This is a genomic window from Arenimonas sp. GDDSR-1 (genome assembly GCF_025980345.1).
GTDB lineage: Bacteria > Pseudomonadota > Gammaproteobacteria > Xanthomonadales > Xanthomonadaceae > Arenimonas.
The window spans coordinates 1-45,929 of record NZ_JAPDUI010000006.1 but is presented as its reverse complement, the minus strand read 5'-3'; the positions used below and the strand labels follow the sequence as shown (position 1 = coordinate 45,929).

At 62.3% G+C, this 45,929-nt stretch carries 39 protein-coding genes and 2 pseudogenes; 16 read left to right on the top strand and 25 right to left on the bottom strand.

What is annotated here, in order from left to right; all coding sequences use genetic code 11:
• From Q0W88_RS02315 to Q0W88_RS02305, 3 genes and pseudogenes are all read left to right on the top strand, one after another.
• A pseudogene (locus Q0W88_RS02315) lies at nucleotides 1–413 on the top strand (thiazole synthase); the annotation flags it as partial.
• Nucleotides 413–1,117: a tRNA (guanosine(46)-N7)-methyltransferase TrmB gene (trmB, locus tag Q0W88_RS02310; protein ID WP_297799585.1), complete on the top strand. Its 705-nt coding sequence runs from the start codon at nucleotides 413–415 to the stop codon at nucleotides 1,115–1,117. The pseudogene Q0W88_RS02315 and the gene trmB, both read left to right, overlap by 1 nt.
• Before the next feature lie 14 nt (nucleotides 1,118–1,131).
• Nucleotides 1,132–2,970 (top strand): SLC13 family permease, encoded by a 1,839-nt coding sequence (locus tag Q0W88_RS02305; protein WP_297799583.1) that lies wholly within the window; start codon nucleotides 1,132–1,134, stop codon nucleotides 2,968–2,970.
• Here the strand turns inward: Q0W88_RS02305 and Q0W88_RS02300 are convergent.
• The gene (locus Q0W88_RS02300; RefSeq protein ID WP_297799580.1) at nucleotides 2,967–3,284 is read right to left on the bottom strand and encodes a Rieske 2Fe-2S domain-containing protein; all 318 of its coding nucleotides are present in this window, start codon (nucleotides 3,282–3,284) and stop codon (nucleotides 2,967–2,969) included. The genes Q0W88_RS02305 and Q0W88_RS02300 overlap by 4 nt on opposite strands.
• A gap of 83 nt (nucleotides 3,285–3,367) precedes the next feature.
• Between Q0W88_RS02300 and Q0W88_RS02295 the strand changes: the two genes are divergently transcribed.
• The 4 genes from Q0W88_RS02295 to Q0W88_RS02280 all read left to right on the top strand — a co-directional run bounded on the left by Q0W88_RS02295 (nucleotide 3,368) and on the right by Q0W88_RS02280 (nucleotide 6,222).
• The gene (locus Q0W88_RS02295; protein ID WP_297799578.1) at nucleotides 3,368–3,631 is read left to right on the top strand and encodes a hypothetical protein; all 264 of its coding nucleotides are present in this window, start codon (nucleotides 3,368–3,370) and stop codon (nucleotides 3,629–3,631) included.
• 51 nt (nucleotides 3,632–3,682) lie between these two features.
• A complete protein-coding gene (locus Q0W88_RS02290; RefSeq protein ID WP_297799576.1) occupies nucleotides 3,683–4,372 on the top strand; it encodes a fumarylacetoacetate hydrolase family protein in 690 nt (229 codons plus the stop codon).
• Nucleotides 4,373–4,394: 22 nt separating this feature from the next.
• Nucleotides 4,395–4,820, top strand: a complete 426-nt coding sequence (gene mscL / locus Q0W88_RS02285) for a large-conductance mechanosensitive channel protein MscL (RefSeq protein WP_297799574.1) — start codon at nucleotides 4,395–4,397, stop codon at nucleotides 4,818–4,820.
• A 115-nt stretch (nucleotides 4,821–4,935) separates the two neighbouring features.
• Nucleotides 4,936–6,222: a M28 family peptidase gene (locus Q0W88_RS02280; RefSeq protein ID WP_297799591.1), complete on the top strand. Its 1,287-nt coding sequence runs from the start codon at nucleotides 4,936–4,938 to the stop codon at nucleotides 6,220–6,222.
• Nucleotides 6,223–6,233: 11 nt separating this feature from the next.
• Here Q0W88_RS02280 and Q0W88_RS02275 read toward each other — a convergent pair whose 3' ends face one another.
• From Q0W88_RS02275 to Q0W88_RS02245, 7 genes are all read right to left on the bottom strand, one after another.
• Nucleotides 6,234–9,260, bottom strand: a complete 3,027-nt coding sequence (locus tag Q0W88_RS02275; protein ID WP_297799572.1) for a diguanylate cyclase — start codon at nucleotides 9,258–9,260, stop codon at nucleotides 6,234–6,236.
• An 85-nt stretch (nucleotides 9,261–9,345) separates the two neighbouring features.
• Nucleotides 9,346–10,269 (bottom strand): TrmH family RNA methyltransferase, encoded by a 924-nt coding sequence (locus tag Q0W88_RS02270; RefSeq protein ID WP_297799569.1) that lies wholly within the window; start codon nucleotides 10,267–10,269, stop codon nucleotides 9,346–9,348.
• Nucleotides 10,270–10,300: 31 nt separating this feature from the next.
• Nucleotides 10,301–13,426: an efflux RND transporter permease subunit gene (locus Q0W88_RS02265; RefSeq protein WP_297799566.1), complete on the bottom strand. Its 3,126-nt coding sequence runs from the start codon at nucleotides 13,424–13,426 to the stop codon at nucleotides 10,301–10,303.
• Complete coding sequence (locus Q0W88_RS02260; protein WP_297799563.1) at nucleotides 13,423–14,451, bottom strand: efflux RND transporter periplasmic adaptor subunit; 1,029 nt, start codon at nucleotides 14,449–14,451, stop codon at nucleotides 13,423–13,425. Before Q0W88_RS02260 ends, Q0W88_RS02265 begins: the two co-directional genes overlap by 4 nt.
• Nucleotides 14,452–14,569: 118 nt before the next feature.
• On the bottom strand, nucleotides 14,570–15,577 hold the full coding sequence (locus Q0W88_RS02255; RefSeq protein WP_297799560.1) for a class I fructose-bisphosphate aldolase: 1,008 nt from the start codon (nucleotides 15,575–15,577) through the stop codon (nucleotides 14,570–14,572).
• 62 nt (nucleotides 15,578–15,639) lie between these two features.
• A complete protein-coding gene (pyk, locus tag Q0W88_RS02250; protein ID WP_297799558.1) occupies nucleotides 15,640–17,109 on the bottom strand; it encodes a pyruvate kinase in 1,470 nt (489 codons plus the stop codon).
• Between the two features lie 154 nt (nucleotides 17,110–17,263).
• On the bottom strand, nucleotides 17,264–18,439 hold the full coding sequence (locus Q0W88_RS02245; protein WP_297799556.1) for a phosphoglycerate kinase: 1,176 nt from the start codon (nucleotides 18,437–18,439) through the stop codon (nucleotides 17,264–17,266).
• Nucleotides 18,440–18,550: 111 nt separating this feature from the next.
• On the opposite strand from Q0W88_RS02245, the gene hemN reads away from it, so the two are divergent.
• From hemN to Q0W88_RS02230, 3 genes are read left to right on the top strand one after another with little or no spacing between them, the layout of a single operon-like run.
• Nucleotides 18,551–19,945 carry an oxygen-independent coproporphyrinogen III oxidase gene (hemN, locus tag Q0W88_RS02240; protein ID WP_297799554.1) on the top strand — a complete coding sequence of 465 codons (1,395 nt, stop codon included), beginning with the start codon at nucleotides 18,551–18,553 and terminating at the stop codon, nucleotides 19,943–19,945.
• Between the two features lie 54 nt (nucleotides 19,946–19,999).
• Entirely contained in the window at nucleotides 20,000–20,956 is a 957-nt protein-coding gene (locus Q0W88_RS02235) for an L-threonylcarbamoyladenylate synthase (protein ID WP_297799552.1), read from the top strand.
• Nucleotides 20,916–21,587: a sulfotransferase family 2 domain-containing protein gene (locus tag Q0W88_RS02230; protein ID WP_297799550.1), complete on the top strand. Its 672-nt coding sequence runs from the start codon at nucleotides 20,916–20,918 to the stop codon at nucleotides 21,585–21,587. Before Q0W88_RS02235 ends, Q0W88_RS02230 begins: the two co-directional genes overlap by 41 nt.
• A gap of 48 nt (nucleotides 21,588–21,635) precedes the next feature.
• Here the strand turns inward: Q0W88_RS02230 and gap are convergent, their stop codons facing one another.
• The gene (gene gap, locus Q0W88_RS02225) at nucleotides 21,636–22,649 is read right to left on the bottom strand and encodes a type I glyceraldehyde-3-phosphate dehydrogenase (RefSeq protein WP_297799549.1); all 1,014 of its coding nucleotides are present in this window, start codon (nucleotides 22,647–22,649) and stop codon (nucleotides 21,636–21,638) included.
• A 114-nt stretch (nucleotides 22,650–22,763) separates the two neighbouring features.
• Here gap and Q0W88_RS02220 point away from each other — a divergent pair, with 114 nt between their 5' ends.
• Nucleotides 22,764–23,513 (top strand): sulfite exporter TauE/SafE family protein, encoded by a 750-nt coding sequence (locus Q0W88_RS02220; RefSeq protein ID WP_297799546.1) that lies wholly within the window; start codon nucleotides 22,764–22,766, stop codon nucleotides 23,511–23,513.
• Between the two features lie 14 nt (nucleotides 23,514–23,527).
• On the opposite strand, the gene tkt is transcribed toward Q0W88_RS02220, so the two are convergent.
• The 6 genes from tkt to Q0W88_RS02190 all read right to left on the bottom strand — a co-directional run bounded on the left by tkt (nucleotide 23,528) and on the right by Q0W88_RS02190 (nucleotide 30,545).
• Nucleotides 23,528–25,534: a transketolase gene (gene tkt / locus Q0W88_RS02215; RefSeq protein WP_297799544.1), complete on the bottom strand. Its 2,007-nt coding sequence runs from the start codon at nucleotides 25,532–25,534 to the stop codon at nucleotides 23,528–23,530.
• Nucleotides 25,535–25,650: 116 nt separating this feature from the next.
• Nucleotides 25,651–27,738, bottom strand: coding sequence for a type IV pilus secretin PilQ (locus Q0W88_RS02210; protein WP_297799542.1), 2,088 nt, complete (start codon nucleotides 27,736–27,738; stop codon nucleotides 25,651–25,653).
• Nucleotides 27,735–28,274, bottom strand: coding sequence for a pilus assembly protein PilP (locus Q0W88_RS02205; protein WP_297799540.1), 540 nt, complete (start codon nucleotides 28,272–28,274; stop codon nucleotides 27,735–27,737). The genes Q0W88_RS02210 and Q0W88_RS02205 overlap by 4 nt, the downstream gene beginning before the upstream one ends.
• Nucleotides 28,271–28,897: a type 4a pilus biogenesis protein PilO gene (pilO, locus tag Q0W88_RS02200; RefSeq protein ID WP_297799538.1), complete on the bottom strand. Its 627-nt coding sequence runs from the start codon at nucleotides 28,895–28,897 to the stop codon at nucleotides 28,271–28,273. Before pilO ends, Q0W88_RS02205 begins: the two co-directional genes overlap by 4 nt.
• Nucleotides 28,894–29,490 (bottom strand): PilN domain-containing protein, encoded by a 597-nt coding sequence (locus Q0W88_RS02195; RefSeq protein WP_297799536.1) that lies wholly within the window; start codon nucleotides 29,488–29,490, stop codon nucleotides 28,894–28,896. Before Q0W88_RS02195 ends, pilO begins: the two co-directional genes overlap by 4 nt.
• Nucleotides 29,490–30,545: a pilus assembly protein PilM gene (locus Q0W88_RS02190; protein ID WP_297799535.1), complete on the bottom strand. Its 1,056-nt coding sequence runs from the start codon at nucleotides 30,543–30,545 to the stop codon at nucleotides 29,490–29,492. Before Q0W88_RS02190 ends, Q0W88_RS02195 begins: the two co-directional genes overlap by 1 nt.
• Nucleotides 30,546–30,752: 207 nt before the next feature.
• Between Q0W88_RS02190 and Q0W88_RS02185 the strand changes: the two genes are divergently transcribed.
• Entirely contained in the window at nucleotides 30,753–33,143 is a 2,391-nt protein-coding gene (locus Q0W88_RS02185; RefSeq protein ID WP_297799533.1) for a penicillin-binding protein 1A, read from the top strand.
• Between the two features lie 62 nt (nucleotides 33,144–33,205).
• Here the strand turns inward: Q0W88_RS02185 and Q0W88_RS02180 are convergent, their stop codons facing one another.
• The 9 genes and pseudogenes from Q0W88_RS02180 to Q0W88_RS02140 form a co-directional block, all read right to left on the bottom strand.
• The gene (locus tag Q0W88_RS02180; protein ID WP_297799532.1) at nucleotides 33,206–34,492 is read right to left on the bottom strand and encodes a citrate synthase; all 1,287 of its coding nucleotides are present in this window, start codon (nucleotides 34,490–34,492) and stop codon (nucleotides 33,206–33,208) included.
• A 129-nt stretch (nucleotides 34,493–34,621) separates the two neighbouring features.
• The gene (locus Q0W88_RS02175) at nucleotides 34,622–34,864 is read right to left on the bottom strand and encodes a type B 50S ribosomal protein L31 (protein WP_297799530.1); all 243 of its coding nucleotides are present in this window, start codon (nucleotides 34,862–34,864) and stop codon (nucleotides 34,622–34,624) included.
• Between the two features lie 82 nt (nucleotides 34,865–34,946).
• Nucleotides 34,947–35,885: a nucleoside hydrolase gene (locus tag Q0W88_RS02170; protein ID WP_297799528.1), complete on the bottom strand. Its 939-nt coding sequence runs from the start codon at nucleotides 35,883–35,885 to the stop codon at nucleotides 34,947–34,949.
• A 9-nt stretch (nucleotides 35,886–35,894) separates the two neighbouring features.
• Complete coding sequence (gene recG / locus Q0W88_RS02165) at nucleotides 35,895–37,985, bottom strand: ATP-dependent DNA helicase RecG (RefSeq protein WP_297799525.1); 2,091 nt, start codon at nucleotides 37,983–37,985, stop codon at nucleotides 35,895–35,897.
• A gap of 9 nt (nucleotides 37,986–37,994) precedes the next feature.
• The gene (locus tag Q0W88_RS02160; protein WP_297799523.1) at nucleotides 37,995–38,378 is read right to left on the bottom strand and encodes a RidA family protein; all 384 of its coding nucleotides are present in this window, start codon (nucleotides 38,376–38,378) and stop codon (nucleotides 37,995–37,997) included.
• A 15-nt stretch (nucleotides 38,379–38,393) separates the two neighbouring features.
• Nucleotides 38,394–40,529 (bottom strand): bifunctional (p)ppGpp synthetase/guanosine-3',5'-bis(diphosphate) 3'-pyrophosphohydrolase, encoded by a 2,136-nt coding sequence (locus Q0W88_RS02155; RefSeq protein WP_297799589.1) that lies wholly within the window; start codon nucleotides 40,527–40,529, stop codon nucleotides 38,394–38,396.
• A 144-nt stretch (nucleotides 40,530–40,673) separates the two neighbouring features.
• Nucleotides 40,674–40,976, bottom strand: coding sequence for a DNA-directed RNA polymerase subunit omega (gene rpoZ / locus Q0W88_RS02150; protein ID WP_297799520.1), 303 nt, complete (start codon nucleotides 40,974–40,976; stop codon nucleotides 40,674–40,676).
• Nucleotides 40,977–41,073: 97 nt separating this feature from the next.
• Entirely contained in the window at nucleotides 41,074–41,688 is a 615-nt protein-coding gene (gene gmk / locus Q0W88_RS02145; protein WP_297799587.1) for a guanylate kinase, read from the bottom strand.
• Nucleotides 41,688–42,541 (bottom strand): annotated as a pseudogene (locus Q0W88_RS02140) (YicC/YloC family endoribonuclease). The gene gmk and the pseudogene Q0W88_RS02140 overlap by 1 nt, the downstream one beginning before the upstream one ends.
• A 73-nt stretch (nucleotides 42,542–42,614) precedes the next feature.
• On the opposite strand from Q0W88_RS02140, the gene rph reads away from it, so the two are divergent.
• The 4 genes from rph to hemW are packed head-to-tail and all read left to right on the top strand — an operon-like array spanning nucleotide 42,615 to nucleotide 45,460.
• On the top strand, nucleotides 42,615–43,334 hold the full coding sequence (gene rph / locus Q0W88_RS02135; RefSeq protein ID WP_297799518.1) for a ribonuclease PH: 720 nt from the start codon (nucleotides 42,615–42,617) through the stop codon (nucleotides 43,332–43,334).
• Nucleotides 43,331–43,720, top strand: a complete 390-nt coding sequence (locus Q0W88_RS02130) for a VOC family protein (RefSeq protein ID WP_297799516.1) — start codon at nucleotides 43,331–43,333, stop codon at nucleotides 43,718–43,720. The genes rph and Q0W88_RS02130 overlap by 4 nt, the downstream gene beginning before the upstream one ends.
• A complete protein-coding gene (gene rdgB, locus Q0W88_RS02125; protein ID WP_297799513.1) occupies nucleotides 43,717–44,310 on the top strand; it encodes an RdgB/HAM1 family non-canonical purine NTP pyrophosphatase in 594 nt (197 codons plus the stop codon). Before Q0W88_RS02130 ends, rdgB begins: the two co-directional genes overlap by 4 nt.
• The gene (hemW, locus tag Q0W88_RS02120) at nucleotides 44,303–45,460 is read left to right on the top strand and encodes a radical SAM family heme chaperone HemW (protein WP_297799511.1); all 1,158 of its coding nucleotides are present in this window, start codon (nucleotides 44,303–44,305) and stop codon (nucleotides 45,458–45,460) included. Before rdgB ends, hemW begins: the two co-directional genes overlap by 8 nt.
• Nucleotides 45,461–45,501: 41 nt before the next feature.
• Here the strand turns inward: hemW and Q0W88_RS02115 are convergent.
• The coding region (locus Q0W88_RS02115) for a hypothetical protein (protein ID WP_297799509.1) at nucleotides 45,502–45,929 on the bottom strand (428 nt) is incomplete at its 5' end.

Below are 45,929 nucleotides of genomic sequence, written 5' to 3'. Positions count from 1 at the left end.
AAAAACTGGTGGCCGACGGCTTCGATGTGATGGTGTACACCTCGGACGATCCGATCATCGCCAAACAACTCGAACAGATCGGCTGCGTGGCGATCATGCCGCTGGCGGCCCCGATCGGATCGGGGCTTGGCATCCAGAACAAATGGAGCCTGCTCGAAATCATCGAAAACGCCACGGTTCCGGTTCTGGTCGATGCCGGTGTCGGCACCGCATCGGATGCAGCCATCGCCATGGAGCTCGGTTGTGACGGCGTGCTGATGAATACCGCCATCGCCGCCGCGAAGGATCCGATTCTTATGGCTTCGGCGATGTGCAAAGCCGTGCAGGCCGGCCGTGAGGCCTTTCTGGCCGGTCGCATGCCAAAACGGCGTTATGCCAACGCCTCATCCCCGCTGGATGGCCTGTTCTTCTGATGGCGGATAACGAATCCCACTCCCCGGAAAAATCCGTCCGCAGCATCCGCAGCTTCGTGCTACGCCAAGGCCGGGCCACGGAATCGCAGAAACGCGCCTTTGACGTGCATTGGCCATCGCTTGGTTTGGATTACACCGGAAGACCCGTGGATTTCGGGACGGTCTTCGGCAGACCGGCAGATCTGGTCGTCGAAATCGGATTCGGCAACGGCGAGCAGCTGCTGTACGGGGCGACCCATGAACCGGAGCGCAACTTCATCGGGATCGAAGTGCATTCTCCCGGTGTGGGTCGCGCACTCAACGCCCTGGCCGTCGCCGGCTTGGGCAATGTCCGCATCTACCGTCACGACGCCGTGGAAGTACTGCGCGACAGCATTGCGGACGGATCCCTGTCGGAAGTGCGCATTTACTTTCCCGACCCCTGGCACAAGAAACGCCACCATAAACGCCGTCTGATCCAGCCGGATTTCGTTGCCCTGCTGTGCCGCAAACTCAAGCGCGGCGGGCGTCTGCATCTGGCCAGCGACTGGCAGGAATATGTTGAGCACATGTGGGAAGTCTGTGACAATGAACCCGAGCTGCTGGCAAAGGACGGACCGCGCCATTGCGTCGAACGTCCGGACTGGCGCCGGCAGACGCATTTCGAGAGCCGCGGCCTAAAACTTGGCCATGGCGTCTGGGATCTGCTGTACACCCGTCGATAGGAGTCGAATCACGCATGCATAGCGGTCTGGTCCTGACACAAGACATGCTGATCGTACTGGGTCTGACCGGCTTCATCATCGCCATGCTGATGTTCGAGCGCATCCGGGCCGATGCCGCTTCCCTGCTGGCATTGGTCATCCTCGGCTTCACCGGCATCGTCTCCGAAACCGAGCTGTTCAAGGGCTTCGCCGGTAACGCGGTAATCAGCGTGATGGCCTCGATGATTCTCAGCGCCGCGCTCGACCGCACCGGCGCGCTCAACCGGCTGGCCGGCTGGCTGCTTCGCCGCGCCAATGGCCAGGAGCAGCGGCTGGTATTGATTACCTCGGCGGCGGCCGGCGGCATGTCCGGGTTCATGCAGAATCCCGCCGTCACGTCGCTGTTTCTTCCGGTTGCCGCGCGCCTTTCCAGCCGAACCGGCCTGGGTCTGGGTCAATTGCTGCTGCCCATCGCCGCGTGCATCATCCTCGGCGCGCAGCTGACCATGATCGGCAACTCGCCGTTGATGCTGTTGAACGACCTGCTGCGTTCGGCGAACCAGAATCTGCCCTCAGGGGTGGCCATGCTGGAGGATCTTCCGATGTTCCGGCCGCTGCCGATCGGCGCCGTGCTGCTCGGCCTCGGTCTGCTGTACTTCCGCTTCCGCAAGCATCTCGGGTTTCTCCCGGAAACCGGCAGCAACGTCAATCCCAACACTCCGGAGCATTACTTCGCCAAGGCCTACGGCATCGAGGGTGATGTGCATGAACTGGTAGTGACCCCGGACAGTCCGCTGGCCGGCATGACCATCGGGGATGCCGAGGCTGAAATCGGCGCACCGCTCTACCTCGCACTGCACAGCGGCACCGAATCGCGCATGGCGCCACCGGCTGATGAGCGCTTGGCCGCCGGCAGCGTCCTCGGCGTGATGGGCACGCCGGAGATGGTCAGTGCCTACGCCTCCAACAAGCGCCTGAAGTTCTCGCAACGCCTGCGCGTGCTCGGCGATCTATTCAATCCCGCGCATTCCGGGATTTCCGAAGCGGTGATTCCCAGCAATTCACCGTTCATCGGCAAGGCCCAGGCCGAACTCCGTCTGCGCAAACGCTATGGCATCAGTCTGCTGGCCATCAACCGGGACAAGAAGATCCTGCGCCGGAACATCCGCAACCTGCCGATCCGTGCCGGCGACATCCTGGTGTTCCATTCGAATTGGAATGACCTGGCCCAGGGCAACGCCAATAAGGAATTCGTGGTCATCACCGATTACCCGAAACAGGAACAGCGGCCGCACAAACTCCGTGTGGCGCTCGGCATCTTCGCCGGCAGCATGCTGCTGGCATTGAGCACGCTGGTGCCGCTGCCGATCGCACTGATGGCGGGCGCGATACTCATGGTGGTCACCGGCGTGCTCGACATGGAGGAAGCCTACGCTTCGATCAGTTGGAAAACCGTGTTCACCATGGCCTGCCTGATACCGCTCGGTATCGCCATGGACTCCACCGGCGCCGCCAACTGGCTGGCCCAGCACACCATCGAACGCCTGGGATCCGGTGTGCCCGACTGGCTGTTCCAGACGGCACTGGCGGTGTTCACCACCTGTCTGGCATTGGTCATCGGCAACGTCGGCGCCACCGTGGTCATGGTCCCGATGGCCATCAACATCGCACTGGCGGCCGATGGCAACCCGATGGCCTACGCCTTCCTGGCCGCGCTGTGCGCTTCCAATAATTTCATCAGCCATTCCAATCCGGTGGTTTCGATGATCGCCGGCCCGGCCGGCTACACGACGCGCGACCTGTGGCGCAATGGATTGCCGATTACGCTGCTGTTTCTGGCGGTTTCGGTGATCGGCGTCAACATCCTGTTCTAGCGCGCCGCTTCGGGCCATTCCACCCGCAGGATGCCGTCCTGCCAGGCGCACTGATAGGACCGCAGCGATTCTCCCCGGCAGGGCCCCTGCAGACACAGGCCATCGGTCATGGAAAAAACCGCGCCGTGCGCCGCGCAGACCAGAGTCGTCGCCTTGGTCAGGAATCGGTCCGGGGCGTAATCCAGACGGCGTCCCTGATGCGGACAACAGTTCCCGAAAACCTGGACGGTATCGCCGGTACGGATGACGATCAGCGGTGTTGTTTCCCCGTGGATCAACGGGTTGATTGTGACCGGCGTCTCATTTTCAAGCACCGGCACCGCTATTAACGAACAATTTACACTTTCCAATCCCTGCCTCGGCATACTGTCGATTCCTCGGGTTTTATAGCACATCCATGCGCAATATTTTCCACCGCCTTCTGCTGGTCCGCCCCAACAAACCCCGTAATCCGGTGTTGAAGGCCGTATTCTCGGTCCTCGGCCTGTTCTTCCTTTTCGGCGTCTGCGTGTTCGCGATCTTCGTCGGCGTATTCATGCTGATCGCCAGCTTCCTGCTCAAGCGCCTGGGCAAGAAAGCCGCCGCCTCTCAATCGGGCGGCGATGTCCTCGATGGTGAATACACCGTGGTCGAAAAATCACCGATCAGCCTGTCGCGCTGAACTGTAAATAATCCGCCAATCCCGTTAAACTGGGCTTTTCAGGACGCCCTCATGACGGATTATTCATTCCCGCCCCCGGATCAGGCCAGCATCGGCATCGCCGGCAGCACGCAGCGTTTTCCGGTACACCGCATTTACTGCGTCGGCAGGAACTTCGCCGAACACGCACGGGAAATGGGCGCGGAGCCGCCGAAAGGCCAGCCCGTTTTTTTCATGAAACCGGCCGATGCCGTCATTCAGAATCCGCTTATCCCCTACCCCGTCGCAACCGATGACCTGCATCATGAGGTTGAACTCGTCGTAGCACTCGGCCCCGCGGTTCCCGAGCACTGGACCCCCGGAAATGCCATGCAGGCCGTGTACGGCTATGCCGTCGGGCTGGATCTGACCCGCCGCGATCTGCAGGCCGCCGCCAAGGAAAAACGCCTGCCCTGGGACACGTCCAAAGGCTTCGACGCCTCGGCTCCGGTCAGCGACATCATTCCCGCGGCACAGGCCGTCATCGATGCGGATACGGCGCTGAGCCTGCACGTCAACGGCACGCTGCGGCAGAAAGCCCATCTGGGAGAGATGATCTTTTCGGTCACCGACATACTGCTGTCGCTTTCCGGACTTTACCTGCTGCAGCCCGGCGACCTCATCTTCATGGGCACGCCGTCCGGCGTGGCCGCGCTGAACCATGGCGACCGTTTCCATGCCGAATTGCAGGGCGTGGCGGAATTGCACGGCACCATCATCTGATCTACCACTGGAGAAACGCATCATGAGCATACTTTCGGAATTCAAGGAATTCGCGCTGCGCGGCAATGTCATCGATCTTGCGGTCGGCGTGGTGATCGGCGGGGCCTTCGGCAAAATCGTGACCTCGCTGGTCAATGACCTGATCATGCCGGCGGTGTCCTATGTCATCGGCAGTTCCGACTTCAAGAGCCTGTCCATGCTGCTGCGTCCGGCGGTCATCGGTGCAGACGGCAAGGAAACGGCTCCGGCCGTATTGCTCAATTACGGCGCATTCATCCAGACCATCGTCGATTTCACCATCATCGCCTTCGTCATCTTCATCGCCATCAAAGCCATCAACCGTGTCCGCCGCCAGGAACAGGCCGCGCCGCCGGCGCCGGCCGAACCGAGCGATGAAGTGAAGCTGTTGACCGAAATCCGCGATGCGCTGCATGGCAAGGGGAATTGAGATGCGCATATCCGCCGCGCTGCTTCTGTTCGTTTCCTGCCAGACCGTGTTTGCCGCCGGCAGCGGCCTCGATGCCCGTGCCGAAAAGACTGCGGAGCGGCTCCGCGATGACGCCATGCGGGGATCCAGAGCGTATGAAATCGTCGAATCGCTGACCACCGAGGTCGGTCCGCGCATGGGCGGCAGCGAAGCCTATGACCGTGCCACGGCCTGGGCGCAGGCGAAATTCAAGGCGCTCGGTTACGACAAGGTCTGGCTGCAGCCGGTCACTTTTCCGGTCTGGCAACGGCACTCGGAATCGGCGCGCGTCGTCAGCCCTTTTCCGCAACGCCTGGTGCTGACCGCGCTCGGCGGCAGTGAAAGCACCCGCGGCGACCTGCGCGCGGAAGTGGTCGAGTTTGCCGATCTTGAGGCTCTGAAAGCAGTACCGGACGGCACGCTGGCGGGGAAAATCGCATTCGTCAATCTTAAAATGCTGCGCGCCAAAGACGGCAGCGGTTACGGCCCGGTCAGCAACGTGCGGCGCACCGGCGCCTCCGAAGCGGCGCGCAAGGGGGCATCGGCCCTGCTGATCCGCTCGGTCGGCACCGATTCCGACCGACTGCCGCACACCGGGATGATGAAGTACGAGGACGGCGTGGCGAAGATTCCGGCGGCGGCGCTCTCGGTTCCGGATGCCGACCTGCTGGCGAACATGCTGCGGCGCGGCAAACCGGTGACCGTGGAAATGAACATCCAGGCCGGATTCACCGGCAGCAAGACCGAATACAACGTCATCGGTGAAATCACCGGACGCAGCAAGCCGTCGGAAGTGGTGGTCATCGGTGGCCATCTCGATTCCTGGGATCTGGGCACCGGCGCCATCGATGACGGTGCCGGCGTTGCCATCACCATGGCCGCCGGTGCACTCATCGGCGATCTGAAGCAGGCACCCAAGCGCAGCATCCGGGTGGTCGCGTTCGCCAACGAAGAGCAGGGACTGCTCGGCGGCAAAGCCTATGCCGAGGCGATGAAGGACGCCATGCCGTCCCACCAGCTCGGCGCCGAGAGCGATTTCGGGGCAGGCCGCATCTATGCCCTTTACGCCGGAGTCTCGGCCGGATCACGGCCGGTGATCGAACACATCGGCACGCTGCTGGCACCGCTGGGCATCGCCCTGCAGGCCAGCGGCGGCAGTGCCGGTCCCGATCTGGGGCCGAGCGTGCCGTACGGGCTGCCCTGGGCGGAGCTGCAACAGGACGGTACCGATTACTTCGACTACCACCATACCGCCAACGACACCCTCGACAAGGTCAATGCCAAGGATCTGGATCAGCAGGTTGCCGCCTATGCGGTACTGGCCTACATGGCTGCCGAAACGGCGGTGGATATCGCCCCCGAGCCGCCGAAAACACAACCCTGATCGAGGGTCGTTCAGTCGCCCGCGCCGGCGGAAACCACGCGGTTCTTGCCTTGGCGTTTTGCAAGATAGAGTGCGCCGTCGGCCTTGGCCACCAGCACATCGCTGCTCGATGCGGCGCCCGGCTGCATGCAGGCCACACCGAGGCTGACGGTCACATAGCCGAGCGCGCTGCCGGTGTGGGCCAGCTTCAGGCGTTCAACCGCATTGCGGCAGCGCTCGGCGATGGCGATGGCACGGTCCTCGTCGCAATCGGGCAGGACCACGCCGAACTCCTCGCCGCCGTAACGGCCGAGCGTATACGGGGTATCGGCAAGCACCGACGTCAGACAACCGGCAATCATTTGCAGGCATTCATCCCCCCGCAGGTGGCCGTAGATGTCATTCACGGCTTTGAAATCATCGGCATCGAGCAGGATAAAACCGATGCTGCGGCCGTCGACCTGGGCGTCCAGCCAGCAGGCATCGAGCTGCTCCAGCAATTTCCTCCGGTTGGCGACATCGGTCAAGGGATCGTGATAGGACAGCCGGGTCAGTTCGTCGTTCATGCGGCGCAGCTCGCGGCCGCGCAGTTCGAGTTCGCCGGTCCGGATGCCGACCAGTTTGCGCAGCTCGCTTTCACGGCGGCGCAGCAGACGCTCGCGCCAGCCCATGAGCAGCCAGATCAGATACACGATGCCCAGGCCGATCAGGAACAGAATCCAACCCGTGCGCCACCATGGCGTGGGCACATGCAGACTCAGTTCCAGAGGCTGTGCCGCATGTCCGCTGTAATCGCGTGCCTCGATGCGGAGCCGGTAGTCTCCCGACGGAACACTGGTGAAGCTGCGCTGGTTGCTCTGCAGCCAAGGGCCCGGGGCGGGTTCGAGACCGATGATCTGGGTCCGGTAAAGCGACTCCGCCTCACGTTCGCCGGTCAGCAGGGCGAACTCCACTTCAATGCCGGCATTCGGTCCCGGGGCAATGAATTCCAGTCCACCGGCGTGTACCGGGTATTCGACATGATCGATCCGCAGCCGTTCCAGGCCGAGCTTTGCACGGCCGCTGCGTGTCGAATCGGGCGTGAGTACCGCCGCACCGCCGATGGTGCCGACCCAGGCGCGGCCACGGCTGTCGAAGGACAGCGCACCGGCATTGCACTCATCGTGCGGCAGCCCGTTGACGCGGTGGTAATCGACCGCACGGAAGCCTCCCTTGCCGTCATTACGCCAATAGGCGGCGCCGTAATCGGTACATACCGCCATGTCGCCCCTGGCGTTGCGCACCGCACCGTACACATAGGGATGCGGCGTTGCCGGCAGGGCCGGGGAACGCACCATTGCCGGCTGCGCCGGATTGCTGACATCGACACGCAGCAGACCCTTGTTGCGTGAGCCGATCCACAGCACGGGGCGGCCCTGTGCATCGGGATAGACATTGACGGTGGACAGTTCGTTATCCGGCAGCTCGCTGTTCCAGGTGGTGAAGCGGCGCCACTGGCCGCCCTGGAAGCGCCCGAGGCCATCACCCTTGCTGCTGGCCCAGATCACCGGATCGGCATCGCTGCCGGTATTGACCAGCCCGAGCACGAAATCGGGCGCGCCGCTGCCTTTGACATCGAACCAACGCCAGTTGACGCCGTCATAGTAGGCGACGCCGTTTTTTCGCAATCCGACCCACATGCCGCCGCGCTTGTCAGGCAGGAAAGCCGTGACGGCCTGCTGATCGCCTTTGTCCCAGGGCGTATCCAGGGTCCGGAAACGTCCGTCTTTCATGACTGCGATTTCACCGTTCCACATGCCGACCCACAGGGTGCCGTCGGCAAGCCGCGAAATGCTGCGGACGATATCCCCGGGCAGGCCATCGGCACGGCCGAACTGGGTCCACGCGCCGAACTGGTAACGCCAGAGCCCCTCGCCGTCGCTGCCCAGCCAAAGCCGTTCGGTGCCATCCGGATCGGTCTCGAAACGGACTGCCCAGACGCCGTTGCTGTCTTCACTGAGGCGCCGTACGGTACGAAGGTCGCCGCGCACATGCAAACGCGTGGCCCCGTTGTCGGTGCCGGCCCAAAGCTGCGGCCGGCCGTCATCATCCCTGCCTTTGGCCAGACTCCAGACCCGGATGGCGCGCAGGTTGCTCTGGTCTTCGAAACGCTGCCAGCGGCCGTCACGGTAACTGGAAAAACCGTTGCGCGAACCGACCCACACTTCGGGACTGCGGCCTTTCTCCGCGATGATCTCGATATCGTGAACGAAATTGCTGGTCAGATCGCCGTCTTCGGCCCGGAACCGCTGCCACTGGCCGTCATGAAAGCGGGCCACGCCGCCGCCGTAACTGCCGATCCAGATACTGCTGCTGCCATCGGCTTCGCGCAGCGCGCGCAGGCTGCTGATTTCGAAAGCACGCGGCTCGCCGGGGATGGGCAACTGTTCACAGGCGGCCAGGCCGATGCAGCGGATGAGGCCGGATTCATAACTTCCGATCCACAGCACATCCTCTTCGACATGGTGTCCGGGAAGGTAGAGCAGATCGAAGATCTCTCCGCCGCGCAGCTTGTATTTCACCCGCAGCTCGCTCCATCGTTTCCCGTCCCAGACCGCGACCACGCCCTCGTTGGTGGTGGCGAATACACGCATGCCGTCACGGGTGTTGAAAGCACGCAACCGGCGCACGTCGTAGCCCGGAAAGTCCTTGCCGGGTTTGAAATGCCGCCAGGCCGTCCCATTCCAGAGATACACGCCCCGGTTCAGCGGCGCCACCCACACCTGCCGGTTGTCGAGCGCAAGCACCGAGCTGATGACATCCGGATGCCCGTCATCGCCGGGCAGGGCCACCGGTACGAAACGCAGTCCGTTGAAACGGGCAAGACCGCGCATGGTCCCGGCCCAGATATGGCCATCATCGGTAGCGCTGACTGAAACGATGGTGAGGTTCGGCAGTCCGTCGCCGGAATCGAACAGATCCAGACGGGGATAACCGAGGGTTTCGATGTCGATGGCGGCGGGCGGCGGCGCCACGGCCATCAGCTGCTGGGCAGCCAGCAACAGGAACAATGCGGTCATTTCCCGAATTCGTCCAAGCATGCGTGGATTTCCCCCGTCTTCCGCCATGCACGCATTGCTGCGCATGGCTTTCATCCTATCAGAATCAGGATGCGTTCTGGCGGCACCATTCGGCAAGCAGTACCGCCGCGGCCGCCGAGACATTGAGACTTTCGACCTGCCCTGTTCCCGGCACCTCCACCCGCAGCGGGCTGGCAGCCAGCAGTTCGCTGTCGACGCCGGTCTGCTCGGCGCCCATCACCAGAACACAACGCGGCGGCAGATCGGCCTTGAACACATCGCTGCCGCCCCGCACCACGGTACTGACCAGACTGAAGCCGGCCGAGGCCAATTGCGCGATGGCGTTATCCGTGCGTCCAAGCCGGATCAGCGGCACGTGCTCGGCCGCGCCCTCGGCGACGCGAGCGGCGGCTCCGGAATGACTCAGGCTCGATGCTTTCGGCAGCAGAATGGCCCGAACCCCGAAATGCGCCGCGGAGCGCATGATGGCGCCGAGATTATGCGGATTGCCGACGCCGTCCAGCCAGAGCAGCAGGCAACGGCCATCCGGCGCGGTCATCAGCCACTGCGACAGATTCAATTCCGGCTGCGGCAGCATGGCCATGCAGATGCCTTCATGGTGGGCACTGCCGGTGAGTTTCTCGAGATCTTCGTTTTCCACCACGTTGTAACCGATGCGGTTCTTGACGCAGAACGCCAGCAGCTCCTGCAGCTTGGGAATGCGCGACGACAGCAGCCAGAGCTTGCGGAGATCATCCGGACGCGCTTTGAACGCGGCCAGACAGGCATTCAGGCCGTAGATGCGGAATTCCTTCGGTTTGGCCGGCCGTGCTTCGTCATGCACGACCGCGTCATCGCGGCGCGGCGGACGCGGTCCGCTGCGCTCGGCGCGCTGAGGCTCACGCGGATTATGCGGCCCATCACGGCGCGGTGGACGCGGAGCGCGGGCGTCATCGCGGTTCTGCCCCGGGCCGCGGTAAAGCGGGTGTCTGTCTTTCGGGTCGGTCATGAATTACCCCTGTTCGCCATTATGCGATGGTTCAATGCAATGCGCCTTCAGCATCCGGCATCGCGGCTTCCTGCCGGCTCAGATCGCGGCCGCGCTGTTCGGGCGACTGCGTGTACGGTGCCAGCCAACGGTACATCACCGGCACGATGAACAGGGTCAGCGCGGTGGCGCTCAGCACGCCGAACACGACCACGATACCGATGGCCTGACGCGATCCCGAACCCGGACCGCTGCCCAGCATCAGCGGCAATGCGCCGGCCGCGGTAGCGATGGAGGTCATCAGAATCGGGCGCAGGCGCACCGAGGCCGCTTCGATGATGGCCGCCTCGATGTCCAATCCGGCATCGCGGCGCTGATTGGCGAACTCGACGATAAGGATGCCGTTTTTGGCGGCAAGGCCGATCAGCATGATGATGCCGACCTGGCTGAACAGGTTGAGGCTGCCGCCCATGATCCACAGTCCGAGCAGGGCGCCGAACACCGCCATCGGTACGGTCAACAGGATCACCAACGGATGGATCAGGCTTTCGAACTGCGCCGCCAGCACCAGATAAACGACCAGCAGGGCCAAGGCGAAAGTGATCATCACCGCCTGTCCGGACTGCAGGTACTCCCGCGAGTCGCCCTTGAAATCGATCTGCACGGTGCCGGGCAGTTCATCCTTGGCCACCGTTCTGAGCCAATCGAGTTCCTTGCCCAGATTGGCCTCCGGCTTGAGTCCGGCCGATACGGTGATGGCACGCAGGCGGTTGAAGCGGTTGAAACTGCCGGGCTCGGCCAACTCACGCACATCGATCACGGAAGCGAGCGGAACCAGCTGGCCGCCGCCGGTGCGGACATGGATGGCCAGAAGATCCGAGGGTGACCGGCGCTGCTCGGCGGCGGCCTGGACGATCACGTCGTATTCCTCGCCGTCCTCGATGTAGGTGCCGACGCGGCGTGAGCCGAGCAGACTTTCCAGCGTGCGGCCGATTTCCTGATTCGAAACCCCCAGAGCCGCCGCGCGTTCGCGGTTGATGTCGAGGCGCAGCTGCGGCCGCGTTTCCTTGTAATCCGAATCCGGGCCGGTCAGGTTCGGGTTTTCTTCCATGCGCTTGAGCAGACGATCGCGCCACTGCACCAGCTCGTTGTAATCCGAGCCCTGCAGCACCAGCTGCACCGGCTGGCCACGGCCGCGAACCAGACCGGTCGGCTGCTGCGGACGGGCCTGCACGCCCGGAATCTTGGACAGCAGTTTGCGGGTTTCCTCGACCACCGCCGAGGTGTCCATGTCCCGGTCCTTCCACGGTTTCAGCAGCACCGTCGCACGCCCGGTATGCATTTCCTCGCTCGGCCCGAAACCGCCGGGCACCACGGCATTGATGCGGTCGATGGATTGGCTCTTTTCACGCAAGGCCATCAGTTGGGCCTGGACCTGCTCCATCTGTTTGACCGTGTAATCAAAACCCGCGCCCTCGGGCCCGTTGACCGAGACGAAGAAGACACCGCGGTCTTCCGCCGGCGCCAACTCCTTGGGAACCAGCATGTAGAGCATGGCGCTCACGCCCAGAATGGCCAGCATCGCGAAGCCCATCGCGCCGCGTTTGCCCAACAGGGTCCGCATGCGGTCGGTATAGGCGTGTGTCACGCTTTCGAGAATGCGGTTGATGCGGGCTTCAAAGCCGGTCGCTCCGGCCTTGTGGGGTCTGAGGATCAGCGAGCACATCATCGGCGTCAGGGTCAGCGCGACAACCGCTGAAATGGCGATGGCGCTGGCCATGGTCACCGCAAGCTCGCGGAACAGGCGGCCGTTGTTGCCTTCAATGAACGCCATCGGCAGGAACACCGCTACCAGTACGGCGGTGGTGGCGATGACCGCGAAGGCGACCTGGCGGGTGCCGCGGAAGGCCCCGAGCATCGGCGGCTCACCGGCATCGATGCGGCGTTGGGCATTTTCAAGCACCACAATGGCGTCATCGACCACCAGCCCGATGCACAGCACCAGCGCCAGCAGGGTCAGCAGATTGATGGAGTAGCCGAACAACCAGAGCGCGATGAAGGCGGCCATCAGGCAGACCGGCACCGTCACCGCTGGAATCAGCGAGGCGCGCACGCTGCCGAGGAACAGCCAGATCACCAGCAGCACCAGCGCGATGGCCTCGAACAGCGTGCTGTAGACCTTCTCGACTGCGGCATCGATGAACACCGTGGTGTCGAAATTGATGCCCATGCTCATGCCTTTCGGCAGGCCCGGGTTGATCCGGTCGATTTCGGCGCGGACGTCGCGCGAAACCTGCAGCGAGTTGGCGGTGGAGGTCTTCACGATGCCGAGCGCAAGCTGCGGCTCGCCGTTGCCGCGGAACCAGGCGCGGCGGTCGGCCGACTCGCGGGCGATGCGGGCGACGTCCGCAAGCAGGATGCTTTGCCCGTCCGGCAGGGTTTTCACCACCAGTTTCTGGAAAGCGGCCGGAGAATCGAATCCGCGGTTCACCCGCAACAGGAAGTCGCGGTCCTGCGACTCCAGACGGCCGGCGGGCAATTCGAGATTTTCACGGCGCAGTGCGTTTTCGACATCGGCAACGGTCAGTCCGCGTGCCGCCAGGGCCTCATCATTCAGCCAGACCCGCATGGCATAGCGCTGTCCGCCGGACAGCCGCACCTGGGCCACGCCCGGGATACTGGAGAAACGGTCGACCAGATAGCGGTCGGCGTAATCGGTCAGGGCGAGCGAGTCGGCACCGTGTTGGATGACGCGGATCCAGATGATGACCTCGGCATCGGCTTCCACCTTGGCCACCTGCGGCGCATCGGCCTCTTCCGGCAGGCGGTCGGCGACGCGGCTGACCGCATCGCGCACATCGTTGGCGGCGGATTCGATATCGCGTTCGAGGGTGAATTCGAGATTGACCGAAGCGCGGCCGTTGCGCGAGGAGCTGGTGACCAGATCGACGCCCTCGATGCCGGCAACCGCGTCTTCCAGTACCTGGGTCACGCGCGTTTCCACCACACCAGCGGCGGCCCCGGGATAATTCACATCGATGGATACCACCGGCGGATCGATGTTCGGCAGCTCGCGCAGCGGAAGCCGGGTGAACGCGATCAGACCGACGGTCACCAGCATCAGGCTGATCACCGCCGCGAACACCGGACGCTTGATCGAGATGTCGGACAGGATCATGGCGTGGCCGGAACCACTTTCAGCTTCTGGCCGTCACGCAGCTTCGAGGTCCCGTCCAGAACCACGTTTTCACCGGACTTCAGGCCTTCAAGGACCACCGCCTTGCCCAGATGCCGACTGCCGATCCGAATGTCCCGGCTGGCGGCGGTGCCGTCCGTGTTCGCCACGAACACGAAAGTGCGGTTACCGACCTGTTGCACGGCCAGCTCCGGAACCACCAGCGCCTGCACGGCCTCCTGCTGCAGGGAAACCCGCATCAGCATGCCCGGACGGACCAGCCCGGCGGCATTGTCGATGGCGCCGCGGACCATGATGGCGCGGGTCGCGACATCCACCCGGGAATCAATGCCGACGACACGCGCCGGCAATGTCTGGCCGGGAGCGGCATCGGCCTGCAGTTCAAGGGTCATGCCGGTTTTCAGCTGCGGCAGCAGACTTTCCGGAACGGGGAAATCCACCCAGAGATGATCGAGATCATCCAGATTGACCATGACCGCACCGGCATTGACGAACTGGCCTTGGCTGACCTGACGCAGTCCCAGCACGCCGGAAAACGGCGCGCGGATGATGCGGTCATTCAGACGTTCCTGAGCGGCCTGTACCCGCGCCCTTGCCGCATTGCGGGAAGCCATCACGGTATCAAGCTGGCTTTTGGCGACCAGCTGCCGGCTCTGCAGATTCTGCAGACGCGCGACCTGCGCGTTCAAATCGTTCAGATTGGCCTGGGCTTCGGCCAGCTCGGCTTTGACCGTGCCAGCATCCAATTCGACGAGCACCTGGCCTTTGGCGACCCGCTGTCCGCTTTCGAAGCGGACGGCCGCGATTCGTTCGGACTGCTTGGCCGCGATGACCACGGAATCTCTGGCCTTGGCGGTACCGATGGCCTGAATGCGGTCACTCCAGGTTTCCGGGGCGACACGCACCACGGTGACCGTGGCCGGAGGACCGCCTTCCTTGCCGGAACCGACGTCACCGCTGCTGCAGGCCGTCATCAACAGAACCGATGCCATCAGTACAAAACGCATGGGGAAATCCTTCAAGGTCATGCCTTCGATTATAAACGGCTTGGTCGTCGCTACCGTTAACGACATGTAAAGAAAACGCCGGCAAGCCGGCGTTTCCGGAGGAACTGTGCGGCAGGTCTTACTTCCACTCACCCATAGCTGCCAGACCGTTGTCACGCGCACGGGCGTGTACGGTTTCCTGGGCCTTGGCGACATTGTTGACGATGTCCTGACCCCAGATCTTCAGGGCGGCCGACTGCATGGCGCGGCCGTAGCTGAAGCTCAGCGGCCAAGGCAGGTTTTCCTGTTTGTTCATTTCGTTCAGATGCGCGGTGGCAGCTTCGTCGGATTGGCCGCCGGACAGGAACACGATGCCCGGCAAGGCGGCGGGAACCGCGGATTTCAGGCATTGCACGGTGTAGTCGGCAACGTCTTCGACCGGGGCCTGGTCCGGACAGTCCTTGCCCGGGATGACCATGCTGGCTTTCAGGATGGTGCCTTCCAGCATCACATTGTGCTGGTACAGGGCATTGAACAGCGCGCGCAGCACTTTCTCGGTGACCACGAAGCAGTCGTCGATATCATGCTCGCCGTCCATGATTACTTCCGGCTCCACCATCGGCACGATGCCCGCTTCCTGGCACAGGGCGGCATAACGGGCCAGCGCGTGGGCATTGGCCTCGATGCAGGTATCGGACGGCATGCCGTCTTCGATGTTGATGTTGATGACGGCGCGCCATTTGGCGAACTTGGCGCCGAGGCCGGCGTATTCATTCAGGCGCTCGCGCAGACCATCGAGGCCGTCGGTGACCACTTCGCCCGGAAAGCCGGCCAGCGGGGTGGTGCCTTTGTCGACCTTGATGCCCGGCAGGATGCCGTTATCCATCATGACCTTGGTGAACGGCACGCCGTCCTTGGTTTTCTGGCGCAGGGTTTCGTCGTACAGAATCGCACCGGAAATATGTTCGCCCAGACCCGGCGTGGTCAGCAGCATTTCGCGGTAGGCGCGGCGGTTTTCTTCGGTGTTTTCCACACCCACGGTATCAAAGCGCTTCTTGATGGTGGCGTTGGATTCGTCAATGGCGATGATGCCTTTGCCGCGGGCAACCATGGCTTGGGCGATTTCGGGGAGTTGGTCGATGCTCATGAGGGCGATCCGAGGGTGGTTGGGGTGGCGATATTATACCCCATGGCCATGGACCGCCGGGCTTACAGGTCGCCCAGCCCTTCGGTCCGGCCGCCCTCGCCCACCGCCAGCAGACGCAGGGTGTTGGTGGCGCCGTGCTGCTCCATGTGATCACCGCTGGTAATCAGCACACGGTCGCCTGAGGCAAGATAGCCCTGATCGAACAGCTGCTTGATGGCTTTGCGGGCGGCGACCCGCATGGACTGGCCTTCGGAATCGAAATTCACCGGCGCGACATCGCGCATCAGGGCCATGCGCCGGCGGGCGTAACCGAAGCGCGACAAGCCGAACAGGGGAACATTGGCGCGGAAGCGCGACAGATAGCGGGCAGTGCCGCCGGACTCGGTCAGCGCGATGATGCCGCGCAACTGGATGTGTTCGGCAATGAACATGGCCGACATCGCGATGGCCTGGTCGACGCGCTCCAGATCGCGCGGAGCCGCCTCGAAATCGGTGTCGTGCTTGAACTGGCGCTCGGCGCCGAGGCAGATGCGGTTCATCGCCTCCACGGCCTTGACCGGATAGGCGCCGGAGGCGGTCTCAGCGGACAGCATGACGGCGTCGGTGCCGTCGATGACCGAGTTGGCCACATCCAGCACTTCGGCACGGGTCGGGATCGGATTGTCGACCATCGACTGCAGCATCTGGGTGGCGGTGATCACCACTTTGTTGCATTCCAGCGCGGTCTTGATGATCAGTTTCTGCAGGCCGGGCAGCTCGGCATCGCCGATTTCCACGCCCAGATCGCCGCGGGCGACCATCACCACATCGCTGGCCTGGGTGATTTCCACCAGGCGTTCGATGGCTTCGGCACGCTCGATTTTGGCCACGATGTGGGCATAGGATCCGTGGCTGAGCGCAATCGAGCGCGCCAGTTCGATATCGGCCGCGCTGCGGCAGAACGAAACTGCCAGGAAATCGACATCGAGCTTGGCAGCGATGGCGATGTGTTCCTTGTCCTGCTCGGACAGGGCATCGAGCGAAAGCCCGCCGCCAAGACGGTTCAGGCCTTTGCGGTTGGACAGCGCGCCGCCGGCCAGCACTTCGGTGACGATGGTGTCGCCGTCGAGCGCTTTGACCATCAGGGCAACCAGCCCGTCGTCCAGCAGCAGCGTATCGCCGGGCGCGACATCCTTGACCAGACCGAGGTAACTGACACCGACCTGGGTTTCATCGCCCAGCGGGGCATCGGCGCGGCAGACCAGACGGAATTCGCTGCCGTTGACCAGGTGGACTTTGTCTTTGGCGAATTTCTCGATGCGGATCTTCGGTCCCTGCAGATCGGCCAGAATGCCGACTTCACGCCCGAGGCTGGCGGCGATCTCGCGCACCCGGGTCACCCGCTCGGCATGCTGCTCGGCGGTACCGTGCGAGAAGTTCATGCGCACCACATTGACGCCGGCTTCGATGATCTGGGCCAGTACGCCGGGCTGATCGGTCGCCGGGCCGAGCGTGGCGAGGATTTTGGTACGGCGGAAATTGGCGGTGGTCATCGGGATGGGGTTCTCGTTTCGGGGTGCCGATGCAGCATCAGCAAGTGCGCAGGGATGGATCGGATGGAAATCCGTTCAAGCTTGACACAGTTTGACCGGACACGCTTCGGGCAAGGGTCTGCATACGTTTGCGCCGAGATCTTTGCAACCGCATTTATCCGCCGCGTTCAAGCAGGGCGCTGACCGCCGGCAAGGGTTTGCCTTCGCAGAATTCCAGAAAAGCACCGCCGCCGGTCGAGATGTAACCGACTTCGGCCTCGATGCCGAATTTATCGACGGCCGCCAGGGTATCGCCACCGCCGGCAATCGAGAAGGCCGCGGAGCGGGCAATGGCCCGTGCCAGCACTTGTGTGCCTTTGGCAAAGGCATCGAATTCGAACACGCCGACCGGACCGTTCCAGATCACGGTGCCGGCCTGTTCGATCAGCGCCGCATAACGCGCCGCCGTGTCCGGCCCGATGTCCAGAATCAGATCATCGGCCGCCACATCGGCAACGGCTTTCACTGCGGCTTCGGCATCGGCTGCAAACGCCTTGGCGACAACGACGTCGGTGGGAATCGGGATTTCCGCCCCGCGGGCCTTGGCATCAGCCAGAATGGCCTTGGCCGTGTCCAGCAGATCGGCTTCGTACAGGGATTTGCCGACCGGAAGACCGACGGCGGCCATGAAGGTGTTGGCGATGCCGCCGCCGACGATGAGTTGATCGACCTTGCCGACCAGATTGGCCAGCAGCGCCAGCTTGGACGACACCTTGGAACCGGCAACGATGGCCAGCAAGGGCCGCTGCGGCGCCTCCAGGGCTTTGGCCAGCGCGTCCAGCTCGGCCATCAGCAAGGGCCCGCCGCAGGCGATCTTCGCAGCGCGGATGGCGCCATGTGTACTGGCCTGTGCACGGTGCGCGGTACCGAACGCATCCATGACATAGACATCGCACAGGTCAGCCATCTTCTGCGAAAGCCCGGCATCATCCGCCGCCTCGCCGACATTCATCCGGCAGTTTTCCAACAGCACCAGCTGTCCCGGCTGCACATCCACGCCGTCCAGCCAGTCGCGCTTCAGCGGTACTGCCATGCCCAGCAGCTCGGACAGACGCGCCGCCACCGGCGCCAGAGAATCGGCTTCCGACCAGACGCCTTCAGTGGGGCGGCCCAGATGCGAAGTCACCATCACTGCCGCGCCATTCTCCAAGGCCAGTCGCAGGGTCGGCAGCGCTGCCTTGATGCGCTGTTCGGACGTGATCCGGCCTTCTTTCACCGGCACATTGAGGTCTTCGCGGATCAGCACGCGTTTTCCGCGCAGGTCGAGGTCGGTCATCCGGAGAACGGACATGGCTGGGCTTCCTGTTGAAAATAAAGACTATTGTCGCATTTTTCAGGGCTTTTCCCAATCCTTTGACTTGAATCAAAGCCAATTCCAACGGGGGCGTTTAGGATTTCGGACATGAGCCAAGCCACCCTTTTCGACCCGGATCTGATACGCCGCTATGACGGTGTCGGTCCGCGTTACACCTCCTACCCGACGGCCCCCCAGTTCAGCCCGCAATTCGGCGGCACGGAGCTGCTCAAGGCCATCGCCGAAAGCAACGAGGATCCCATCCCGCGCGCGCTGTCCTTGTATGCGCACATTCCGTTCTGTTTCAGCCCCTGTTTCTACTGCGGCTGCAACCGTATCATTACCCGCGATGCCGGCAAGAAGCAGGATTATCTGGAAACGCTGCTGAAGGAAATCCGGATGCTGGCGCCCCTGTTCGACCGCGACAGGGAAGTCGTACAGCTGCATCTGGGCGGCGGCACGCCGAATTCCCTCGAGATCGGGCAGTTGGCCGAGCTGATGCAGGAGTTCGCACGCAACTTCCATTTCGCACCCGAACGTGAACGTGATTTCTCGATTGAAATCGATCCGCGTACGGTCGATGTCGCCGACATCGGCGCCCTGCGCGCCATCGGCTTCAACCGCGTCAGCCTCGGCATCCAGGATTTCGATCCACAGGTGCAGCAGGCCATCAACCGTCTGCAGGATACCGACCGCATCCGCGACATCTTCAATGCCTGCAAAGCCAACGGCTTCGGTTCGGTCAATTTCGATCTGATCTACGGCCTGCCGATGCAGAACACGGAAACCTTCGCGGCCACGCTGGCCACGGTGGCCCGCATCCGCCCGGATCGCATCGCGCTGTACAGCTATGCGCATATGCCGGAACTGTTCAAGGCCCAGAACAAAATCAACGTGCTGACCCTGCCCGATCCGGAGCGTAAACTGGCGTTGTTCCAGCTGGCGGTGGAAACCCTGATGGCCGAAGGCTATGTCTATATCGGCATGGACCACTTCGCCCTGCCCGGGGATGAACTGACTCTGGCCCAGGCCAGCGGCGATCTGCACCGGAACTTCATGGGCTACACCACGCGCAAACAGACTGATCTGGTCGGATTCGGGGTCAGTGCGATCAGCCAGATCGGGGACTGCTATGCACAGAACGCCAAGGATCTTCCGGCATGGACTTCCCGCGTGCAGGCCGGCAAGCCGGCCACCGTCCGCGGTCTGCGGACGAACAATGACGATCGCATCCGTGCCGATGTCATCCAGTCCATCATGTGCCAGGGCAGCCTGCACTTCGATGCGGTTGCAAGGCATTACGGAATCGTATTCGCGGATTATTTCCGTGAGGAACTGGAACAGCTCCCCGCCCTGGCTGAAGACGGATTGATTGCTCTGGATGCCACTTCGTTGACCGTGCTCCCGCGCGGGCGTCTGTTGCTGCGGGTCATTGCATCGCGCTTCGATGCCTACCTGCCGAAAAAAACGATACCCAGCGAATTGCTGTCACAGGCACGCTGAACCCCTAAAGCCCTTACCGTATGCGAAAATAACCCGAATTCCGGGGCAAGCCGCATGCCAGAAAACCCGCCATCGCCGACGATTGCCGAAGCCGTTGCCATCCTCCGGGACGGCGGCCTGTTGGCGATTCCGACCGAAACCGTTTACGGACTGGCGGCGGATGCCCGAAACCCCGAGGCCATCGCGCGGATTTTCGCGCTGAAAGGCCGGCCGGCCGATCATCCCCTGATCGTCCACATCGCCGACGCCGATCGGCTCGATGACTGGGCCGTGACCATTCCCGAGGCCGCGCGCAAACTGGCCGCCGCTTTCTGGCCCGGACCCTTGACCTTGATTCTGAAAAAGCGCGCAGAGGTGGCCGATGCGGTAACCGGCGGCCAGGATACGGTCGGTCTACGCAGTCCGGACCATGCACTGACGCTGGCGCTGCTCAAGGCCTTCGGCGGCGGTCTGGCGGCGCCCTCGGCCAACCGGTTCGGCCGCATCTCACCGACCAGTGCCGGCCATGTCCGTGACGAATTCGGTGAAAACGCACCGCCGATTCTGGATGGCGGTCCCTGCCCGGTCGGCATCGAAAGCACCATCGTCGATCTCAGCCAACGTCCTCCCCGCATTCTGCGTGAAGGACATATCCGCCGCGAGCAGCTTCTGCCCTTCCTGCCCGAGCTGCAAAGCGGCTTGGCCGCCGCCAGTCCGCGTGTTTCGGGAAGCCTGGACGCCCACTACGCGCCACGCACGCAGATGCGCATGCTGGAACGCGAGCCCCTGATTGAGGCAGCTACGGACGATCCGCGCTGCGTACTGCTGGCACTCGATGGCCTGCCGCCGGAAACGCAGGGACTCAGCCTTCCGGCACAGCCCGAAGCCTATGCCCATGGCCTGTATGCGGCCCTGCGCGAACTCGATGCCCGCGACGCTACATGCATCCTGATCGAACAGCCGCCGTCCGGGCCGGACTGGCTGGCGGTGAATGACCGCATCAAACGCGCCTTGGCCGGCGCAGGTCTGTGAGACGGCCATGCTGATTTCCGAAAGCAAATCCTTCCTGTTCGTGCACGTGCAGAAAACCGCAGGGACCAGTCTGGCCGACATTCTGAAACCGCATGCGCTTCAGCCGACGGATACACGCTTGAATAAATTGGCCTCTGATCTGGGTCTGGTCCGTGACTGGCGCAAGTTCCACTTCCGCAAGCATGCCAATCTGCGCAAAGCCCAATCCGTGATTCCTGCGCCGGTGTATGACGGTCTGTTCAAGTTTGCCTTCGTGCGCAATCCGTGGGAACGTCTGGTGTCCTGGTATCAGTATGTGCAGAAAACGCCCTCGCACGAGGACTGCCGGCCCGGTGAAGCCTTTGCCGACTTCGCCCGCCGTTTTCTGCAGAAACCAAGACGCGCGCAATGGTGGATGATCGAAGACCGCGGCGGCGGCATGGGGCTGGATTACGTCGGCCGTTTCGAGAACCTCAACGACGACATCGCGTACCTCTGCCAGAGGATCGGCATTGCGCCGCAGGCGCTTCCGCACCGCAATAAAATGGCTACCAAAGACTACCGCACGTTCTATGACGACGGCCTGGCTCTTGCCGTTAAGCATACTTGGGCGCGTGAAATCGAGACTTTTGGATATACCTTCGAGCCCTAAAGAAAAAGCCCGCTTTCGCGGGCTTAATCATACGTCGACAAACTGATATTACTTGGCGTTCATCAGGGCAACGGTCATATCGAGCATGCGGTTGGAGAAGCCCCACTCGTTGTCGTACCAGGAGCAGACCTTGACCAGGGTACCGCCCATGACCTGGGTCAGCGTGCTGTCGTAGACCGAGCTGTTCGGATTGTGGTTGAAATCGATCGAGACCAGCGGTTTGGTGTTGTAGCCCAGAACGCCTTTGAGCGGACCTTCGGAAGCGGCTTTCAGCACCGCATCGATTTCTTCCTTGGTGGTTTCGCGGGCGGCAACGAACGACAGATCGACCACCGACACATTGATGGTCGGAACGCGCATCGAGAAGCCGGTCAGTTTGCCGTTGAGTTCCGGCAGCACCAGACCGACCGCGGCGGCGGCGCCGGTCTTGGTCGGAATCTGGCTCATGGTGGCGCTGCGGGCGCGGCGCAGGTCGCTGTGGTACACATCGGTCAGCACCTGGTCATTGGTGTAGGCATGGATGGTGGTCATCAGGCCGTGCACGATGCCGATTTTTTCGTGCAGCGCCATGGCCAAGGGCGCCAGGCAGTTGGTGGTGCAGGACGCATTGGAAATGACGGTGTGTTCGGCCTTCAGCAGGTGGTGGTTGACGCCGTAGACGAAGGTGCCGTCGACGTCTTTGTCGCCCGGAGCGGAAATGATGACCTTCTTGGCCCCGCCGGTCAGATGGGCCGAAGCCTTGGCTTTGGAGGTAAACAGGCCGGTGCATTCCAGCACCACGTCGACATCGTGGGCACCCCACGGTATTTCGGCCGGATTACGCACGGCATAGACCTTGATGCGGTCGCCGTTGACGATCAAATCGCCGCCTTCGGCGGTGACCGTACCCGGGAATTTGCCGTGCGCGGTATCGTACTGGGTCAAGTGGGCATTGGTTTCGGCATCGCCCAGATCGTTGATGGCGACCACCTGGATTTCGTTGGTGCGGCCGGATTCATAGAGGGCGCGCATTACATTGCGGCCGATGCGGCCATAGCCGTTGATGGCGACTTTGATGGTCATTACAGACTCCCGGTGGGCGGTGAAAGCGCTATTTTAGCAAAGTTTGCGCGGGCACTGGGCGGCGCACACGGGGGATGCTCTATCATGGACGCTGGCTAGAACCTGCGGTTTTCCATGGATCTCGACATCATCGCCTTGGCTGGCCTGTTTTTTCTGGTGGCCGCCCTGTATTCCTCGGTCGGCCATGCCGGTGCCAGCGGCTATCTGGCGGCCATGGCATTGCTCGGCTTCGCCCCGGAGCAGATGCGGCCGACGGCGCTTGCGCTCAATATCCTGGTCGGCGGCATCGGGCTGTGGCGATTCCACCGCGCGGCGCTGGTGCCTTGGGGAAAGGTTCTGCCCTTCGTGCTGGCCTCGATTCCGATGGCCTTTCTGGCGGCACAATGGAAAATCCCCAAGGACACCTACAGTCTGTTGCTCGGGGCATTGCTGCTGACCGCCGCCATCGGCGCCTGGCGCAGCGGCCAGCTGTTGGCGAAATCCGCGGAAACCCTGATGTCGAGACCGGTACCGTGGCCTGCCGCCTTGGCCGCCGGCGCTGCCATCGGCAGTCTGTCGGGCATCACCGGCACCGGCGGCGCGATTTTCCTGACGCCGCTGATCTTGGCGATGGGCTGGGCGCATACGCGCGAGGCCTCCGGCCTGTCGGTGGCCTTCGTCTGGCTGAACTCCCTGGCCGCAATACTCGGGCTGCTGCGCAGCAACCAGAGCTTTCCGGAAGCCTTGCCGCTTTGGCTGCTGGCGGTGGCACTCGGCGCAGTGCTGGGCACGCAGCTGGGCATCCACCGTTGGCCGGTACACCGCCTGCGCAAAAGTCTGGCGGTGGTTCTGGCGATTGCGGCCGGCAAGCTTCTATTGAGCTGATCGGCCAAGCACGATTAAAATGACGCGGTTTTTTCCGCCGCGGCGACCACCGCATCGACCGTGATACCGAAGTGGGCATACAACTGATCGGCCGGCGCCGAGGCACCGAAGGAATCCATGCCGATCACCGCGCCGTCCAGACCCACGTACTTGTACCAGAAGTCGCGGGTACCGGCTTCCACGGCCACACGCCGACGGCAGGCAGCCGGAAGCACCGATTCGCGGTAAGCCGCATCCTGGCGCTCGAACACGGTCGTGCTCGGCATCGACACCACACGCACGGCCACGCCCTGATCCGCCAGGCGCTTCGCGGCCTGCACGGCCAGCTCCACTTCCGAGCCGGTGCCGATCAGGATCAATTCGCAGGCGCCGGGCTTGCTTTCGAACAGCACGTATCCGCCGCGGGCGATATCGGCGACCTGCCGGGCACTGCGCGGCTGATGCGCCAGATTCTGCCGGCTGAACACCAGGCAGCTCGGGCCGCCGCGGCGTTTGATGGCTTCCGCCCAGGCCGTTGCCGACTCCACTGCATCGCACGGACGCCAGACATCGTTATTGGGTATATAACGCAGCGAAGCCATATGCTCGATCGGCTGATGGGTCGGACCGTCTTCGCCAAGGCCGATGGAATCGTGGGTGAACACGTGGATGACATTGGCCGGAATCAGCGCCGACATGCGCAGCGCATTGCGCGAGTAGTCGGAGAACACCAGGAAGGTGGCGTCATAGGGCAGGAAACCGCCGTGCAGGGCCAGACCGTTGGCGATGGCGCTCATGCCGAATTCGCGCACGCCGTAGTACACGTAGTTGGCATCGGCATCGGTGGCCGCCACCGACTTCGAACCTTTCCACAGGGTCAGGTTCGAATGCGCCAGATCGGCGGAGCCGCCGATCAGTTCCGGCAGCAGCGGTGCGAAGGTTTCAATCGCCATCTGCGAGGCCTTGCGTGAGGCCACCACGGGGCCTTCGGCCTGCAGTTTCGTGATGTAGGCGGCGGCCTGTTCAGTGAAGCCTTCCGGCAGCGCGCCGGACAGCCGGCGTTGCAGCTCGGCCGCCGGCTCCGGATGCGCGGCGGCATAGGCCGAGAACAGGGCATTCCATGCGGCTTCGCGCTTGGCGCCGGCATCCCGTGCACGCCAACCGTCGTAAACGGCGGCAGGAATCTCGAACGGTGCATGCGGCCAATTCAGGGCGGCGCGGGTCAGTGCGATTTCGTCCTTGCCCAGCGGCGCCCCGTGCGCGCTTTCCTTGCCCTGCTTGTTCGGTGAACCGAAACCGATGGCGGTCCTGCAACAGATCAGGGTCGGCTTGCCGGTTTCGGCCTGCGCGGTACGGATGGCCTGGTCGATTTCGACCGGATCATGGCCGTTGACATGACGGATGACCTGCCAGCCGTAAGCCTCGAAACGGGCCGCGGTGTCGTCGGTGAACCAGCCATCGGTGTTGCCGTCGATCGAGATGCGGTTGTCATCCCAGAAGCAGATCAGTTTGCCCAGACCCCAGGTGCCGGCCAGCGAAGCGGCCTCGTGCGAGACGCCTTCCATCAGACAGCCGTCGCCGAGGAACACCCAGGTGGCGTGATCGATGATCTCGAAGCCGGGACGGTTGAAACGCTGCGCCAGCACTTTCTCGGCCAAGGCGAAACCGACGGCATTGGCCAGACCCTGGCCGAGCGGACCGGTGGTGGTTTCCACGCCGGGCGTTTCGGCGGCCTCCGGGTGGCCGGCAGTGCGTGAATGCAGCTGACGGAAGCGTTTCAGCTCATCGATCGGCAGATCATAGCCGGACAGATGCAGCAGCGCGTAATGCAACATCGAGCCGTGGCCGTTGGACAGCACGAAGCGGTCGCGGTTGGGCCACTGCGGATTCACCGGATTATGGCGGTAGTAGCCGTTCCAGAGCACCTCGGCGATATCGGCCATGCCCATCGGCATGCCCGGATGACCGGACTTGGCCGCTTCCACGGCGTCGATGGCGAGAAAACGGACGGCGTTGGCCAGTTCGGTACGGGATGCGCTCATGGGGCGGCTCGGGTGCGGGGATGCGCTATTTTACCCGAAAGCCGATTTTTCCGGTTCCTCAAAACGGAAAATGGCCGCTTGCGCGGCCATTTCCGATGCTTGCGGCCGTAGCCCGATCAGTTGACGCGCGGTGCCGGCTTCAGAATGCGCGGAGTCACGAAAATGAGCAGCTCGGCCTTTTCCATGTCCTTGCTGGACTTCTTGAACAGCGAACCGAGGAACGGGATATCGCCGAGGAACGGAACCTTGCTGACGTCATCGCGGTTCTTGAACTCGTAGACACCGCCGATGACCACGGTCTGACCGTCGTCGACCAGAACCGCCGTGCTGACTTCACGCTTCTGGATCTGCGGAACGTCACCGGTCGGAGTCGACAGGAAATCCTTGATTTCATCCTTCTTGACGCCGAGATCGAGGAACACGCGGCCGTCCTGGGTGATGGTCGGGGTCACTTTCAGTTCCAACAGCACTTCCTTGAACTCGACCGTGGCCTGCGGCACGGTCGTGGTGCCGGAAGCCTGCGTGGTCACGTAACCGACTTCATCGCCTTGGCGGATGACCGCGGCTTTCTGGTTGGAAGTGATCACGCGCGGGTTGGAAATGACTTCACCCTTGCCCTTGGTTTCCAGAGCCTGCAGCTCGACATCCAGAGACGTGTTGGCGCCGAGGATGCTGAAGTTGAGGATGCCGGCAGGATTGCTCAGCGGCAGATTTACATTGAAGCCGGAGTCACGGGTGACGCCCGGATTGGTGGCATCAACGCCATAGCGGTCATTGACACCGAATTTGGCACCGAGTTCGCGGGCGAAGGAATCCTGCGCGACCACGATGCGGGCCTCGATCATGACCTGATCGACGGCACGGTCGAGGGTCTGCAGCAGTTGCTTGATTTCGGCGACTTTCTTGGGAATATCGATCAGCAGCAGGGTATTGGTGCGCGGATCGAAGCTGACGCTACCGCGCGATGACAGGAACCCGCGTTGCTGGCCGCCGGCACCGGCACCGCCGCCGCCCGTACCCGATTTGCTGTTTTCGGTCAGCAGCTTGGCAATGGCTTCGGCGTTGCCGTAGTTGATCTGGATATATTCGGTGATGGTTTCTTCACGGGTCTCGATGGCGATGCGCGCATCTTCCTTGGCCTGCTCATAGGAGGCCAGCTCCTGTTGCGGACCGATCCAGATGACATTGCCGTCCTTGCGCTTATCAAGTCCTTTGGCGCGAAGCACGATTTCCAGCGCCTGATCCCAGGGCACATTGACCAGACGCAGGGTCACGTTGCCGCCGACCGAATCGGCCGCGACGATGTTGAGGTTGGATTCGTCGGCGATCAGCTGCAGCACGGTGCGCACCGGAACGTCCTGGAAATTGAAGGTGACCGGACGGCCGGCGTAACCCGTGGTTTTCTTGCCGCTGGATACGGCTCCGGTTCGGGCCATGTCGGTTTTGGCTACGGCAGCCGCAGCCTTCGGCGTCACTTCAACGACGTATTCATTGCCGGTCTGGTAAGCCATCATGTCGGCTTTGCCCTTGGTGTTCAGCACCAGACGGGTTTTGCCGCCCATGTCACGGGCATCGATGTTCATCACCGGCGTGGCGTAACCGGCCACATCCATCTGACGGCGCAGATCGGCCGGCAATTTGGCATTGGCGATGTCGACCACCAGCTCGGTGCCCTGTTCTTTCATCACCGGCGCGGCATTGGCGCCGTCGAAACGGACGATCATGCGGCCGGATCCGTTGTCGCCGCGTTTGAAGTCAATGGCGGAAACCGCAACGGCATTGCCGGCGGCGGACTTCGGATCGAGGGTCAGCACCAGGGTATTGCCCAGAGCCTGTGTCCGGTAGGGGGTGTTTTTGGCCAAATCGACCACGACCCGCGTACGGCCGCCGGATTCGACGGTGTTGACCGATTTCGCGGCACCGGTACTCAGCAGGAGCTTGCGCTGCGCGAAGGCATTGCTGGTTTCCGGAAGGTCGATGGCGATCCGCGGCGGATTATCGGTACTGAAGGCCTGGATGTCACCGACCGGCTCGGCGAACTGCAGGGTGATGGCGGTCCTGCCATCGGCCTGCGTTGCGGCTTTGACGTCCTTGAGGACATTGTCGGCCCAGGCGGTCTGCGCGAACAGAAGGCAGAGTGCGGCGCTGAGCACGCCGGACTTGAAGCCCGCGGCCCGCGATTTGCTGTTGAAAATATTTGTCATTTCTTTTCCCCACTATTTGATTCGTTCAACGCAATAACCGCCTGCCTTTCGAGCCAACCGCCATTGCCGTCAGGCACCAGTTCAACCAATTCAATGCGGTTGGCCGAGACCGCGACAACACGGCCATCGCTCTGGCCGAGATAAACGCCGGGGCGGACCCGGTATGTCACTTTATCCGGTGCCAGCACCAATGCCGAAAGCCCGGGGCCGGTTCCGATGCTGCCCACCATGCTGAGCGTGTCCAGCGTGTAGGCTTCCAGCGGTTGGCGGCGACGGTTCAAATCGGGACTCGGACCGCCGGTATTGGACATGCGGTTGAGCGGCGGTTTGCCGAACGGATCGCGCAGACCTTCCGGCGAATACACCACGACCGGCGGATCCTGCACCAGCGGTAACGGATCCAGCGGCGGCGCCGGCTTGTTCTTGACCACATTGATCCACTCGCGCAGATCGGAATCGCTTTTGGTGCAGGCACTGGTCAGCAGCACGGCTGCGGCCAGAAACAGCCAGCGGGAAGCATGCATCGGCTTGATCACGGCGCACCCCCTTCAACCTGCGCGGCGGCCTGTTCATCCGGATCGAGGTAACGGTAGGTCTTGATGGTCCCTGCCATTTCCAGCAGCTCGTTGTTGGCACCGCGCGGCTTCAGCGAGATGTCATGCATGGTCATGATCACCACGCGCGGCAACGAGGCCACGCCGCTCATGAACGCGCCGAACTGGTGGTAATTGCCGACCATGCGGATTGAAATCGGCTTCTCGGCATAGAATTCGCGGGGTGTTTCCGGTCCGGGCTGGAACAGCTCGTTGGTGATTCCGCTCTGCAGGGCCTGCTGGGACACGTCGACGATCAGATCGGGCATTTCATTCTTGCTCGGCAGCTGACGCAGCATCTGCTGGAGAATGAGTTCCATCTGCACCAGCTGCTGCTTGAGCGGCTCGAGATTGGCGGCACGCGCCTGCTTGTTCTCGAAATCGGCACGCAGTGCGGTTTCATCGGACTCCAGACGCAGCATTTCGTCGCGCTTGTCCTTGATCATGAAAAACCAGGCGCACAGCAGAATCAGGAAAACCAGGAATACGCAGACGCCGTATTTCAGTTCCTTCGGCCAGGATCCCGATGATTTGAAATCGATATCACTGAGATTGATGTTCTTCATTTCGCACCCCCCTGTACCGGTGCGGCCGGCGCGTCCTGCCCGGCTTCGGCAGCGGGCGCTTTCACTTTGGCGTTGAGAATGAATTCATACGGCAAGGCACGGTCGCCGCCACGGGCCTCGATCACGGTCAGATCCGGGTCGGAAACCACCGGCGATGCCATGATGTTGCGCATGTAGCTACTGACGCGGGCATTGGACTGGGCGCGGCCCTGGATGACCAAGTCGGGACCGCTCTGGCGGATGGTCGAGATCTGCGCGCCGTCGGCGATGGTCTTGGCCAGTTCGGTGAACAGGCTGACCATTTCATAACGTTTGCCCTGCAGTTCCTCGATGACCTTCTTGCGGGCCAGCAGGCTTTCCTTGCGTTTGTCGAGCTCTTCGATTTCCTTGATCTTGACCTCGACCGCGGCGATTTCCTGGCGCAGCAGCTCGTTGCGCTGGTTCTGTCCGGTGACCTGTCCGGAATAGTACAGGTAGACCAAGGCGCTCAGCACCAGCCCGGCCACGGCGGCCAGTCCGAGCATGCCGTTGAATTGGCGCTGCTGCGATTTGCGGCGCTCTTCGCGCCAGGGCAATAGGTTGATTTTGGCCATTAGTCGAAACTCCTCAAAGCCAGTCCGCACGCAATCAGCAGTGCCGGCGCATCGGCGGCCAGGGCATGCGCCTGGACCCGCGGACTGACCGTCATGCTGGCGATCGGATTCGCCGTCATCGTGCTGACGCCGAGGTGCTGTTCAACGACCTGATCGAGACCGGCGATGGACGCAGTGCCGCCGGCCAGTACGATCTGGTCGACGCGGGAGTAATCGCTGCCGGAATAGAAGAACTGCAGCAGGCGTGAAATCTGCTGGGCGACCCCTTCCTTGAACGGCTCGAGCACTTCGGATTCGTAACTTTCCGGCAGTCCGCCGAGTTTCTTGGCGGCGCCGGATTCGCTGAAGCTCAGCCCGTAGCGGCGCATGATTTCCTCGGACAGCTGCTTGCCGCCGAACACCTGTTCGCGGGAATAGATGCTGCGGCCTTCCTTGATCACGTTCAGCGTGGTCAGGTTGGCGCCGATATCGACCACGGCGGTCAGGCCGCCGGCCGGAATGTCGAGCTGGTTGAAAATGAGTTTGAAGGCGTTTTCCAGGGCGAACACTTCGACATCGACGACCTTGGCTTCAAGACCGGCGATTTCAAGTTCGGCCTGGCGCGCTTCCACGTTTTCGGTTCGCGCGGCGGCAATCATCACCTGCACGGACTCGGTGTTGGGAATCGGGCCGAGCACTTCGAAGTCCAGACTGACTTCTTCCATCTGGTAGGGAATGTGGTTGGAGGCCTCGTCGAAAACCTGCTCTTCCATGGCCTGGTCATCGACGCCGCCGGTCACGGTAATGACCTTGGTGATGACCGAGGAACCGGAAATGGCGACGGCGGCATGTTTGGATTTGCTGCCGGACTTGGCGACCGCACGCTTGATGGCGGCACCGATGACTTCGGTCTGCACCGCCGATTTATCGCCGGTCGGATTGGCCGGAAGCGGTTCGACGGCATAGTGCTCGACACGATAGCGGCCGGCACTTTTGCTCAGCTGCAGCACCTTGACGGCCGCCGAGCTGATGTCAATCCCGATCAACGGCGCTGATTGTTCACCGAATAATTGCACTGTTTCCCCCAGTTAGGCACTTGAACGCCATTATTATGCCGTTACGGTACATTCTTATGTGGTTACATTAAATAACGATTTTCGGGGATTTAGCAAGTTTTTTACCAAAATCAATCGAAGCGCCGGTCAAACCGGAGCGCCCCTGCCGGGCCTGTTCCGGAAAGGCTACAATGAAGCCCCGATTCGGTAATTTATCTGGCAAATGGCATGTTTAAAATCATCAAGTGGCTGATTGTATTGACTGTTTTAGGTATTTCAGGGCTTGCACTGGGCCTGACCATCGCCTATTTCAGCATCATGCCAAATTTGCCCGACGTCACAGAATTGAAGCGGGTGGACTGGCAGATGCCCCTGACGGTTTACAGCAGCGATGGCAAATTCATTGCCGAATTCGGCGAAAACCGGCGCTATCCGACCCGCATCGAAGACATTCCTGCGCAAACCAAGAACGCCGTGATCGCGATCGAGGACGCCCATTTCTACAAACACATCGGTCTGGACTGGCGCGGCATCGCACGTGCGGTCTGGCTGACCGCGACCACCAGCGACGAACGCGTCCCCGGCGGCAGCACCATCACCCAGCAGGTCGCACGCAATTTCTTCCTCAGCAATGAATACAGCTACTTCCGGAAGTTCAAGGAAATGCTGCTGGCGCTGAAGATGGAGCGCGAGCTGAGCAAGGACGAAATCCTCGGCCTGTATCTCAACAAGATCTTCTTCGGAAACCGCGCCTACGGCATCGCAGCAGCGGCCGACTTCTATTACGGTAAAAAACTGGAAGACCTGAGCCTGGCCGAATCGGCGACGCTTGCCGGCATTCCCAAGTTCCCGTCCAGCGGCAATCCGATCAGCAATCCGGAACGGTCGATGATCCGGCGCAATTACATCCTGCAGCGCATGGCCGAGGAAGGCTTCATCAGCGAGGCCGAAATGCGCGCGGCGCAGGCCGAACCCAACACCGCCAAGCCGCATGAGCAGGTCACCGAACTGCATGCGCCGTATCTGGCCGAAATGGTGCGTATCGAAATGGTGCGCCGCTACGGGGACAAAGCCACCGACAGCGGCTTCAAAGTCACCACCACGGTCAGCAGCAAAGACCAGCTGGCGGCGCAGAGCGCCGTGCGCAGCGGACTGATGCAGTATGACCGTCGGCACGGCTGGCGCGGCGCCGAGGCGAACATCGCCTTGGCCGGAAAATCTGAAACCGAACTGCTTAAAGCTCTTCGCCAACGCCCGCGCATCAGCGGTCTGCCGGCGGCGCTGATGCTGTCGGTCAATGGCAACTCGGCAAAAGCCCTGCTGGACGACGGCCGCACGCTTGCACTCGGCCCCTCGGCCGCCGACGGCACCGGCAAGAGCTTGTCGGGCGCGGTCAAGGCCGGCGACGTGGTCCGGCTGCAGGAGACCAACAAAACCATGCGGCTGGCGCAGATTCCGCGCGCGCAGGCGGCGCTGGTATCGCTCGATCCGGAAGACGGCGCCCTGCGCGCGGTGGTCGGCGGCTTCGCCTATTCGGCCTCCAACTTCAACCGCGCCACCACCGCCAAACGGCAGCCGGGCTCCAGCTTCAAACCCTTCGTGTACACCGCCTCGTTCGAGCGCGGCTACTCGCCTTCAAGCATCGTGTTGGATGCCCCGGTGGTGTTCAAGGACCGCAAAGGCAATGTCTGGCGGCCGAAGAACGACCGCGGCGGCTTCATGGGTCCGATCCGCCTGCGCGAGGCCCTGGTGCAGTCGCGCAATCTGGTGTCGGTCCGCCTGCTGGACGGCATCGGCGTCAATTACGCACGTGATTACATCACCCGCTTCGGATTCAGCAAGGAAAGTCTGCCGGCCAACCTGTCGATGGCCCTGGGTACCGCCTCCCTGACGCCGATGTCGGTCGCCCGCGGTTATACCGTGTTCGCCAACGGCGGCTATCTGGTCGATCCCTATTTCATCCGCAGCATCACCGACACCAATGGCACCGTGGTGGCCTACACGCATCCGAAACGCGCCTGCGCCCTGTGCCCGGAACGTCTGGCCGGCGATGTCAGCAAAGCGGTGGTGGTTGATGGTTTCGACCTGAGCGCGGACGGCCTCGGCAGGAACGACAGCGCGCAGACCGCCGGCATGTTCGATCCGGCTTTCGTCGGCCCGCCGGTCACGGCGCTGGCACCGCAGACCATCGACCCGCGCAACGCCTTCCTGATCAGCGACATGATGCTGGATGTGGTGCGGCGCGGCACTGCGGTGGAGGCCAAAGTGCTCAACCGGCCCGATATCGGCGGCAAGACCGGTTCCACCAACGACCACCGCGATGCCTGGTTCTCCGGTTTCGGCGGCAATCTGGTGACCACGGTCTGGGTCGGCCGCGATGATTACAAACCGCTGGGCTACGGCGAATACGGCGGCCGCGCCGCATTGCCGATCTGGATCGACTACATGCGCGTCGCGCTCGATGGCGTACCGCCGAAGAACATGGATCCGCCGGCCGGCATCATCAAATCGGCGAACGGCGACTATTTCAAGGAAGAACAGTACGATCTGGAAATGATGCAGGTGCCCTCGGACGAATCCTTCCAGGAACAGACCGAGCAGGCCTACGACATCTTCTGAACCCGCTCAGCATGCCCCATGAAAAACGCCCCTTTCGGGGCGTTTTTCGTTCTGACCGGCAATCAACGCTTGGCCAGCGGCGTGTAATCGCGGTTGACCGCACCGGTATAGATCTGGCGCGGACGGCCGATCTTGTTTTCCGGATCGTTCTGCTGCTCGAGCCAATGCGAGACCCAGCCGGCGGTACGCGCGATGGCGAACATCACGGTGAACATTTCGGTCGGGATGTTGAGCGCCTTGTAGATGATGCCCGAATAGAAATCGACGTTCGGGTAAAGCTTGCGCTGGATGAAGTAGTCGTCTTTCAATGCCGCTTCTTCCAGACGCATCGCCACTTCCAGCAGCGGATCATTGACGCCGAGCTCGTTCAGCACCTCGTGGCACATTTCACGGATGATCTTGGCGCGCGGATCGAAGTTCTTGTAGACGCGGTGACCGAAGCCCATCAGACGGAAGCCGGACTCCTTGTCCTTGGCCCGGGCGATGGCGCTGCCGACGTCTTCCGGACGGCCGATTTCATTGAGCATGGTCAGCACGGCTTCATTGGCGCCGCCGTGCGCGGGGCCCCACAGCGCGGCAACGCCGGCGGCCACGCAGGCATAGGGATTGGCGCCGGTCGAACCGACCAGACGCACCGTCGAGGTCGAGGCGTTCTGTTCGTGGTCGGCGTGCAGGATGAACAGCAGGTCGAGCGCCTTGGCCGCGATCGGTTTCAGGGCCAGCGGCTCGCTCGGCACTTCGAACATCATGTGCAGGAAGCGGTCGACGTATTCGAGGTTGTTCTTCGGATAGCGGATCGGCCAGCCGATGGAGTAGCGGTAGCAGGCGGCGGCGATGGTCGGCACCTTGGCCAGCAGGCGGATGGCGGCCAGGCGGCGCTCTTCCGGATCGTCCAGGTTCAAATCGCTGTGGTAGAAAGCCGCCAGCGAACCGAGCATGCCGGTCAGCATCGCCATCGGGTGGGCGTCGTGACGGAAGCCGTAAAGGAAGGTGCGGAAGGCCTCGTGCATCATGGTGTGATGCGTGACTTCGTGCTCGAATTTGGCCAGCTGGCCGGCATCCGGCAGCTCGCCGTTCATCAGCAGGTAGCTGACTTCGGTGAAGTTGGAATGTTTGGCCAGCTGCTCAATCGGATAACCGCGGTACTGCAGCACGCCGGCATCGCCGTCGATGTAGGTGATCGCGCTGCGGCAGCTGGCGGTCGACATGAAGCCCGGATCGTAGGTGAAGCTGCCGGTTTCCTTGTACAGCTTGCCGATATCGACGCAGTCCGGACCGGTGCTGCCGGACAGGACCGGAAGTTCGACGGTCTTGTCGCCGGCCTGCAGGGTAAAGGATTTATTGGACACGGCTCGCTCCTGTGACATTGGCCCGACGGGCGCACATTGCTTTGGGTGCATTATTATCGCACAGCTGTGATTACCGCGTCATCGGCCGGATGGGCCAAAAAAAACCACCCGAAGGTGGTTTTTCCGGAATTATTTGGCGTAACGTTTGCGGAATTTATCGACGCGGCCGCTGGTGTCGACCAGCTTCTGCTTGCCGGTGTAGAACGGGTGCGAGGCCGACGAAATTTCAACTTTCAGCAGCGGGTATTCCTGGCCGTCTTCCCACTTGATGGTTTCCTTGCTCGACAGGGTCGAACGGGTCAGGAAGGCGAAATTGGAGGTCACGTCCTGGAACACGACGTCTTTGTATTGCGGATGGATATCGGCTTTCATGGGGAACCCACTGGATGTGCGTGAAAAGACGGAAATTATAGCCTAAACCGAACCTAGCCGGCAAGTTCTGTTTGATTTTTGTTCAGATGTGCCCGCCCAAGGCCTCCTGAATCAAGGCTTCGAAGCGGGCCTGATTCACCGTCAGGATGATTTCAGCCTGTGCCGGTTGCCCGGAGCGCTCCAGCCAATCCACCACAGTGGCGCCGCGGGACTGACTGCCGGCCGTCTCCACATGCAGATAATGTCTTTCTTTTTCAATGACATGCTCTGGGTAGAGGGCAGCCATCATGGCCAAGGCATCGGCGCTATGCCAGTATTCGCCCCGCTTACCTTCGGCCCACTGCCGGGTTTTTCGGGAAATCCGGTCGTAAAAACCGGCCCGAGGATCCTCAGCGGCCAACCAGGCCTCGAAACGCTTGTGCAGGAACCCATGCCGGAGCACCGCCTCCCAATCGACCACTTCGATCCGGGGAAAACTTCCGAAAACAATGGCGGCCGCCTCGGGGTCGAAGGCGATATTGAATTCCGCCGCGATGCTGGTATTGCCCTTTCCGGTGACCGCTCCGCCCATCACCAGCAGACGCCCGATCCGTTCGGGCAATGTCGGATCCAGACGGACCGCCAGCGCCAGATTGGTCAGCGGCCCGAGCGTCACCAGCAGCAGCTGGCCGGCATGCGCATGGGATTCACGCAAAATGGCGAGCGCGGCATGCTCGCTTTCGGGCCGGCGCTGTGCCGGTTCGTAGCCGATATCGCCGAAGCCGTCACGGCCATGCACATAGGAAGCATCTTCGGCGGCGAATACCAACGGCCGGTCGCAGCCCGGATACACCGGCACGGTCACGCCGGCGACTTCACACAATTTCAGGGCATTGGCGGTGGTGTAATCCAGTCCGACGTTGCCGGCCGTGATGCACAGACCCAGCAGTTCATGCTGCCGACTGTTGAACGCCATCAGCAGGGCAAGCGCGTCATCTACACCGGGGTCGGTATCGATCAGCAGCGGAATACGGTCGGTCATGACGCCTCCTCAGGCATGGGCGAAGCGGGCTGCGCCGCCGATCCAGCGCGCGACCAGCAGATCGGATTGCTCAGGATACCCGTGCATCAGACGCTCCGCCAGACGCAGCATCTCCGGCAACAGGCCGGCATCGCGGGACAGGTCGGCGATGCGGTAACCGGTATCGCCGGTCTGGCGCGTGCCCAGCAGCTCGCCGGGGCCGCGCAATTCCAGATCCTTCTCGGCGATGAGGAAGCCGTTGTCGGTCTGCCGCATGACCTCGATGCGTTCGCGTGCCATGGCCGATAGCGGCGACTGGTACATCAGCAGGCAGTGCGAGGCGGTACTGCCGCGACCGACCCGTCCGCGCAGCTGATGCAGCTGGGCAAGACCGAGACGTTCGGCGTTCTCGATCACCATCACGCTGGCATTGGGCACATCCACGCCGACTTCGATGACGGTGGTGGCCACCAGCACCTGGATGCGTCCGTCCTTGAACTCGCGCATGATCCGGCTTTTCTCGGCCGCGGCGATCCGGCTGTGCAGCAGTGCGACTTCAATTCCCGGCAGACTGCCGGCAATCAGATCGTAGGCGGTTTGCGCCGATTGCGCCTGGATGTCTTCGGATTCATCGATCAGGGTACAGACCCAGTAGATCTGGTTGCCCTGCCCGCAGTAGTCGCGGATACGCGCGATCACTTCATCGCGACGGCTGTTGGCCAAGGCCACGGTCTGCACCGGAGTACGGCCCGGCGGCAATTCATCAATCACCGAAACATCCAGATCGGCATACGCCGACATCGCCAGGGTCCGCGGTATCGGCGTGGCGGTGAGGATCAGCTGATGTGGGGAATAGGCCTCGGACTCGCCCTTATCGCGAAGACTCAGGCGCTGGTCGACGCCGAACCGATGCTGTTCGTCGACCATGACCAGATCGAGCTGGCGGTACTGCACGGGGTCCTGCATCAGCGCATGGGTGCCGATCACCATGCCGGCGCCGTCTGCGATGCGCTTGAGGTTCTGACGGCGCTGGGCCGCCGTCTGTTTGCCGGCCAGGAAAACGGTATCGATGCCGAGCGGCGCGAACCAATCGGTGAAGGTCCGTGCATGCTGTTCGGCCAACAATTCGGTCGGCGCCATCAGTGCCGCCTGCCCGCCGGCCCGGATGGCGGCTAAAGCCGCCAGCGCCGCGACCACGGTCTTGCCGCTGCCGACATCGCCCTGCACCAAACGCAGCATCGGCTGGCCGCTGCGCAGGTCGCCGTGGATTTCGTCGATGACCCGTTGCTGGGCTGCCGTCAGCCGGTAGGGCAAGCCGCGCAGAAAGGGTTCAATCACCGAGGCCGGCGGATCGATCCGGCGCGCCGCCTTGGCTTTCACCGCAAGCCGCTGCTTGCGCAGGCTGAGATGGTGCGCCAGCAATTCTTCCAGCGCGAGGCGCTGCAATGCCGGATGCCGGCCCGAACGCAGCTCGGCAAGGGTCGTGCCGGGTTCGGGTTCATGGATGGCTGCAAGCGCGGCACCGAAGCCGGGCCAGCCGGATTCCGCCAACAGGTCTGCGGGAATCAGCTCGAGATCGGCTTCCGGCGGCAGATGCCGCAGCGATTGCCGCACCAGCTTGCCGAGTGTGGCGGCGCCGATGCCGTCGATATTGCTGTACACCGGATCGAGTCGGTCCCGGCATACGCCGGCTTGGTCTTCGGTGATGAATCGGTAGCTCGGGTGCACCATCTCGAAACTGTTTGCGCCCAGACGCACCTGCCCGTAGCAGCGCAGCAGACGGCCGACCATGAACTGACTGGCCTGACTGGAGGAGTAATGGAAGAAACGCAGGCTCAGCTGGCGCAGGGAATCGTCCTGTACGGTCACCTTGAGCATCGGCCGGAAACGGAAGCCGCGTTCGACGGCGGCTACGCGCACTTCCACCTGCGCGGTCTGCCCGAGCTGCAGCGCATCCAAGGCAACAATCTGCGTGCGGTCCTCGAACGCAATCGGCAACTGCAGCCACAGATCCTGCAGGGTATCGATGCCGCGCTCATGCAGTTTTCCGGCAATGGCCGGACCGACACCGTGCAGCACCGAAATCGGCTGCCGGGCCTGTTCGCCGAATTCAGGCTTCACCGCCGGGATTCAGCCCAGCACCATCACGGCATCGATCTCCACCTGGGCGCCGCGCGGCAGGGCCGACACCTGCACGGTCGAACGGGCCGGATACGGCACTTGCATGTATTCGGCCATGACCGCATTGACCGCGGCGAAGTCGTCCAGATCGGTCAGGAAGATGCCGAGCCGGACGATATCGGCGAGCGAGCCGCCGGCCGCCTGGCAGACCGCATTGAGATTGCGGAACACCTGATGGGTCTGCGCTTCGATGCCGCCTTCCAGCAGTACGCCCAGATCCGGCAACAGCGGAATCTGGCCGGACAGATAGACGGTCTGGCCGACGCGTACGGCTTGGGAATACGGGCCGATCGCGGCCGGGGCTTTATCGGTTTGGATGATGTGACGGGACATGGACATTCCTGAGGGTTAGAGACGTTCGACCGAATACACCACGTTCAGACGCCGGGTGCGCCGGATGATTTCGGCCAGGTGCTTGCGGTCTTTCACTTCAATGCAGAACACCATGACCGAAATACGGGCATCGCGTTCCTTGTAGTTGACCGAATCGATGTTGGAATTGCATTCGGCCACGGCGGCCGCGATCTTGGCCAGTGCACCGGGCTTGTTCTCGGTCTCGAAGCGCAGTTCGACCCGGAAGTCGCCCTCGACCCGGCGGTCCCAGGCGATCGGCACCCAGCGCTCCGGACGTTTCCGGTAGTCGAGGATGTTCGGACAGTCCAGACGGTGCACGACCACGCCTTTGCCGGCGGTGAGATAGCCCATGATGTCGTCGCCGGGAATCGGATAACAGCAGGTCGAGAAAGTGAGTACCCCGCGCTCGCTGCCGTTGATCTGGATCTCTTCCTGGCGCGCGATCGGCGCATCCGGCCCGAGCAGCGAGGATTGGTTCGGCTGCAGGGCCCGCGCGACCTGGTCCGGCATGCGGTTACCAAGTGCGATGTCGGCCAGCAGCACTTCCAGGCGCGGATAGCGGTTTTCGGTGAGGAACTGCTGCAGCTGGGCCGCCGAGACGTTGTCGAGCGAGGTTTCCAGCAGCTCCAGCGCACGGTCGAGCATGCGGTGGCCGAGATTGACCGCATCCTCATGCTCGATGCGTTTGAGGAAATGCCGGATCGAGGTGCGCGCTTTCGAGGTCACCACGAACTCAAGCCAGTTCGGGCTGGGATTGGCCGACGGCGCGGTGATGATTTCCACCGTCTGCCCGCTCAGCAGTTTGGTGCGGATCGGCACCAGCCGGCGGTCGACGCGTGCGGCCACGGTATGGTTGCCGACATCGGTATGCACGGCGTAAGCGAAATCGAGCGGCGTGGCGTTCTTCGGCAACGCCAGGATTTCGCCTTTCGGGGTAAAGATGTAGACCTCGTCGGGGAACAGGTCGATCTTGACGTTTTCCAGAAATTCGAGCGAAGGCAGCGCGAAGTCGTCGCTGTTGATCAGCCCGTTGACCCAGCTCTGCGCGCGCGCCTGCGCGTTGCTGCTGGCGGCGCCGCGGTTCTTGTAGATCCAGTGGGCGGCGATGCCGCGCTCGGCCACGATGTCCATTTCCTCGGTGCGGATCTGCACCTCGACCGGCGAGCCGAGCGGACTGAACAGCAGGGTGTGCAGGCTCTGGTAGCCGTTGGCTTTCGGGATGGCGATGAAGTCGCGGAAGCGGCCGTCCAGCGGTTTCATCAGGGTATGCACGGCACCGAGCGCGTGGTAGCACTGCATGACTTTCTTGACCACGATGCGGAAGCCGAACACGTCCATCACTTCGTTGAACTTCTTGTGCTCGTCGCGCATCTTCGAATACACGCTCCACGGGCCCTTGACCCGCGAAACCAGCCGGAACGGAATGTTTTCCACGGCGATGCGCTGGGCCAGACGCGCCTCGATGGTGGCCATCGCCTCGCGGCGCAGCACCGGCTGGTTGGCCAGCTGTTTGGCGATGACCTGATAACGCAGCGGATACAGGGCCTTGAAGCCCAGATTCTGCAGCTCGGCCTTGAGCACATTGATGCCCAGCCGCTGCGCGATCGGTGCGTAAATCTCCAGGGTTTCCCGCGCAATGCGCCGGCGCGATTCCGCGCTTTTGGAGTCCAGCGTACGCATGTTGTGCAGCCGGTCGGCGAGCTTGATCAGGATGACGCGGATGTCGCGCGACATCGCCAGCATCATCTTGCGGAAGCTTTCGGCATCCGCCTCCTGGCGGTTGTTGAACTGGATCTTGTCGAGTTTGGTGACGCCCTCGACCATCTCCGCCACGCTTTCACCGAAGGTGTCGGCAATGAACGAGCGCGGCAGCGCGGTGTCTTCCAGGGCATCATGCAGGATGGCGGCGCACAGGGCCTCGCCGTCCATGCGCTGGTCGGCCAGAATCTCGGCCACGGCCAGCGGATGGGTGATGTAAGCCTCGCCGGAATTGCGGACCTGGCCCTGATGGGCCAGCGCACCGAGCTGGTAGGCCCGGAAAATCTTATCCAGGGCTTCCTGGGGCAGATAGGTGCCGGCTTTCTGCAGCAGCTGCGCCGCCACTTCCGGACAGGGGTCCGGGCACGGCATATCCAGATCGAGCGGCGGCGTCAGCGGGGAATTCATGCTTCAATCCTACGCAAGAATGCCTTACTGAACAAGCATTTCCTGAATATCCCGCACAAAAATGCCGGCACATGGCCGGCATTCCGTCACCGCTTGGGGAACGGCGGTTTATTCGTCGCCGGCCTTGGCCAGATCGTCGTCCACCACTTCCGCGGCAGCCCATTCCAAGGCTTCGCGTTCACGGCGTTCGCGTTGCGAGCGGTCCACGGCATTGATGACGTCGTTGTCGATGGAACGGTCGGCGATTTCACGCAGGGCCAGAACGGTCGGTTTTTCCTGTTCGATGTGCGCGTTTTCGATGGTGCTCGGCTCGCCTTTGGCCAGCTGGCGGGCACGCTTGGAGGCCATCAGCACCAGTTCGAAACGGTTATCGACCACTTCCAGGCAATCTTCAACGGTAATGCGTGCCATACAGTCTCCGGATGCCGGCTGAAACCTTCCGGCAATCAATAAGTTAAATGAACTGGTTATTATAGCCGAAACGCGGGGCAAAGCCAAATAGCCCGATTCACCCGCTCAGCAGGTGTTCAATGAGGGCGGCATGCCGCTGGCGCTGCTGCCCGGTGGCCAGGCGCTGGGCGGTGAAAATCGCCGTAACTTCCTGAACGGCTTGATCGAAATCTTCATTGACCACGACATAATCGAACTCGTGGTAGTGGCTCATTTCCTCCCGCGCCGCCGCCAGACGCTGGGCGATGACTGCCTCGGTGTCCTGGCCACGGGTGCGCATGCGGGTTTCCAGCGCCTGTTTCGAGGGCGGCAGGATGAAGATGCTGCGCGCGCCGGGAATCTGTTCGCGGACCTGGCGGGCGCCCTGCCAGTCGATCTCGAGCAGCACATCCAGACCCTTTTCCAGCTGCGGAAGCACCGATTGCCGGGCCGTGCCTTTGTAGTCGCCGTGAACGAGCGCGTACTCGAAGAACTCGCCGCCGGCGATCATGCGCTCGAATTCGTCCTTGCCGATGAAGTGGTAATGCTGGGCGTGGCGCTCACCGGGGCGCGGTCCGCGCGAGGTGTAGGAAATCGACAGCGCGACATCGGGCACACGCTTGAGCACCGCATTGACGATGCTCGATTTTCCGGCACCGGACGGTGCCGCCACGATGTAGAGCGTGCCTTGCATCATTCGAGATTCTGGACCTGTTCGCGGATCTGTTCAATCAGCACTTTCAGCTCGACCGCCGCCTGGCTGGTCTTCGGATCGACCGACTTGGAGCCGAGCGTATTGGCTTCCCGGTTGAATTCCTGCAACAGGAAATCGAGCCGGCGGCCGACCGCTTCGGGCAGGGCCAGAATGCGGCGGGCCTCGGCGATGTGGCTGTCGAGCCGGTCAAGTTCCTCGTCGACATCCATCTTCTGCAGATTGAGCACCAGCTCCTGCTCGAGACGGCCGGGGTCGAGCGGGATCGGCAGGTCGGCCAGTTTGGCCTGCAGGCGCGCCTTCAATGCGCTGCGGATTTCCGGCAGCCATCCGCGCAACTGGGCGAGAATGCCGGCGATGGCATCCAGACGATCGGTCATGGTCTGCGCCAGCTTGCCGCCTTCACGGCCGCGGGCGGCAAGGAATTCCTCGAGCGTCGCTTCCAGCCGGTCCTTGGCCAAGGCGAACAATTCATCGCCGTCGGTGTCCTCACCCCGGGCAGACGCAGGATGTCGGCGAACGAGTTGCCCATGCCGGGAAAGGCCGCATGCAGGCGGTGGCTGAGCGCGGCATATTGCGCCAGCACGGCCTCATCGAGCTGGATCTGCGCGGCGCCGGCGGCGGCAGGCTTGAATCGGAAGCTCAGATCGACCTTGCCGCGCGATACTTTCTGGGCGACCCGCTCGCGCAGCACCGATTCCAGCGGACGCAGTTCTTCCGGCAGACGCAGGCCGAGCTCCAGATAACGGTGGTTGACCGAACGGATTTCGCAGCTGAGCACGCCCAGCGGGCCGGAACTTTCGGTATTCGCGTAAGCGGTCATGCTGCGGATCATGGGCGCCGTTTCAGCTGGGGAATGAAGGAGAATGGTAATCTATTTGCCCCTTCGATGCGAATTGCAGAACCCCATGACACGACCCAGCGCACGCGCCGCCGACCAACTCCGCCCCGTCAGCATCCAGCGGAACTACACCAAACATGCGGAAGGCTCGGTGCTGATCTGCTTCGGGGATACCAAGGTGCTGTGCACCGCCAGCGTCGAGAACCGCGTACCCGGCTTCCTGCGCGGCAAAGGCGAAGGCTGGATCACCGCCGAGTACGGCATGCTGCCGCGCTCGACCAACGACCGCATGAACCGCGAAGCCAGCAGCGGCAAGCAGGGCGGCCGCACTCTGGAAATCCAGCGTTTGATCGGCCGCGCCCTGCGCAGCTGCGTGGACCGCAAGAAACTCGGCGAACGCACCATCACCCTCGACTGCGATGTCATCCAGGCCGACGGCGGTACCCGCACCGCCGCCATCACCGGCGCCTATGTGGCGCTGTGCGATGCCATCGCGCACTGCCAGCGCAAAGGCCTGATCACCGACAGCCCGGTCACCGGCAAGGTCGCCGCGGTCTCGGTCGGCGTCTATCAGGGCCAACCGGTACTGGATCTGGATTATGCCGAGGATTCGCAGTGCGATACCGACATGAACGTGGTGATGGACGGCAAGGGCGGATTCATCGAGCTGCAGGGCACCGCCGAAGGCGAGGCGTTTTCGCGCGAACATCTGAATGCCCTGCTCGGCCTGGCCGGCAAAGGCATCGACGAGCTGCTGGCACTGCAGCAGAACGCGCTGGACGCATGAGTCCGCACATCGGCGCCTTCACCCTGGTCGTCGATGACTACGACCGCGCCATTGCCTACTACACCGGCATGCTGGGTTTCGAATTGCGCGAGGATTCCCCGCGCGAGAACGGCAAGCGCTGGGTGCTGGTCGCGCCACCGGGCGCACAGACTGCCATCCTGCTGGCCCAGGCCGCCAGCGACAGCCAGAAGGCCTGCATCGGAAAGCAGACCGGCGGGCGTGTCGGTTATTTCCTGCACACCGACGATTTCGTGCGCGACCATGCCCTGTTTCTGGCGCGGGGCGTGCATTTCTGCGAAGCGCCGCGGCATGAATCCTACGGCAGCGTAGCGGTGTTCGAGGATCTTTACGGCAACCGCTGGGATCTCTTGGAAATGCGTGCATGAAACTGGTCATCGCCACATCCAATAAAGGCAAACTGGCCGAGATGCTGCCGATTCTCGAAGCGGCCGGCATGGAAGGCATTCCGCAGGGCCGCTTCGAGTTTCCGGACGCCGAGGAAACCGGCCATACCTTTGTCGAGAACGCCCTGCTCAAAGCACGCAACGCCTGCCGGCAGACCGGTCTGCCGGCACTGGCCGACGATTCCGGGCTGATCATCGACGCGCTCGGCGGCGCGCCGGGATTGATTTCGGCACATTACGCCGGCGTTCACGGCGATGCCGACGGCAATATCGCCAAGGTGCTGGCGGAAATGGCGGCGCTTCCCCATCCGGTACGCACGGCCCGCTTTTACTGCTGCATCGTGCTGCTCGCGCATGCCGAGGATCCGCAACCGGTCATCGCCGAAGGCGTCTGGCACGGTGAAATCCTCGACGCGCCTCTGGGTGAAAACGGTTTCGGTTACGACCCGATCTTCTGGGATCCGCAGCTGCAGCAATCCGCCGCGCAGGTGCCGGCCGAACTCAAAAACCGCATCAGCCACCGCGGCCGCGCCCTGGCCGCGCTGCAGGCGAAACTGGCCAACCATGCCTGAGCTGATGCCGCCGCCACTGGCGCTGTACATCCATATCCCGTGGTGCGTGAAGAAATGCCCGTACTGCGATTTCAACTCGCACGGGCAAAAAAGTGAACTGCCGGTAGCCGATTACATCGCAGCGCTGACCCGCGATCTGGAGCAGGATCTGCCTCTGGTCTGGGGCCGCAGCATCAGCAGCGTGTTCTTCGGCGGCGGTACGCCCAGCCTGTTTTCCGGCGCGGCCATCGGCGAGATTCTGAGCATGGCCAATTCGCGGCTGCGCTTCGCGCCGAACTGCGAAATCACCCTGGAATGCAATCCCGGCACCGCCGAGCACGACCGCTTCGCCAGCTATCTCGCGGCCGGCGTGAACCGCCTGAGTTTCGGCGTACAGAGTTTCGATGACGGCTGCCTTGAGCGTTTGGGCCGCATCCACGATGCCGAGCGGGCACGTGTGGCGGTGATCAGCGCGCAGGATGCCGGCTTTGCCAACATCAACCTCGACCTGATGTATGCCCTGCCCCAGCAGACTTTGGCCATGGCCCTCAATGATGTTGAGCAGGCCCTCGCGCTGAATCCTCAGCATCTGTCGCACTACCAGCTGACGCTGGAACCGAATACGCTGTTCGCGGCCAAACCGCCGGCCGGCATTCCGGAAATGGATGACGCCTGGGACATGCAGGAAGCCTGCATTGCGCGCATGGCTGAAGCGGGCTTCAGCCAATACGAAGTTTCCGCCTACGCCCGTGAAGGCCGGCGTTGTCAGCACAACCTGAATTACTGGACCTATGGCGATTACCTCGGCATCGGCGCCGGCGCGCACGGCAAGATCAGCAGCGGGCACGACGGGCGCATCCTGCGGCGCTGGAAACCGAAACATCCGGAAACCTATATCGCCAGCGCAGGCACGCAGGCCGGCATCGGCGGCGATGAATTCGTGCTTCCGGAAAACCGGCCGTTCGATTACATGCTCAATGCGCTGCGCTTAGTGGACGGCTTTTCGTTGGCCGATTTCGAAGTGCGTACCGGTTTGAACCGCGAATCAATCAAACCGCAATTGGATGAAGCCGTGCAACGCGGCTGGTTGGAAATTTCCGGCGATTGGGCAAAGCCTACGGAGCTGGGCATGCGTTTTGCCAATGATGTGATGGGGTTGTTTTTGAAGTGATGGCAATGCAACGTAATATCTTTAAACCACATAACTTGTTCTTAGCCTGAAGCATTGTCTAACCGCCAATTCTCACCACAGGTAGCTCTATCATTTCTGATATCAATCCCTAGCGCTATTTGATAGCGGCGCAATGTCTTTTTGTCATGGATAATCTCTTCCAGAAAGACGAAATTATTGATTACGGCGCTGCAATTTTTGTACCCACCTTCTTCAAATTTGTACGCTGAAGAGCAGTAGAGCATTTTTTCATATTTCAATTCAGCGCCTCTGTCACAAATTTTCTTCGCTTCCGTCCATCGACCAGATGCCTGCAGATGCAGCACCATTTGATGCATCGCCTTTTCATCATTTCTGTTGGCAAGCGCCTGAATACGTAAAAGTTCTGTCCTATCTGAAATCCGTCCAACGACTTTTTTTGCATCCAAGGCAGAATCATCTGAGCTGTTTGAGCACGAGGTCATCGCCA

Excerpts from the sequence above, each read along its gene's own strand:
- trmB (WP_297799585.1), top strand. The coding sequence starts at position 413 with ATGGCGGATAACGAATCCCACTCCCCGGAAAAATCCGTCCGCAGCATC.
- Q0W88_RS02170 (WP_297799528.1), bottom strand. The coding sequence starts at position 35,885 with ATGACCGACCGTATTCCGCTGCTGATCGATACCGACCCCGGTGTAGAT.
- Q0W88_RS02175 (WP_297799530.1), bottom strand. The coding sequence starts at position 34,864 with ATGAAAGCCGATATCCATCCGCAATACAAAGACGTCGTGTTCCAGGAC.
- Q0W88_RS02260 (WP_297799563.1), bottom strand. The coding sequence starts at position 14,451 with ATGCGTTTTGTACTGATGGCATCGGTTCTGTTGATGACGGCCTGCAGC.
- Q0W88_RS02155 (WP_297799589.1), bottom strand. The coding sequence starts at position 40,529 with ATGCCGTGCCCGGACCCCTGTCCGGAAGTGGCGGCGCAGCTGCTGCAG.
- Q0W88_RS02275 (WP_297799572.1), bottom strand. The coding sequence starts at position 9,260 with ATGACCGCATTGTTCCTGTTGCTGGCTGCCCAGCAGCTGATGGCCGTG.
- Q0W88_RS02265 (WP_297799566.1), bottom strand. The coding sequence starts at position 13,426 with ATGATCCTGTCCGACATCTCGATCAAGCGTCCGGTGTTCGCGGCGGTG.
- Q0W88_RS02305 (WP_297799583.1), top strand. The coding sequence starts at position 1,132 with ATGCATAGCGGTCTGGTCCTGACACAAGACATGCTGATCGTACTGGGT.
- rdgB (WP_297799513.1), top strand. The coding sequence starts at position 43,717 with ATGAAACTGGTCATCGCCACATCCAATAAAGGCAAACTGGCCGAGATG.
- mscL (WP_297799574.1), top strand. The coding sequence starts at position 4,395 with ATGAGCATACTTTCGGAATTCAAGGAATTCGCGCTGCGCGGCAATGTC.
- pilO (WP_297799538.1), bottom strand. The coding sequence starts at position 28,897 with ATGAAGAACATCAATCTCAGTGATATCGATTTCAAATCATCGGGATCC.
- Q0W88_RS02280 (WP_297799591.1), top strand. The coding sequence starts at position 4,936 with ATGCGGGGATCCAGAGCGTATGAAATCGTCGAATCGCTGACCACCGAG.
- Q0W88_RS02210 (WP_297799542.1), bottom strand. The coding sequence starts at position 27,738 with ATGACAAATATTTTCAACAGCAAATCGCGGGCCGCGGGCTTCAAGTCC.
- pyk (WP_297799558.1), bottom strand. The coding sequence starts at position 17,109 with ATGACCACCGCCAATTTCCGCCGTACCAAAATCCTCGCCACGCTCGGC.
- Q0W88_RS02290 (WP_297799576.1), top strand. The coding sequence starts at position 3,683 with ATGACGGATTATTCATTCCCGCCCCCGGATCAGGCCAGCATCGGCATC.
- Q0W88_RS02255 (WP_297799560.1), bottom strand. The coding sequence starts at position 15,577 with ATGAGCATCGACCAACTCCCCGAAATCGCCCAAGCCATGGTTGCCCGC.
- Q0W88_RS02185 (WP_297799533.1), top strand. The coding sequence starts at position 30,753 with ATGTTTAAAATCATCAAGTGGCTGATTGTATTGACTGTTTTAGGTATT.
- Q0W88_RS02230 (WP_297799550.1), top strand. The coding sequence starts at position 20,916 with ATGACCGCATCAAACGCGCCTTGGCCGGCGCAGGTCTGTGAGACGGCC.
- Q0W88_RS02295 (WP_297799578.1), top strand. The coding sequence starts at position 3,368 with ATGCGCAATATTTTCCACCGCCTTCTGCTGGTCCGCCCCAACAAACCC.
- rph (WP_297799518.1), top strand. The coding sequence starts at position 42,615 with ATGACACGACCCAGCGCACGCGCCGCCGACCAACTCCGCCCCGTCAGC.
- Q0W88_RS02195 (WP_297799536.1), bottom strand. The coding sequence starts at position 29,490 with ATGGCCAAAATCAACCTATTGCCCTGGCGCGAAGAGCGCCGCAAATCG.
- Q0W88_RS02130 (WP_297799516.1), top strand. The coding sequence starts at position 43,331 with ATGAGTCCGCACATCGGCGCCTTCACCCTGGTCGTCGATGACTACGAC.
- rpoZ (WP_297799520.1), bottom strand. The coding sequence starts at position 40,976 with ATGGCACGCATTACCGTTGAAGATTGCCTGGAAGTGGTCGATAACCGT.
- Q0W88_RS02245 (WP_297799556.1), bottom strand. The coding sequence starts at position 18,439 with ATGTCCGTTCTCCGGATGACCGACCTCGACCTGCGCGGAAAACGCGTG.
- gmk (WP_297799587.1), bottom strand. The coding sequence starts at position 41,688 with ATGCAAGGCACGCTCTACATCGTGGCGGCACCGTCCGGTGCCGGAAAA.
- tkt (WP_297799544.1), bottom strand. The coding sequence starts at position 25,534 with ATGAGCGCATCCCGTACCGAACTGGCCAACGCCGTCCGTTTTCTCGCC.
- gap (WP_297799549.1), bottom strand. The coding sequence starts at position 22,649 with ATGACCATCAAAGTCGCCATCAACGGCTATGGCCGCATCGGCCGCAAT.
- Q0W88_RS02270 (WP_297799569.1), bottom strand. The coding sequence starts at position 10,269 with ATGACCGACCCGAAAGACAGACACCCGCTTTACCGCGGCCCGGGGCAG.
- Q0W88_RS02220 (WP_297799546.1), top strand. The coding sequence starts at position 22,764 with ATGGATCTCGACATCATCGCCTTGGCTGGCCTGTTTTTTCTGGTGGCC.
- hemW (WP_297799511.1), top strand. The coding sequence starts at position 44,303 with ATGCCTGAGCTGATGCCGCCGCCACTGGCGCTGTACATCCATATCCCG.
- Q0W88_RS02235 (WP_297799552.1), top strand. The coding sequence starts at position 20,000 with ATGCCAGAAAACCCGCCATCGCCGACGATTGCCGAAGCCGTTGCCATC.
- Q0W88_RS02160 (WP_297799523.1), bottom strand. The coding sequence starts at position 38,378 with ATGTCCCGTCACATCATCCAAACCGATAAAGCCCCGGCCGCGATCGGC.
- hemN (WP_297799554.1), top strand. The coding sequence starts at position 18,551 with ATGAGCCAAGCCACCCTTTTCGACCCGGATCTGATACGCCGCTATGAC.